The sequence below is a fragment of the Rhizobium sp. L1K21 genome, assembly GCF_024055895.1.
Taxonomy (GTDB): Bacteria; Pseudomonadota; Alphaproteobacteria; order Rhizobiales; family Rhizobiaceae; genus Ensifer_A.
Genome location: NZ_JAMXLE010000001.1, coordinates 1,258,097 through 1,314,556, shown reverse-complemented (window position 1 = coordinate 1,314,556; position 56,460 = coordinate 1,258,097). Strand labels below are relative to the sequence as shown.

The 56,460-nt window shown below is 57.4% G+C and carries 58 protein-coding genes and 1 riboswitch (2 of these 59 only partly in view); of the genes, 17 read left to right on the top strand and 41 right to left on the bottom strand.

The genetic code is table 11. From position 1 onward, the window contains the following. From ribD to NHF56_RS06220, 8 genes are all read right to left on the bottom strand, one after another. Positions 1–191, bottom strand: partial view of a bifunctional diaminohydroxyphosphoribosylaminopyrimidine deaminase/5-amino-6-(5-phosphoribosylamino)uracil reductase RibD gene (gene ribD / locus NHF56_RS06255; protein WP_252802577.1) — the 5' end (the start) only. It extends 883 nt beyond the left edge of the window; 191 of the gene's 1,074 nt are visible here — the first part of the coding sequence; it begins with the start codon at positions 189–191; its stop codon lies off the left edge, out of view. Positions 192–200: 9 nt separating this feature from the next. Continuing rightward, on the bottom strand, positions 201–680 hold the full coding sequence (nrdR, locus tag NHF56_RS06250) for a transcriptional regulator NrdR (protein WP_252802574.1): 480 nt from the start codon (positions 678–680) through the stop codon (positions 201–203). 21 nt (positions 681–701) lie between these two features. Next, entirely contained in the window at positions 702–1,991 is a 1,290-nt protein-coding gene (gene glyA, locus NHF56_RS06245; RefSeq protein WP_252802572.1) for a serine hydroxymethyltransferase, read from the bottom strand. A gap of 117 nt (positions 1,992–2,108) precedes the next feature. Next, positions 2,109–2,588, bottom strand: a complete 480-nt coding sequence (locus tag NHF56_RS06240) for a TspO/MBR family protein (RefSeq protein ID WP_252802571.1) — start codon at positions 2,586–2,588, stop codon at positions 2,109–2,111. Positions 2,589–2,689: 101 nt separating this feature from the next. Beyond that, on the bottom strand, positions 2,690–3,397 hold the full coding sequence (locus NHF56_RS06235; protein WP_252802568.1) for a DUF930 domain-containing protein: 708 nt from the start codon (positions 3,395–3,397) through the stop codon (positions 2,690–2,692). Positions 3,398–3,464: 67 nt separating this feature from the next. Then, the gene (locus tag NHF56_RS06230; protein ID WP_252802566.1) at positions 3,465–4,742 is read right to left on the bottom strand and encodes a murein L,D-transpeptidase; all 1,278 of its coding nucleotides are present in this window, start codon (positions 4,740–4,742) and stop codon (positions 3,465–3,467) included. 186 nt (positions 4,743–4,928) lie between these two features. After that, on the bottom strand, positions 4,929–5,441 hold the full coding sequence (gene ldtR, locus NHF56_RS06225; RefSeq protein ID WP_252802565.1) for a transcriptional regulator LdtR: 513 nt from the start codon (positions 5,439–5,441) through the stop codon (positions 4,929–4,931). Positions 5,442–5,572: 131 nt separating this feature from the next. After that, on the bottom strand, positions 5,573–6,010 hold the full coding sequence (locus NHF56_RS06220) for a DUF6163 family protein (protein WP_252802564.1): 438 nt from the start codon (positions 6,008–6,010) through the stop codon (positions 5,573–5,575). Positions 6,011–6,128: 118 nt separating this feature from the next. Here NHF56_RS06220 and hemB point away from each other — a divergent pair, with 118 nt between their 5' ends. Together hemB and NHF56_RS06210 are read left to right on the top strand one after the other, a co-directional pair. After that, entirely contained in the window at positions 6,129–7,142 is a 1,014-nt protein-coding gene (hemB, locus tag NHF56_RS06215) for a porphobilinogen synthase (protein WP_252802563.1), read from the top strand. 59 nt (positions 7,143–7,201) lie between these two features. After that, positions 7,202–7,660 carry an RDD family protein gene (locus NHF56_RS06210; protein ID WP_252802562.1) on the top strand — a complete coding sequence of 153 codons (459 nt, stop codon included), beginning with the start codon at positions 7,202–7,204 and terminating at the stop codon, positions 7,658–7,660. A gap of 3 nt (positions 7,661–7,663) precedes the next feature. Here the strand turns inward: NHF56_RS06210 and NHF56_RS06205 are convergent, their stop codons facing one another. From NHF56_RS06205 to hemN, 8 genes are all read right to left on the bottom strand, one after another. Next, a complete protein-coding gene (locus NHF56_RS06205; RefSeq protein WP_252802560.1) occupies positions 7,664–8,587 on the bottom strand; it encodes a glutaminase in 924 nt (307 codons plus the stop codon). A gap of 73 nt (positions 8,588–8,660) precedes the next feature. Further along, positions 8,661–9,623: a lipid A biosynthesis lauroyl acyltransferase gene (locus tag NHF56_RS06200; protein ID WP_252802558.1), complete on the bottom strand. Its 963-nt coding sequence runs from the start codon at positions 9,621–9,623 to the stop codon at positions 8,661–8,663. Positions 9,624–9,627: 4 nt separating this feature from the next. Further along, positions 9,628–10,656 (bottom strand): zinc-binding dehydrogenase, encoded by a 1,029-nt coding sequence (locus NHF56_RS06195; RefSeq protein ID WP_252802556.1) that lies wholly within the window; start codon positions 10,654–10,656, stop codon positions 9,628–9,630. Between the two features lie 45 nt (positions 10,657–10,701). Next, entirely contained in the window at positions 10,702–11,985 is a 1,284-nt protein-coding gene (locus NHF56_RS06190; RefSeq protein WP_252802554.1) for a beta-ketoacyl-ACP synthase, read from the bottom strand. Between the two features lie 11 nt (positions 11,986–11,996). Continuing rightward, a complete protein-coding gene (locus NHF56_RS06185; protein WP_252802552.1) occupies positions 11,997–13,187 on the bottom strand; it encodes a beta-ketoacyl-ACP synthase in 1,191 nt (396 codons plus the stop codon). 12 nt (positions 13,188–13,199) lie between these two features. Beyond that, on the bottom strand, positions 13,200–13,673 hold the full coding sequence (locus NHF56_RS06180) for a 3-hydroxyacyl-ACP dehydratase FabZ family protein (protein WP_252802550.1): 474 nt from the start codon (positions 13,671–13,673) through the stop codon (positions 13,200–13,202). Between the two features lie 73 nt (positions 13,674–13,746). Next, positions 13,747–14,031, bottom strand: coding sequence for an acyl carrier protein (locus NHF56_RS06175; protein ID WP_252802549.1), 285 nt, complete (start codon positions 14,029–14,031; stop codon positions 13,747–13,749). Between the two features lie 181 nt (positions 14,032–14,212). Continuing rightward, positions 14,213–15,562, bottom strand: a complete 1,350-nt coding sequence (hemN, locus tag NHF56_RS06170; RefSeq protein ID WP_252802548.1) for an oxygen-independent coproporphyrinogen III oxidase — start codon at positions 15,560–15,562, stop codon at positions 14,213–14,215. A 209-nt stretch (positions 15,563–15,771) separates the two neighbouring features. On the opposite strand from hemN, the gene NHF56_RS06165 reads away from it, so the two are divergent. Beyond that, positions 15,772–16,497, top strand: a complete 726-nt coding sequence (locus NHF56_RS06165; protein WP_252804872.1) for a Crp/Fnr family transcriptional regulator — start codon at positions 15,772–15,774, stop codon at positions 16,495–16,497. Between the two features lie 92 nt (positions 16,498–16,589). Here the strand turns inward: NHF56_RS06165 and NHF56_RS06160 are convergent, their stop codons facing one another. The 5 genes from NHF56_RS06160 to cobA form a co-directional block, all read right to left on the bottom strand. Then, the gene (locus tag NHF56_RS06160) at positions 16,590–17,018 is read right to left on the bottom strand and encodes a L,D-transpeptidase (RefSeq protein ID WP_252802546.1); all 429 of its coding nucleotides are present in this window, start codon (positions 17,016–17,018) and stop codon (positions 16,590–16,592) included. 156 nt (positions 17,019–17,174) lie between these two features. After that, a complete protein-coding gene (cbiB, locus tag NHF56_RS06155) occupies positions 17,175–18,149 on the bottom strand; it encodes an adenosylcobinamide-phosphate synthase CbiB (protein WP_252802544.1) in 975 nt (324 codons plus the stop codon). A 2-nt stretch (positions 18,150–18,151) separates the two neighbouring features. Beyond that, on the bottom strand, positions 18,152–19,153 hold the full coding sequence (cobD, locus tag NHF56_RS06150; protein ID WP_252802542.1) for a threonine-phosphate decarboxylase CobD: 1,002 nt from the start codon (positions 19,151–19,153) through the stop codon (positions 18,152–18,154). Then, entirely contained in the window at positions 19,150–20,454 is a 1,305-nt protein-coding gene (locus tag NHF56_RS06145; protein ID WP_252802540.1) for a cobyrinate a,c-diamide synthase, read from the bottom strand. Before NHF56_RS06145 ends, cobD begins: the two co-directional genes overlap by 4 nt. Further along, entirely contained in the window at positions 20,451–21,290 is an 840-nt protein-coding gene (cobA, locus tag NHF56_RS06140; protein WP_252804870.1) for a uroporphyrinogen-III C-methyltransferase, read from the bottom strand. Before cobA ends, NHF56_RS06145 begins: the two co-directional genes overlap by 4 nt. Before the next feature lie 195 nt (positions 21,291–21,485). On the opposite strand from cobA, the gene NHF56_RS06135 reads away from it, so the two are divergent. Further along, positions 21,486–22,604 (top strand): cobalt-precorrin-5B (C(1))-methyltransferase, encoded by a 1,119-nt coding sequence (locus tag NHF56_RS06135; RefSeq protein WP_252804868.1) that lies wholly within the window; start codon positions 21,486–21,488, stop codon positions 22,602–22,604. Continuing rightward, on the top strand, positions 22,594–23,268 hold the full coding sequence (locus NHF56_RS06130) for a cobalt-precorrin-6A reductase (RefSeq protein WP_252802538.1): 675 nt from the start codon (positions 22,594–22,596) through the stop codon (positions 23,266–23,268). The genes NHF56_RS06135 and NHF56_RS06130 overlap by 11 nt, the downstream gene beginning before the upstream one ends. 9 nt (positions 23,269–23,277) lie before the next feature. Here NHF56_RS06130 and NHF56_RS06125 read toward each other — a convergent pair whose 3' ends face one another. From NHF56_RS06125 to NHF56_RS06095, 7 genes are read right to left on the bottom strand one after another with little or no spacing between them, the layout of a single operon-like run. Further along, entirely contained in the window at positions 23,278–24,246 is a 969-nt protein-coding gene (locus NHF56_RS06125; RefSeq protein WP_252802536.1) for a nucleoside hydrolase, read from the bottom strand. Positions 24,247–24,301: 55 nt separating this feature from the next. Further along, a complete protein-coding gene (gene cobM, locus NHF56_RS06120) occupies positions 24,302–25,084 on the bottom strand; it encodes a precorrin-4 C(11)-methyltransferase (protein ID WP_252802534.1) in 783 nt (260 codons plus the stop codon). Beyond that, entirely contained in the window at positions 25,081–27,021 is a 1,941-nt protein-coding gene (gene cobJ / locus NHF56_RS06115; protein WP_252802532.1) for a precorrin-3B C(17)-methyltransferase, read from the bottom strand. Before cobJ ends, cobM begins: the two co-directional genes overlap by 4 nt. A gap of 4 nt (positions 27,022–27,025) precedes the next feature. Continuing rightward, positions 27,026–27,757 carry a precorrin-2 C(20)-methyltransferase gene (cobI, locus tag NHF56_RS06110; RefSeq protein WP_252802530.1) on the bottom strand — a complete coding sequence of 244 codons (732 nt, stop codon included), beginning with the start codon at positions 27,755–27,757 and terminating at the stop codon, positions 27,026–27,028. Then, positions 27,754–28,977, bottom strand: a complete 1,224-nt coding sequence (gene cbiE, locus NHF56_RS06105) for a precorrin-6y C5,15-methyltransferase (decarboxylating) subunit CbiE (RefSeq protein ID WP_252802528.1) — start codon at positions 28,975–28,977, stop codon at positions 27,754–27,756. The genes cobI and cbiE overlap by 4 nt, the downstream gene beginning before the upstream one ends. Beyond that, positions 28,970–29,611, bottom strand: coding sequence for a precorrin-8X methylmutase (locus tag NHF56_RS06100; RefSeq protein WP_252802527.1), 642 nt, complete (start codon positions 29,609–29,611; stop codon positions 28,970–28,972). The genes cbiE and NHF56_RS06100 overlap by 8 nt, the downstream gene beginning before the upstream one ends. Before the next feature lies 1 nt (position 29,612). Then, positions 29,613–30,905: a sirohydrochlorin chelatase gene (locus tag NHF56_RS06095; RefSeq protein ID WP_252802526.1), complete on the bottom strand. Its 1,293-nt coding sequence runs from the start codon at positions 30,903–30,905 to the stop codon at positions 29,613–29,615. A 297-nt stretch (positions 30,906–31,202) separates the two neighbouring features. Here NHF56_RS06095 and NHF56_RS06090 point away from each other — a divergent pair, with 297 nt between their 5' ends. Continuing rightward, on the top strand, positions 31,203–31,988 hold the full coding sequence (locus tag NHF56_RS06090; protein ID WP_252802525.1) for a TSUP family transporter: 786 nt from the start codon (positions 31,203–31,205) through the stop codon (positions 31,986–31,988). A 39-nt stretch (positions 31,989–32,027) separates the two neighbouring features. On the opposite strand, the gene cobO is transcribed toward NHF56_RS06090, so the two are convergent. The 6 genes from cobO to NHF56_RS06060 form a co-directional block, all read right to left on the bottom strand. Continuing rightward, a complete protein-coding gene (gene cobO / locus NHF56_RS06085) occupies positions 32,028–32,654 on the bottom strand; it encodes a cob(I)yrinic acid a,c-diamide adenosyltransferase (RefSeq protein ID WP_252802524.1) in 627 nt (208 codons plus the stop codon). Then, positions 32,651–33,106: a GNAT family N-acetyltransferase gene (locus tag NHF56_RS06080; protein WP_252802523.1), complete on the bottom strand. Its 456-nt coding sequence runs from the start codon at positions 33,104–33,106 to the stop codon at positions 32,651–32,653. The genes cobO and NHF56_RS06080 overlap by 4 nt, the downstream gene beginning before the upstream one ends. 19 nt (positions 33,107–33,125) lie before the next feature. Next, positions 33,126–36,986 (bottom strand): cobaltochelatase subunit CobN, encoded by a 3,861-nt coding sequence (gene cobN, locus NHF56_RS06075; RefSeq protein ID WP_252802522.1) that lies wholly within the window; start codon positions 36,984–36,986, stop codon positions 33,126–33,128. A gap of 37 nt (positions 36,987–37,023) precedes the next feature. After that, positions 37,024–38,073 (bottom strand): cobalamin biosynthesis protein CobW, encoded by a 1,050-nt coding sequence (gene cobW / locus NHF56_RS06070; RefSeq protein WP_252802520.1) that lies wholly within the window; start codon positions 38,071–38,073, stop codon positions 37,024–37,026. A 4-nt stretch (positions 38,074–38,077) separates the two neighbouring features. Beyond that, a complete protein-coding gene (gene cobU / locus NHF56_RS06065) occupies positions 38,078–38,590 on the bottom strand; it encodes a bifunctional adenosylcobinamide kinase/adenosylcobinamide-phosphate guanylyltransferase (protein ID WP_252802517.1) in 513 nt (170 codons plus the stop codon). A 65-nt stretch (positions 38,591–38,655) separates the two neighbouring features. After that, positions 38,656–39,006: riboswitch (cobalamin riboswitch) on the bottom strand. Positions 39,007–39,029: 23 nt separating this feature from the next. Then, a complete protein-coding gene (locus NHF56_RS06060) occupies positions 39,030–40,484 on the bottom strand; it encodes a cobyric acid synthase (RefSeq protein WP_252802515.1) in 1,455 nt (484 codons plus the stop codon). Between the two features lie 378 nt (positions 40,485–40,862). On the opposite strand from NHF56_RS06060, the gene bmt reads away from it, so the two are divergent. Continuing rightward, the gene (gene bmt, locus NHF56_RS06055; RefSeq protein WP_252802513.1) at positions 40,863–41,876 is read left to right on the top strand and encodes a betaine--homocysteine S-methyltransferase; all 1,014 of its coding nucleotides are present in this window, start codon (positions 40,863–40,865) and stop codon (positions 41,874–41,876) included. A gap of 99 nt (positions 41,877–41,975) precedes the next feature. Then, the gene (locus tag NHF56_RS06050; RefSeq protein WP_252802511.1) at positions 41,976–42,329 is read left to right on the top strand and encodes a hypothetical protein; all 354 of its coding nucleotides are present in this window, start codon (positions 41,976–41,978) and stop codon (positions 42,327–42,329) included. Between the two features lie 7 nt (positions 42,330–42,336). Here the strand turns inward: NHF56_RS06050 and NHF56_RS06045 are convergent, their stop codons facing one another. After that, positions 42,337–43,011: a ferredoxin gene (locus tag NHF56_RS06045; protein WP_252802509.1), complete on the bottom strand. Its 675-nt coding sequence runs from the start codon at positions 43,009–43,011 to the stop codon at positions 42,337–42,339. Positions 43,012–43,106: 95 nt separating this feature from the next. After that, entirely contained in the window at positions 43,107–44,675 is a 1,569-nt protein-coding gene (locus NHF56_RS06040; protein ID WP_373456288.1) for a trimethylamine methyltransferase family protein, read from the bottom strand. Between the two features lie 284 nt (positions 44,676–44,959). Between NHF56_RS06040 and NHF56_RS06035 the strand changes: the two genes are divergently transcribed. Then, entirely contained in the window at positions 44,960–45,655 is a 696-nt protein-coding gene (locus NHF56_RS06035) for a B12-binding domain-containing protein (RefSeq protein ID WP_252802505.1), read from the top strand. 66 nt (positions 45,656–45,721) lie between these two features. On the opposite strand, the gene NHF56_RS06030 is transcribed toward NHF56_RS06035, so the two are convergent. Then, positions 45,722–45,880 carry an entericidin gene (locus NHF56_RS06030; protein ID WP_252802503.1) on the bottom strand — a complete coding sequence of 53 codons (159 nt, stop codon included), beginning with the start codon at positions 45,878–45,880 and terminating at the stop codon, positions 45,722–45,724. Between the two features lie 49 nt (positions 45,881–45,929). On the opposite strand from NHF56_RS06030, the gene NHF56_RS06025 reads away from it, so the two are divergent. The 6 genes from NHF56_RS06025 to NHF56_RS06000 all read left to right on the top strand — a co-directional run bounded on the left by NHF56_RS06025 (position 45,930) and on the right by NHF56_RS06000 (position 51,874). Then, positions 45,930–46,550: a DUF1638 domain-containing protein gene (locus tag NHF56_RS06025; RefSeq protein ID WP_252802501.1), complete on the top strand. Its 621-nt coding sequence runs from the start codon at positions 45,930–45,932 to the stop codon at positions 46,548–46,550. Positions 46,551–46,714: 164 nt separating this feature from the next. After that, positions 46,715–47,026 (top strand): virulence factor, encoded by a 312-nt coding sequence (locus tag NHF56_RS06020; protein ID WP_252802498.1) that lies wholly within the window; start codon positions 46,715–46,717, stop codon positions 47,024–47,026. Further along, on the top strand, positions 47,010–47,555 hold the full coding sequence (locus tag NHF56_RS06015) for a methylenetetrahydrofolate reductase C-terminal domain-containing protein (protein ID WP_252802496.1): 546 nt from the start codon (positions 47,010–47,012) through the stop codon (positions 47,553–47,555). Before NHF56_RS06020 ends, NHF56_RS06015 begins: the two co-directional genes overlap by 17 nt. After that, positions 47,552–48,643 carry a methylenetetrahydrofolate reductase gene (locus tag NHF56_RS06010; protein ID WP_252802494.1) on the top strand — a complete coding sequence of 364 codons (1,092 nt, stop codon included), beginning with the start codon at positions 47,552–47,554 and terminating at the stop codon, positions 48,641–48,643. Before NHF56_RS06015 ends, NHF56_RS06010 begins: the two co-directional genes overlap by 4 nt. Positions 48,644–48,717: 74 nt before the next feature. Next, a complete protein-coding gene (locus NHF56_RS06005) occupies positions 48,718–49,680 on the top strand; it encodes a methyltetrahydrofolate cobalamin methyltransferase (protein ID WP_252802492.1) in 963 nt (320 codons plus the stop codon). Between the two features lie 166 nt (positions 49,681–49,846). Beyond that, positions 49,847–51,874, top strand: a complete 2,028-nt coding sequence (locus tag NHF56_RS06000) for an ASKHA domain-containing protein (protein ID WP_252802490.1) — start codon at positions 49,847–49,849, stop codon at positions 51,872–51,874. A gap of 162 nt (positions 51,875–52,036) precedes the next feature. Here the strand turns inward: NHF56_RS06000 and NHF56_RS05995 are convergent, their stop codons facing one another. Both NHF56_RS05995 and NHF56_RS05990 read right to left on the bottom strand, forming a co-directional pair. Beyond that, positions 52,037–52,468: a thioesterase family protein gene (locus NHF56_RS05995; protein ID WP_252802488.1), complete on the bottom strand. Its 432-nt coding sequence runs from the start codon at positions 52,466–52,468 to the stop codon at positions 52,037–52,039. 19 nt (positions 52,469–52,487) lie between these two features. Then, positions 52,488–53,387 (bottom strand): LysR family transcriptional regulator, encoded by a 900-nt coding sequence (locus tag NHF56_RS05990; protein WP_252802486.1) that lies wholly within the window; start codon positions 53,385–53,387, stop codon positions 52,488–52,490. A 337-nt stretch (positions 53,388–53,724) separates the two neighbouring features. Here NHF56_RS05990 and NHF56_RS05985 point away from each other — a divergent pair, with 337 nt between their 5' ends. Both NHF56_RS05985 and NHF56_RS05980 read left to right on the top strand, forming a co-directional pair. After that, the gene (locus NHF56_RS05985) at positions 53,725–53,973 is read left to right on the top strand and encodes a hypothetical protein (RefSeq protein WP_252802484.1); all 249 of its coding nucleotides are present in this window, start codon (positions 53,725–53,727) and stop codon (positions 53,971–53,973) included. 228 nt (positions 53,974–54,201) lie between these two features. Further along, positions 54,202–55,215: a GlxA family transcriptional regulator gene (locus NHF56_RS05980; protein WP_252802482.1), complete on the top strand. Its 1,014-nt coding sequence runs from the start codon at positions 54,202–54,204 to the stop codon at positions 55,213–55,215. Positions 55,216–55,299: 84 nt separating this feature from the next. Here NHF56_RS05980 and NHF56_RS05975 read toward each other — a convergent pair whose 3' ends face one another. Next, positions 55,300–56,145 (bottom strand): response regulator, encoded by an 846-nt coding sequence (locus NHF56_RS05975; RefSeq protein ID WP_252802480.1) that lies wholly within the window; start codon positions 56,143–56,145, stop codon positions 55,300–55,302. A gap of 155 nt (positions 56,146–56,300) precedes the next feature. Then, positions 56,301–56,460, bottom strand: the 3' portion of a protein-coding gene (locus tag NHF56_RS05970; protein WP_252802476.1) for a mechanosensitive ion channel domain-containing protein. It continues 2,351 nt past the right edge of the window; the window shows 160 of its 2,511 coding nt (coding positions 2,352–2,511); its start codon lies beyond the right edge, outside the window; its stop codon occupies positions 56,301–56,303.

The window sequence follows — 56,460 nt, the reverse complement described above, 5'->3', positions numbered from 1 at the left end:
TCACCCGCTTCTTCCAGGGCAATGGTTTCGGCATGCGGCCGCCCGCCCACGGCAGTCACACCCCGACCGACGATTTCGCCGTCTTTCACGATGATGCAGCCGACTGAAGGATTGTTTGCCGTCTGACCGAGATGGCTGTGCGACAGGTCCAGCGCTTTCGCCATGAAATTTTCATCGGCCAGCCTGGTCATGACATGAATTCACTCGTCTTTTGTAATGTCGCGCGCAATACGCGCGTTTACCTCTGAAATAACCTGCGAGAAATCTTCAATATGGGTGAAGTCGCGGTAGACCGAGGCATAACGGACAAAACCCACATCGTCCAGCGCCTTGAGCGCTTCAAGAACCTGAATGCCGAGCTCTTCGGAGGGAATTTCCGTCTCGCCGGAACTTTCCAGCCGCCGCACGATGCCCGAAACGGCACGCTCGATCCGGTCGCGATCAACCGGACGCTTGCGCAAGGCGATCTCGAAAGAACGAACCAGTTTGTCGCGGTCGAAGGGCACTTTGCGGCCGGTTTTCTTGACCACCATGAGCTCGCGCAGCTGCACGCGCTCGAATGTTGTGAAGCGGCCCGCGCAATCCGGGCATATGCGCCTCCGGCGGATGGCCGTATTGTCCTCCGCCGGACGGGAATCCTTCACCTGAGTATCTGGACTTCCGCAAAATGGGCACCGCATGCTGAGACCGCTCCGTATCCGTTACATATATGGATACATCGGGAAGCGTTCGGTCAAGCCGACAACCTTGTCGCGCACGCCAGCTTCAACAGTTGCATTGCCCTCATCGTCATTGGCCTGACGCAGACCGTCCAGAACCTCGATGATCAGCTTGCCGATTTCCTGGAATTCGGCTTCCTTGAACCCGCGTGTCGTGCCGGCTGGCGTGCCGAGGCGAACACCGGAGGTGACAAAGGGTTTTTCCGGATCAAACGGAATGCCGTTCTTGTTGCAGGTGATGTAGGCACGGCCGAGAGCAGCTTCCGCGCGCTTGCCGGTCGCATTCTTCTTGCGCAGGTCAACCAGCATCAGGTGGTTGTCTGTGCCGCCGGAAACGACATCCAGACCGCCATCAACGAGCGACTGGGCGAGCGCCTTGGCGTTCTTCACGACCTGTGCTGCATAGTCCTTGAATTCAGGCTTCAGTGCTTCTCCGAAGGCAACAGCCTTGCCGGCAATGACATGCATGAGCGGTCCGCCCTGCAGGCCGGGGAAGACGGCGGAATTGACCTTCTTGGCGATGTCCTCGTCATTGGTGAGGATCATGCCGCCGCGCGGACCACGCAGCGACTTGTGAGTCGTGGTCGTGGCAACGTGGCAATGCGGGAATGGCGACGGATGCTGGCCACCGGCAACGAGACCGGCAATGTGCGCCATATCGACCATGAGATAAGCACCGACAGAATCGGCAATCTCGCGGAAACGCTTCCAATCCCAGATGCGGGAATAGGCCGTGCCGCCGGCAATGATGAGCTTCGGCTTGTGCTTTTCAGCCTGCTCGGCCACGTAATCCATATCGAGAAGGTGATCGTCTTCACGCACGCCGTAGGATACGACGTTGAACCACTTGCCCGACATGTTGACCGGCGAACCATGGGTCAGGTGCCCCCCGGAGTTCAGATCGAGACCCATGAACGTGTCACCCGGCTGCAGAAGCGCCAGGAAAACGGCCTGGTTCATCTGCGAACCGGAATTCGGCTGAACGTTGGCGAAGTTCACGCCGAACAGCTTCTTGGCGCGCTCGATGGCGAGTTCTTCAGCAATATCAACAAACTGGCAGCCGCCATAATAACGCTTACCCGGATAGCCTTCTGCATATTTGTTGGTCATGATCGAACCCTGCGCTTCAAGCACAGCGCGGGAAACGATGTTTTCAGACGCAATCAACTCGATCTCGTGGCGCTGGCGGCCGAGTTCTTTCTCGATAGCGGAGAAGATTTCGGGATCGGTTTCAGCAAGCGTATTGGTGAAGAATCCGGGGGTAGCACTCATGTCTGTCTCTCTCATCCGTGAAGAAGGGATCCGGTGAAGGCCAAGCTCTTAAAGCCCCAAGCCTGGAAGAGCAAGACGCGATTGCGCCTCCGGCTGTGGAGCTTGCGGCATTTGAATTCAGTTCAGCACCGCAATCGAAAAATTGAGGACGGCGGCAAAGCTCACCCATGCCAGATAGGGAATGAAGAGCACGGATGCGATGCGCGCATAGGGCCAGGTCTGACGGATGAAGACGACAATCGAAAACCAGAGAAAGGCAATGACGACGAAAGCCGGCCACGGCGCATTGAGACCAAACCAGATCGGCGTCCAGAGCCAGTTCAGCACCATTTGCACGCACCAAACCCGCATCTGCGGGCTCTTCGAACCCAGAACCTTGTAAACACGCCATCCTGCAATAGCGATGAACACATAGATCACCGACCAGACAGGACCAAAAACCCAATTCGGCGGGTTGAATGGCGGTTTTTCAAGCGTTGCATACCATTCGCCGGGTCGAAAACTGGTGCCGATCAGAAAACCAACGCCCAACACCACAACCAGAAAAACAGCCAATACGGCCAGCGAACGCGATGTGCCAGAACCTGTCTTGGTCAATGTCTTCTCCCATCCTTATGCCGATAACCACTGCTGGTTAGAACGACCGAAGCCCCCTTTCGGTTCACCGTTTTTGCGTTTTCCGAAATATGGGTGCTACATCAGTCATCGTCATCAGCGTCATCATGCGCGGTGAGCATATGATCGGCCCACAGCTCCTTTCCGATTGGCGCGCCAATCTGGAAAGAAAACGACGTCACTTCCGACAAATCCTCATTCAGCCCGCAGCGGAACTTGAAATTATACCACTGCCCGCCACTGCGAAAGGCTGCACCATTGGCAATAAGCGCCCTGCCCTCAACATGCGTGTTGGCCATGGCATAGGCCACGAGCTGATCGGGCGCAAACGCTTTGTCTGCCGCCGCGATCTGTTCCATCCCCTCCACGTCGCAAAGCTGCTCCACACGCTCCGGCTCCGCCAGCGTGGCCAGCGCTGCCACAGCCCTGGCATTGATGGGCTTTTGCAGAACATCGCGAGCGAACAGTTTCGTCGCCGCCTGCATCTGGCTGCTTTGCGCGGGTGGCGCAGTCCTGGAGCCAGCATCCGGCAACGGAATTTTCGGAGGCGTTCGCAGGACATCCGGCGCAGACATTGGAGGCAGTTCAAACGGCCTTTCGGGAACCGAAGGCAACATGTTCACGCTGACGACATTTTCAGGCGGAGTGCCGGGTGCTTCAGGCTGCGGGATGAGGGCAAGGGCCGCTGCCAGCAGCAAAAGATGCAAGAAGATTGACACCAGCAAATCCGGCGCGAGCCGGCGCGCGCTTTGCGGCAAGACCAAAACCGGTTGGCGCGAGGAAGCGTTCATCACCTTACCACCAATAAAAAAGCCGCATGTCGAATGCGGCTTCTAAAGGGCAGTTTCATGGCACGGCTCAGTTTGCCGCTTGTTCCTGGTTCAACCCGGTCTGGAGCGCGAGCTGATCTGCACCGTCCATGGCATAGATATCGTCGCGGAACTGCACGACGTGGTCCTTGGCAGACCATGCCGTGATATATTTGAAGTAAACCGGCACCTCCTGCTCCAGTGGAACAGGTGTGTTCACGCCGCTCTTGATGACAGATTCGATTTGCGGGCGATCCCAACCGGGCGTGTCGCGCAGAAGCCAGGCCACAAGATCGCGAACATTCTGCACACGCACGCAACCGGAGGATTCAAAGCGCGCAAGCTTGTTGAACAGGCCTTGCTGCGGCGTGTCATGCATATATTCGCCGTTCGGATTGTGGAACTCGATCTTCGTCGAGGCCATGGCGTTGTTCTTGCCCGGGTCCTGACGGAACATCAGGTTCGGTGCCTTCTCGGCATTCCAGTCCACCGTTTCCGGTGCCACTTCATTGCCATTGCCGTCAAACAGACGGATATTGTTCTTCGCCAGATATTGCGGATCTTCACGCATCAGCGGAACGATATCCTTCTGGATGATCGAACGCGGAGCCGTCCAGTAAGGGTTCAGCGTCACCCTATAGATATTGGAGTCGATAATGTGTGTGGGTCGGCTCAAACGCCCAACGATTGCCGTATGGCGTTGCACAACGCGATCATTCTCAACCGCCTCGATATAGGCGGCCGGAATATTGACCATGACATAACGCTGGCCAAGGTCCGTCTTGATGTCCTGCAGACGCTCAAGGTTCTTTTCCAGCTGCATGAGGCGCACGTCGGCGGGAACATTCATCGCATCCAGCGTGAATTTGCCCATCAAACCATCCTGCGGCAGGCCGTGACGTGCCTGAAAACGCTTGACCGCGCCATCCACGAACGAGTCATAAACATCGGAAATGCCCGCAGAACGCGGCAAGTCACCGGAAATGATCAAACGCTGGCGCAGGCTGCGAACAGCCGGATCGGTCACACCGAGACGCAAGGCAACCGTTGGCAGCACCTGTGGCCAGCCGCCATTCAGAACAATCTGCCGGTAGGCATCAATAGCCATTTGAATATTGGGTACCGCATCCGACCCGAAAATGGGGTTGTTGGAGGCAACGGCGGACGCAGAACTGATAGCCTTCGCATCGAACTGATCATCCCAGCTGCCTCTGCGCGGAGCATTGATCACACTATCCAGCATTTCGTCTGCAAATGAAGGAGCAGCAAGCGCCCCGAGACCTCCAAAAGCTGCCGTTGTCAGAAACGCGCGACGGGAATATTTCATCGTGATGGACCTGCTTTGTCTGTGAAATCTGAATCGCTGAGCGACCACAATAGTGAATTAGCTTCCGGTGTCATAGCAATATGGCCAAAGCGTGTCGCCAATCCGGCTCTACAACTTCAAAAAACCGTGAGGCCGGCCACCTTGTGGTGACCAGCCATGAATAGTGCAAAAATGTTACTGTAGATTTTACAGACGGTAAAGGATCGTATCATTCCAGAAGCGATCGAGGCGCTGTAGAAGCTTGTTCATCTGCGAGAACTCGCTTTCGCCGATACCACCCACCTGTTCAATCGAACCAATGTGCCGGTTGTAGAGCGATGCGACCGTTTCGGCGATCTCGCGGCCTTCGTCTGTCAGGCTGATACGAACGGCGCGACGGTCGGAACGTGAGCGCGAATGGTTGATCAAACCGAGGTCGACCAGCTTCTTCACATTGTAGGACACGTTCGAACCGAGATAGTAGCCACGCGAGCGCAGCTCGCCTGCTGTCAGTTCCGAATTGCCGATGTTGAAGAGCAGCAATGCCTGGACGGCGTTGACGTCGGCGCGACCCTGGCGCTCGAACTCGTCCTTGACCACGTCGAGGAGACGGCGGTGCAGACGCTCGACCAGATGAAGCGATTCCATGTAAAGATCACGGATGGTGTCATCGACTGCGACTTCAGAAGACGCTTTGATGTTCTTTGTTATAGCGTTCATTTTTCTGCCTCACTGTTTTATGCGGCGGTTGTTTTTTCTTTTCCCGCCTTCGTATGAGACACTATCGAATGCATCTAAAATTCTATTTAAAATGCAGGCTTAACAAGACCTTACCCAATGCGTAACGGCAATCAGAGTGAATCAAGCGTTACCGCACGGTTTGCCACACGCCGCTGATACCAGATCACAGCAATGAAAATGACGAAGACGGCTGCGACTGTGAGATGCATGATAATCAAGAGGTCGTTACGCCCATAAATGAGATACCAGAACGCATGGATCAATGTCTCGTAACCGGCTGCCGCCGCCCACAGCACCACGCCCCAGGAAACCCCGCTCCAAAGGCCGAGCGCTGCCACGGGATAGAGGACAGCAAGGCAGGTCGCGACCGTCCGCCACTGACTGGACATCAGATCGAAGCGCATGGCGCCATTGTCCGTATAGCCGATCAGCATCGCCCAATAGTGAAGGCCGAAATAGAAGCACGACACAGCAACGAACCGCATGAAAACGGTAAACAGAAACTCGGTCGGTTTGGCTGATCTGAGCCAGATTGAATCATCTTTCATACGCGCCACAATAGGACGGCTGCGTCGTCGTGTCAGCCATTTTGAACGATTTGAGTGTTTGGTTCTCCATTGTCCCATGTTAATCAGCCAGCATCGTATCGAAACCGGAAGCCAGAAAATGACCGACAAGACCCATGCCGTTGATTTGATTACCGGCCACCGCCGCATGCGCCGCAACCGAAAGGCCGACTGGACGCGCCGGATGGTGCGGGAAAATGCGCTGACGGTGGACGATCTGATCTGGCCGGTTTTCGTGATTCCCGGCACCAACCGCATTGAACCGGTCGCCGCCATGCCCGGCGTCAACCGCATGACGGTCGACAAACTGGTGGAGGCCGCAAAGGAAGCCGCAGATCTCGGCATTCCAGCAATTGCCACCTTTCCCAATATCGAAATGGATCTGCGCGACGAGACAGGCTCCAATATCCTGCTTGCCGAGAACCTGATCAATCAGGCAACCGCTGCAGTCAAGAAAGCCGTTCCCGACATCGGGATGATCACTGACGTGGCGCTCGACCCGTTCACCAGCCACGGCCATGACGGCATCTTGCGCGACGGCGTGATCGTGAACGACGAAACCGTGGATCTGGTCACCCGCGCTGCTGTGATGCAGGCCGATGCCGGTGCCGATATCATCGCGCCGTCCGAAATGATGGATGGCCGCATCGGCGCAATCCGCCAGGCGCTTGATGCAGCCGGTCACCAGAATGTCGGCATCATGAGCTACGCCACGAAATTTGCATCCGGCCACTACGGCCCCTACCGCGAAGCCATTTCCACCGGCGGGCTGCTCAAGGGCGACAAGAAGACCTATTATGTCGATCCGGCCAACGGCACCGAGGCCGTGCGTGATGCAGCGCTCGATGTCGAAGAAGGTGCCGACATGCTGATGGTCAAACCCGGCCTGCCCTATCTCGATATCTGCTGGCGCCTGAAGGAAGCCTTTGGACTTCCGGTTTTTGCCTATCAGGTCTCCGGCGAATACGCGATGGTGAAGGCGGCTGCCGCCAATGGCTGGATCGATGGCGAAAAGGTCATGATGGAACAGCTGCTCTGTTTCAAGCGCGCCGGCTGTGACGGTATTCTGTCCTATTTTGCCATGGATGTCGCAAGACTGCTTGCCAAATCATAAGCCCATTGAAGTAGGCGCAAGACCGCACCATATGTTTTGCAAGATAAAGGAGCAAAACTATGGACAACATGAATGGAACCGCAGTGATGGAAGATAGCCGCGCATATGATGGCGTGCTTTTCCGGCGCGGCATTGCATTCATTGCTGACTATATCGCGGTGGCACTTCTGTGCATACCGGCGGTCGTTGTGGTCTTCTTCCTGGGGATCATAACGCTCGGCATCGGCTGGTTCCTTTACCCGATACTCTTCTTTGTGGTCGCAGGGCTCTATTTCGGCCTTTCGGTTTCCGGGCCGTTTCAGGCAACCCCTGGAATGCGCGCCATGGGCCTGAAAATGCAGCGCACGGATGGCGGACACATCGACTTTCTGACCGCGGTCGTCCATCTCGTCCTGTTCTGGATTTTGAACGCCATCGTGACACCGCTCATCCTGCTGGTGGGGCTGTTCACCAATAAAAGCCGGCTTCTGCACGACTTTGCGCTTGGCACGGAAGTCGTCAACGTGCGCTACTATTGAGCCTCAGCCGAAAACGGACCATCCGGTTTTCTTGGCAAAGAGCTCCAGCGCACGTGTGCCGGCTGCCGAATTTCCGATCTCGTTGAGGCCCGGCGACCATACCGCAATGGACGCCTTGCCGGGTGCCACCGCCATGATCCCGCCGCCCACGCCGCTTTTGCCCGGCAGACCGACCCGGAACGCAAAATCACCGCTGGCGTCATAATGCCCGCAGGTGAGCATCAAAGCATTGATGCGCCGCGCGCGCTCGGCACTCACGATCCGCGGGCCGTTGCCTGGAAGTTTGCCGCCATTGGCCAGAAACTGCCCGGCCCAGGCGAGTTGCAGGCATGACATGGCAATCGAGCACTGGTGAAAATAGACCCCAAGCGTTTTCTCGACCGGATTGGTGATGTTGCCGTAGCCGCGCATATAGTTGGCAAGGGCGGCATTGCGAAAGCCGGTGGCCTGTTCGGAACGCGCCACATCCTCGTCCATGTAAACCGTGTCGTCCTGCGATATGTAACGCATGAATTGCAGAATTTCGCCCAATGTCTCGCGCGGCTGGTGACCGGCAAGCAGGACATCGGCGGTTACAATTGCTCCGGCATTGATGAAAGGGTTACGGGGAATTCCGTGCTCGTGTTCGAGCTGGACAATCGAATTGAAGGGATCGCCCGAGGGCTCGCGACCGACGCGCTTCCAAAGCCCGGACCCAACGCGTCCAAGCGCAAGCGTCAGCGTGAAGACCTTGGAGACACTCTGAATGGAAAAAGGTTCCAGGGCATCACCTGCAAAGGCTGTTTCGCCATCAGTGGTGACAACGGCAATCCCGAATTTATCCAGAGGAACACGCGCCAGGGCGGGAATATAGTCAGCGACCTTGCCCTCTCCAAAATGGGGCCGCATTTCCTCATAAACATCCTGCACGATCGCACTGATCGACATGCACCTCTCCATGTTGCAATGCAAAAATTATGGCAGAGTCTCACTGCAAATGTCGAGAGCTCGCAGTTCGAACTCAGGACTTTGCGTCAAGCGCAGCTTCCACCGCGTCCAATTCATGCTTGATGTTCCAGCGATCATGATACCACAGCCATTGGCCGGGATATTCGCGCACCCAGCTTTCCACCTTGTCATTGAGCATCTGCGTCAGACGGTGCACATCAAGACTGCCATCGTCCTTGCGCGGCACTTCAACTGCCGGCTCCATCTCCAACTTGAAGCGACCACCGGGAAGACGCACGCAGCGCGCTGGAAAGATATCGCAATTGAACTGCCGAACGAGCTTCGGCACCAGCGGATTGGTTTTGACCGGCAGTCCGAAAAAGGTCGTATCGAGCCCTTTGTGAAACTTCTGATCCACGAGCACGCCAACCCCAAGGCCTTTTTCCAGTTGACGCGCTAGCGCAAAGCCCGAACCTGCATGGGAAGGGACGAGATTGCCCATCTTCCGCGCGCGCAGGTCATGGATTTTTTCGGCGATGTAAGGGTTGTTCGGCGGACGAAAGAGCGCCGTTACATCAAGACCGTAGGCCGCACCCGCAACCGGCAGAAGCTCGAAATTGCCCGTATGGCCGGTAAAGACGATGAACGGCCGCGGATTTTCGAGAAGGTCCTTGAAAATCGGAATCCCTGAGACTTCGATGCGCCCCGCATTGGGATTGTTCACGTCAAAATCGAACAACGTGTCGAGATAAACATATTCGGCGGCCATGCGGCCCATCGCGCCCCAGGCGTCCGAGGCGATTTCTGCAAGTTCCTGCCCGCTCTTTTCAGGAAAAGCGCGCCGCAGGTTGATCATCATCAGGCGCTGGCGCTTGAGCTTCGGCCCGATAAAGCGCGCAAAACGATCCATGAAATTCATGGCCCACCGCGCAGGCAGCAACTTGAGAAACGCCATGAAGAAAAAGACGAGATACGCCCAGATCAATTGCTGACGCTTGCGCGTCTCCATGATGAGACGCAGAAGACCTGCCTTCATCAAATCAGTCCATCTTCAGAACGATTTTGCCGAAGATGGAACGCGATTCCATTCGTTCCAGCGCACGCCTGATATCATCAAACGTCACCTCGGTATCAATCACGGGATGAACGAGGCCGCGGCCCATCTTCTGCATGGCATTGGCCATGTTTTCCATGCGGCAGCCGAACGAACCGAGCAGCTTGAGCTGTTGCTGGAACAGCATCATCAGGTTCACGTCGGTAGAAACACCGGATGTGGAACCGCAGGTGACCAGACGTCCGCCGCGCTTAAGGCAGAGCATGGAACCGGCCCAGGTGTCCTTGCCGACATGTTCGAACACAACGTCGACACCTTTTTTCTTGGTGATCTTGCGAACCACACCTTCAAAGCGGTCCTTGCGGTAATTGATCACATGATCGGCACCAAGCGCCTTGGACTTCTCGATTTTATCGTCGGAACCGACAGTGGTAATCACCGTGCAGCCGATCTTCTTGGCGATCTGAATGGCCGCCGAACCAATGCCCGATCCACCAGCATGGACAAGAATCGTCTCGCCCGGCTCCAGCTTGGCATTGTCGAAAAGCATATGCTCAACAGTGCCGAAGGTAATGGGGGCAAGGGCTGCACCAATCGCATCCACACCGGGCGGAGCCGGAATGAGATTGCGCGCTGGCATATTGACCTTTTCCTGGGCAAAGCCGTCGAGGTGGAAGCCGTGCACGCCGCCCACATGTTCGCAAAGATTGTCGCGCCCCTCCTGGCACGGCTTACAGAGGCCGCAGGTACGTGCGCCAAAAATGGCAACCAGCTGACCGGGCAAGACATTTGAAACACCAGGACCAATGGCTTCCACAACGCCGGAAGCCTCTGCACCGATGGTGAGCGGCATCTTGCGCTTGGCAAAGGCCATACCGCGCCAGCCCCACACATCGATATGGTTCAGTGCAACCGCCTTGACCCTCAATGTCACTTCACCGGGACCAGGTGCGTCCGGCTCAGGAATGTCGACAGCCTCAAGCTTGCGATCTTCGATCAGTTGCAATGCGCGCATGCGAGTTTACTCCGCCAAAATGTTCTTCTTGTTTCTGGCGCTGCTCTAGACCGGTTCTGCCGCAAGCACAAGGCTTGCATTCTGACCACCGAAGCCGAATGAGTTCGAAAGAACGGCTTTCACCGTCTTCTCGCGCTTCGCGTTCGGCACGACATCAAGCTCGATGGCCGGGTCCGGATTGTTGTAGTTGATGGTCGGCGGCAGCGTTCCCGTCAAGATCGTCTGAAGCGAGAAAACGGCTTCGACAGCACCTGCTGCCGTCAGCGTGTGACCGATCATCGACTTGTTGGACGAAACCGGGATCGACTTCAGAGCATCGGCAAAGACGGCATGCATGGAGCCATATTCCATCTTGTCGTTTTCCGGCGTCGATGTGCCATGCGCATTGATGTAATCAATGCCGCTCTCGTCGAGGCCGGCATCGGAAAGCGCCGCCCTGATCGTCGCGATAGCAGGCCCGCCATCGGGCGAAGAGCGCGTGCGATGGAAGGAATCCGCTTTTTCACCGCAGCCCTGAACAATGCCATAAACCTTGGCGCCGCGCGCAATGGCAGCATCGAGCGATTCCAGAACAAGCGTTGCAGCCCCTTCAGCGATCACGAACCCGTCACGATCCTTGCTGAACGGCTTTGAGGCCTTTTCAGGCGGATCGTTCTGTGTGGAAAGCGCTGACAAGAGCGAGAAGCGGATCAGCGCTTCGGCACTCAGCGAGCCATCGGTTGCAACGGTCAGTGCACGGTCGGTACGGCCCTGGCGGATCGCCTCGACACCAAGCTGAATGGCTGTTGCACCCGATGCACAAGCTGTCGATAGCGTGACAGGCAGACCGCGTGTGCCGAACTTGTCGGCCAGACGCTCCGAAATTGAGCCAAACAAGACGGCTTCATGGAAAGCCGGATCAGGCCGCTCACGCATCGCCGCAAGATAGCGGGTGTAAATATCGTCTTCCGCAGCCTTCGGCCCTGAACGGTCGGCAAGCTCGAAGCGCGCCAGCCACTCGGCTTCGACAGGCGGTGCCGCCAGAAAGAGCGGCCCACCGAAATCACCGGAAAGCCCCGCATGCGCCAAAGCTTCGAGCGTCGTTTCGCGCGCGAAAGCGTAAGACCGTTCCACTGCATTCGGCACCGGAATGTCGATGAAATCAACAGTGCCGGCAATACGCGTGGAGAGCGAATTCACCGGGAAGCGGGTGATGTTGTGAATTCCCGAAACACCGCTGGTCAGCGCTTTCCAGTTGTCGTCCAGCCCCTGCCCGAGAGACGTGATAACGCCCATGCCGGTGACGGCGACAATGGGACGGCCAAGATGATCGCGATAGGATGAACTCATGTTCGCCTCCCTCAATTGTACTGCGTGAGGTAGGCAATCCCCTCACCGCGCTGATGCCCGACCGTGGTTACAACCGCATTCTTGACCGGCTCGTTCATGGCCGCTTCATTGTCGGCGTCCAGCGGCACCACCTTTGCGCCCTTGCCGAGCGCCAGTGCGGCAAGCGCAAGACCGGCAGGAAACTGCGCTTCCATTCCATGGCCCAGAGCGCCACCAAACCCGCGAAGGGCAGCATTGGGGAAACGCTTTTCAATCCAGCTTTTTTCACGCCCTGTAAGACCATGCATGCCGGTGGCACCAGAAAAGACCAGTGCAGTCTCCAGCCCTTCAGCCATACGGTCCAGACGGCTCTCCATCTTGCCGTCGTCACGCGTGCCGCGGTCGCCCTCGACATTTTCAAGCACTGCATAAATGGAAGCGCCACGCGCTTCTGCGTGCGCACGCGATTCCAGAACCAGAAATGCGCCAAGCGAGCCGAGCATCATCCCGCCGCCGGCATTCGGATCACGCGACCAGAGCGGCGTCCAGCCACCGGTGGCATGGCAATTGCTGCCTTCCACCTGCAAGAGAATGTCAGGGCGTTCCGCATTCAGCGCACCACCAACCAATGCGTGGGTGGATTCGCCAGCACGAATGCGGGCGGCAGCCGTTTCAACGGCCGAAACACCTGCTCCCTCTTCGCCCATGAAGGTGCGCGACGAACCGGTCACCTTGTGAACAATCGAAATATTGCCGGCAAGCAGATTGGACAACTGCGCAAGAAAAAGCGTCGGGCGAAGCTCGGTAGTGAGCTTCTCGTTCAGAAGCTCTTCGCGGTCGTTGCGGGTAAGCGCCTCGTCGGCAATCATGGAATCGACGTGAATATCGCGCTCGCCACCACTGGCAGCAACGATCATATCCATCGTCGAGCAAAGCTCGGCATTGTCTTTCATGCCGGCATCATCAAGTGCGAGACCGGCGGCAAATACGCCGAGACGCTGCCAGTTTTCCATCTGCCGCTGATCACCGCGTTTGGGAATCTGGGCAGACCAGTCGATTTCAGGCAGCGGATGAACAGGATACGGTGCAAAACGCTCTGTCTCCACACGCACGGTGGGCGCCGTGGTGGAAAACAGCGCTTCTTCGTGCGCCTCGCGCCCGACACCCAGGCAGGAAACGATGCCAACGCCGGTAATTACGACATCACTGGATGAATTTGCCATCTCTACTCCCCCTCAGGCTTCTGTACCCATCGCCTTGAACAGGCCGAGTTCTTTTGCGCGGTTGCGGACGATATCGCCAAGCGGCACCTGATCAAAGGGCATTGTGCGCAATTTCAGCTGCGCATCGCAAACCTTTTTGCCGTTCGAAGTGATCTTGGCCTTTGTCACTGCAAAGCCAGAACCTTCATGCTCCAGAAAGGCTTCTATCTCCAGCGGCTGGTTCGGCTCCACGAATGTGCGCATCTTGGCACCATCCACAGACATCAGAAACGGCATTGCGGCAAAATCGGTAACACCGAGAACCAGGAATCCGGACGCCTGCGCCATCGTTTCTATCAGAAGCACACCCGGAACCAAAGGCATGCCGGGAAAATGCCCCTCGAAAACAGGACTTTTTTGGGGAACGGTTGATCGTGCTGTGAGTGTCAGTGCGTCGCGGTTAAAACCGGTGACCTCATCGATCATCTGGAAATATTCAAGCAGCATGGGAAAGCGCCTGCATCAAAAAAGAAGGCATGCGGTTAATTCCGCATGCCCGTGTCACCAAGTCAGGAAAGTGTCAGCCCTTGGCTGCGCGCAACTCGTCAATCTTGGCGCAGAGGTTTTTCATGACGAAATATTCTTCCGTCGAAGCCTTGCCGTCATTGACTTCCTGGGTCCACTGCTCAAGCGGGATCTTGATACCGAATTCCTTGTCGATCGCAAAAACGATATCGAGGAAGTCAAGGCTATCGATACCCAGATCATCGATTGTGTGGCTTTCCGGCGTAATGGTGTCGCGGTCGATTTCACTGGTTTCTGCAATGATATCGGCGACCTTATTGAATGTGTCTGTCACGCACATACCTCTTCTAACATTCTTTAAATTGGAGCGACCTATAGTCAAATCGCTACAAAAAGCCAATGCCTTTGTCTCTATATGTTTGGCCTTTGTGACCAAATAGCTGCAGATTCCTGCAGCGGGAACGCACATTGAAACATGCGCGAGAAATAGATAGGCACGCCAAGCGGTTTTTCAACGCGACTCAGACAGCAATCGAATGGCGTCCCTTGCCGTTGGAAAGATAGGCATCGAACGTTGCCGCAATGGTCCGCGCGAAAGGTTTTCCATGCTCGGTGATGACGCATTCATCATCGCGGATTTCGACCAGATTGTCATCGTTGGCAACAGCGAACTGGCGCGCCTCTGAACGGATCGCGGAGGCAAGCGCACCGAAGCGCTTGTCGAGATCAGCAAAAGACAGGCGAAAATCGCACATGATGCGCTCGATCACATAGGCTCGCATCACATCGTCGCTGGAAAGCGCAATCCCGCGCACCGCGGCCAATCCACTTTCTTCCGTCATGCGTTGATATTCACCGGTTGCGGTCATGTTCTGCACATAGCCTTGCGGAAACTGACCAATGGACGAGGCACCGAGCCCAATCAAGGCATCGGCTGCATCATCGGTATAGCCTTGGAAATTGCGCCGCATACGCCCTTCCCGCGCTGCAACCGCCAGACTGTCGTCCGGCTTTGCAAAATGATCAATCCCGATCGTCTGATAGCCCGCCTCCTGCAAGAGACGCGCAGCAAGACGGGCCTGCTCAAAGCGCATACTGACATCCGGCAGCGCAGCTTCGGGAATCATCGTTTGGTGCTTTTTCATCCACGGAACATGCGCATAGCCGAAGAGCGCAATGCGGTCGGGATCAAGCGAGGTGATCTGCGAAACCGTATTTTCGAGCGTTTCCAGCGTCTGATAAGGAAGGCCGTATAGCAGGTCGCAATTGACCGAATGAACGCCGCGCGCCCTCACCGCCTCGACAACCGAACGGGTATGATCAAAGGTCTGTATGCGATTGATCGTCTTCTGCACCTTGGGATCAAAATCCTGCACGCCAAGGCTCGCGCGCGTCATGCCGATTTCCGCCAATGCGTCATAGCGGGCATCATCCATGTCGTTTGGATCCATTTCCACACTGATTTTCGCATCCTTCTGGAAAGAAAAATGGGACTTCAGGTGATCCCCCAGCCGAATGATGTCTTCCGGTGTCATCATGGTTGGCGATCCACCGCCGAAATGCAGCGCGGAGACAGTCACTCCCTCGCGCAGCCGACTTGAAACCGCCTCAATTTCGCGAAATAGAGCCTCAATATACGTGGCGACGGGCTCGTATTTCAGCGTGTGCTTGGTGTGACAGGCACAAAACCAGCAGAGTCTGTCGCAATATGGAACATGAATGTAGAGCGAAACGCTGGCTCCCTGCGACAGTTCAGCCAACCACTGGCCGTATTCACCATTTCCGATTGCAACATCAAAGTGTGGTGCGGTAGGATAACTGGTGTAACGGGGCACTGGGGCGGAATATTTCCCAACAAGACTTTTGTGCATGTAAATTCTCCTTGGGAGCGTTTTATGACACAAAAGCCTGGAAGAATTTGATCCTGATCAATTCCAAGCGCAGGCGATCCTGTACAACTCAGAAATGACGATTGCCAAATTTCTGTGGCCTGTCATTTTCTGATGCAAAGCGCCATCAACGTGGCCGGGAGAAAATGGATCAAATGACCATACCGAACAAAATGACCGTAGCAAATGACATGCAGGCAAATCGTCTGGACATTCATAATTCGGACATTCCCGCGCTTTGCCGCTCCTGCGAGGCCCGCCACGGCGGCGTTTGCGGCGCCTTGAACGTGGATCAGCTCATCGAACTGAACAAGCACTCCAAACGCCGCAGAATCAAGGCGGGCAGCGAAATTGTCGGACAGGGCGAAGCCACCACCTCTTATTCGAATGTGCTGAATGGCGTTGTAAAACTGTCCAAGATGATGGCGGACGGCCGCCAGCAGATCGTCGGCCTGCAATTTGCGCCAGATTTCTTGGGCCGCCCTTTCCTGAGCGAAAGCCAGATCAGCGCGGAAGCAGCCGTCGACACCGAACTGTGTTCGATCCCGAAAGGCGTGATCGACCGGATGATTACCGAATCACCCGGTCTCGAGCACAAGTTGCATCAGCAGGCGCTGAAAGAACTCGATGAGGCACGCGACTGGATGCTGACGCTTGGCCGCAAGACGGCGCGCGAAAAGGTCGCAAGTTTCCTCTACCTCATCGTTTCCAACATCAACCCTGAGGAAGAGGAAAGCTTCAGCTTCGATCTCCCGCTCACACGCGCCGATATTGCCGACTTCCTGGGCCTGACAATTGAAACCGTCAGCCGGCAGATGACGAAGCTGCGCCGTGACGGCGTGATCACGATTGAGAACAACCGGCATTTGACCTGCCACAGTCTCGATCGCCTGCGCGATGCTGCCGATATCGACTAAGAAAGTCAGAGACCTCCACCCGAGTGGTAGTTTAATGCTATGCAACAAACGCCCGGAAAAACCGGGCGTTTTGCTGTCAGAATGGCAAACGACTATTCCCGGATAATAATCTTGGTCTGTTTCAGTCCGTTTTGCTCGGCGAGACTGAAGAGCGTCGCCGCATTCTTCGGGTCGAGACGAACGCAGCCATGTGAGGCCGGACTGCCAAGCCGCTTCAAATCAGTGGTGCCGTGCACGGCATAACCGCCGTGGAAAAACAGCGAATAGGGCATGGGCGCATTGTTGTATTTGCGCGAGCGATGGTTTTTGGAAAGCCACTTCACCGTGTATTGGCCGGTCGGCGTGTGATAGCCCTTGCGTGCCGTTGACACTTTCCACTTGTACTGGCGAAAGCCGTTTTTGTAGACCGTCATTGTCTGATCGGAAATATCGATCTGGGCAGTGATATTGGCGGCATTGGCAGACGCTGCCGACACCCCGAGAGCAATGGCGGCCGCAGCCACAAGTACCAGTTTACGCATTCTTCCCTCCGGAAAACACTTGTTCAGTCCCACTTGTGTGAATGGTGCAATACACCAAACTGGTTTCATGACGTTTAATCAGCACGTAAAAACGTCACAAAACCGCCGCATTTACGCCAGTTTCCCCGAATCCGACTAAAAATCAACCACAAGAATTCACAAGAGCGTGATCAGCGCCAGCACGCCGGCTGCAATGGAAAGGATGCTGCAAGCGCCGCCGAACACCCTTAATCCCGAACGGATATCCCCCGGGGAGGCTCCATCGCGGCCTTCAGCATTGATAAAGGGCTCATCGACCCTCTCGCCGCCATAGATGCGCGGACCGGCAAGACGAATACCAAGCGCTCCGGCCATGGCACCTTCCGGCGAGCCCGCATTCGGCGAACGGTGGATGCGGTGATCGCGCAACGCCGTTAGCAGCGATGCCATAGCGCCCTTCCCGGTCGTGAGTGCCCCAAAGGCGATGGCGAGGATGGAAAGACGGGCGGGCAGCCAGTTTGCAAGATCATCGAGCCGCGCAGAGGCCCAGCCGAAATGGAGATATTTGTCGTTTCTGTGGCCGATCATGGAATCGGCGGTGTTCAGCATCTTGTAGGCCAAAAGCCCCGGCAGGCCGAGCACGACATACCAGAATACCGGCGCTGCAATACCGTCAGAGAAATTCTCCGCAAGGCTTTCTATCGCCGCGCGGCTGACGGCCGCTTCGTCGAGCACGTTCGGATCGCGCCCGACGATCATGGACACGGCCCGGCGGCCCGCCTCCAGGCCTTCATCCTCAAGCGCATCGGCAACGGCGCGGACATGATCAGCAAGGCTCTTTTGCGCCAAAAACACCGAAACAACGATGGCTTCAAGCACGAGCCCCAGAAGCCCGAGTGTCCAGAATAATGACCCGAGGGCGTAGCCGACAAGAAACGCACTCGTCAGGGCAAGAACGATCGAGATGGCCCCAGCCAGCTTCAGCTTCTGGGGCGTATTGCCCTTGATGTTCAAGTGGTGATCGAAAAAGTCGATCACCTTTCCAAACGCCACGACCGGATGTGGCAAACGCGACCACAGCCAATGCGGATCGCCGATCACGCGGTCGATCATCAAAGCCAGAAAAAGGCAGGTGAAGCGAAATGCAAACATGATCAGCCAAACGCCTTCAACGCGGACAGAAGGCGCAGGCCGTCCTCATCCCGTGCAAACAGACCGACACGCAGCCAATCCGGACGATAGTCGAATGCACGCGTCAAAATCCCCTCACCCGCCAGGTGTTCGAAAACAGCCCTTGCATCTTGGCAGCCAATAAGCGCAAAGAGGTCCGTTCCGCCAATGACAGGAAAACCGGCCTCTTCCAGAACCGTTTCCAGCGCAGCCCGCCTTTCCCTGATGGTCAGACGCAGCTGTTCATGGTCCTGCCGCATCAGCGCATCGGCAATAACAAGCGCCGGGCCGGAAACCGGCCAGGGCCCCAAAATGCGTTCAATTGCGGGGCCGTGTTCATCACCGGAAATTGCAAAGGCCAGACGCAAACCCGCATAGCCGAAGAATTTGCCGAAAGAGCGCAGAACCACCAGATTGGAGAAACGCTCCGTTGCACGGGCCATACTCAACGCCGGCTCCAGATCGGCGAACGCCTCATCGACAACCAGGATCGTGCCCGTTTCAGACAGCCGTTCACAAAGGCGGAGCAGTTCGTCCCGCGAAAAGACTCGCCCGTCAGGATTATTGGGGTTCACGATCACGGCAAGACCATGCGCCGGCGATATGGCGTCCGCCACGCTGACAAAATCGACCGCAAAACCGCTATCGGCAAAAACCTGCTGATACTCGCCATAAGTCGGCGCCAAAACCGCAATCCGTCGGTTGACATCAGCACGGTTCGCCAAGGCCCGAATGAGCATCTGCGTCCCGCCCGCTGCAATCGGCAATATAGCGCCCGAACCATAATAGCGCGCCGCAGTGTGACGCGCCGCTGCGATCAGATCACTATCGGGCAGTCGCTGCCAGACGGAAGCAGGGATGTCCGGAAGCGGCGGCGCACAAGGATTGATCCCCGTCGAAAGATCGAGCCATTCCTCGACCGGACGACCGTAACGCGCAGCCGCCGCATCGATGCCACCGCCGTGAAAGACGCCCGAACCGGTCATTCAACACTCCCGGCAATGTCGACGAGATGCATATAGGAGCCGGCAACCTTGCCCAGGCGCAGACCGCATGTTCCAAGCGACGTTCCCACCGCATCGCGCGCCGTAAACAGAGGCTCGCCAGGACCTTCTGCGACCACAGTGGAATAATGAAACTCATGCGCCGTCATCGTTTCAGCAAAGAAGGAATGCGAAACCGGCTCGACAACGCGGTAACCGAGATGACGCTTGCGCTCCGCAAATGTCGTGATCACCGGCAGAAGACCAAGCATGGCATGGCGCGTGCCATCGGCGGAAATCAGCCCTTCCCCCAGCACCATATAGCCCCCGCACTCGCCATAGATGCGGGTATTGTGCTCGTGAGCGGCCAGCATGCCTGCCTTGAAATGACTGGCAGCGGCAAGACGGCCCGCATGAAGCTCAGGGTAACCGCCCGGAAGATAAATCGCATCGGCCTGTTCATCAGGGCCGTGATCGCTGAGCGGCGAGAAAAAGGTGATTTCAGCGCCGGCATTCCGCCAGCCTCGCAGGAGATGCTCATAGGAAAAGGCGAAGGCAAGATCCCGCGCAACGGCAATGCGATTGCCAAGCGGTGGAATTGAAGACACGGCATCACCTGTCTTGAACGCGTGACGTTCACCGGCAAGGCCAAGCAGCGCATCCATATCCACCGAAAGCTCGACAAGGTCTGCGGCATGTTCGATAAACCGCTCAAGACCGGCGTGTTCGCCCGCCTGAACAAGCCCCAGATGCCGCTCCGGCAGCTGCATGGCGGGATCGCTGACCACCGCGCCAAAGACGCGAATACCGGCTGCATCGAGCGCCGAACGCAACATGGCCTCATGGCGTTCGCTGCCGACCCGGTTCAGGATCACGCCGGCGACGTTGATATCGGGCCTGTGGATCATGAACCCGCGCACGAGAGCCGCCACAGAATGCGACATACGCGCGCAATCAACGACGAGGATGATATTCAGACCCAGAAGTGCCGCCAGATCGGCCGGCGAACCCGAACCATCCGCTGCAGCATCATAAAGACCCATCATCGCTTCCACGATGAGCGGCCTGTCCTTGGCGTGCTGAGCCGCCTGCACGCGCAAGAATTCAGGGCGCATGGCCCATGGGTCGAAATTGAGGCAGGCGGTTCCAGATGCCGCAGCATGAAAGGCCGGGTCGATATAGTCCGGCCCCGCCTTGCCGGGGGCCGCCTCAATGCCGAGACGGCGAAGCGCACGCAAGAGCCCGAGTGTCAGGGAAGTTTTGCCCGACCCCGACGAGGGCGCGGCAATCAGGAGCCCGCTCATTCCGCTGCCTTCACTGCCTCTGAAATCAGCCCGTCAAGGGTCAGCTCGCGACCGGCCAGCGCACCTTGCCAGTCCATGGCCTTTCGGAAACGCACGACCTCGCCGACGACAACGATGGCCGGCGGTTCAATTCCCGACGCGGCAACATCGGCTTCGGCCTGGGAAAGTGTTGTTTCGAGAACAGTCTGCTTTGAAGTTGCGGCATTACAGACAAAGGCCACCGGCTCATCCGGCGAGCGGCCCGCCGCAATCAAATTGGCACTGATCTGCGCAATGTGCTTCATCGCCATATACATGACGAGAACCGGCGAGCCCTTCCCAAGCGCCTCCCAATTGATGCGGTCTGGAATGATGCCTGACGAATCATGACCGGTGAGAAAGGTTACCGCATGATTGACCTCGCGGTGCGTGACGGGAATGCCGGCATAGGCAAGCCCCCCGATTCCCGCAGTGATTCCCGGCACGATGCGGAAGGGAACGCCATGCTCAACCAGCGTCATGGCCTCTTCGCCGCCACGCCCGAACACGAAGGGGTCTCCGCCCTTCAGCCGCAGGACACGCTTGCCATCCTTGGCCAGTTCCACGAGACGCAAAGAGATATCGCGCTGCTTGGCGGACGGCTTGCCGCCGCGCTTGCCGGCATATTCCAGCACCGCATCATCACGCACCAGGCCAAGGCATGCATCGCTGACCAGCGCGTCATGCACCACAATATCGGCCTGTCCCAAAGCCTTGACGACCAGCAACGACAACAGCCCCGGATCGCCTGGACCGGCACCGGCCAGCCACACTGTACCTGGCTCAAGATCTGCAAGCGTCGCAAACAGTTTTTCCATCATCCAAAAACTTTATTTTCGCCCGCCGCAAAATGCAACGCGCAAACGCGACTTGCGCGGTCCTTTGACCGTCAACATTGCACCATATCTGTGGGGCGCGAAAAGCGGAAAACAGCCCAAAAAATCATCCGCTTCCAAAGTCAAAGAGGATGAAAGTGCATTTGCATGGCGCATAAGCCCGACTATATTCGCGCCATGAACGCCAGCACCGAAAATGACAAAGACGAAATTGCCGAACCGTCCCAGCAAGCACTGCGCACCGGCTGGACCACCGGTGCCTGCGCTACCGCTGCCGCAAAGGCGGCCCTTGCCGCGCTGATCACCGGTGAATTCCCAGATCCCGTCGCCATCACGCTGCCCGGCGGGGAGACACCGGAATTTGCACTGGCTTTCGAAACGCTGGGCGACGGTTATGCCATGGCAGGCGTGGTGAAAGATGCAGGCGACGACCCCGATGTAACCCATGGGGCAACTGTCATTGCCGCCGTGCGCCCGCTCAAACCGTCAAGCGGCATTCACTTCAAGGCAGGCAACGGTGTTGGCACTGTCACCAAGGCAGGCCTGCCTATTGAACCTGGGCAGGCAGCGATCAATCCCGTTCCTCGCTCCATGTTGACGGCGGAGCTTACTGCCCTCTGTGCAGAAGCCGGATTGCCCGCGGACCTGGAAGTGACGATCTCCATTCCTGGCGGCAAGGAACTGGCCGAAAAGACCTGGAACCCGCGGCTTGGCATTGTGGGTGGATTGTCGATCCTCGGCACCACCGGAATTGTCAGGCCTTTCTCATGTTCGGCCTGGATTCACTCCATCCATCGGGGTGTGGATGTGGCGCGCGCCGAAGGGCTGAACCACCTTCTGGGCTCCACCGGTGCGACGTCTGAAAAGACTGCACAGGAATATCTGGAACTGCCGGACGGCGCTCTGATCGATATGGGTGATTTCGCTGGCGGCTTTCTAAAATATGTCCGCGCGCACCCGGTCGAAAAGCTGACGATCGCCGGTGGATTTGCGAAGATATCGAAGCTTGCCCAAGGTGCACTTGATCTGCATTCAGGGCGCAGTCAGGTCGATATGGATTTCTTCATTTCACTGGTCTCGCCAGATATCTTGAATCAAAATCTGAAGGAGCGGATTCAAAATGCGAACACCGCGCTTGAAGTTCTGGAAATGACTCGCGAATCCGGCATCGAACTCGCGCCATTGATTGCCGAAAAGGCACGCGCCTTTGCCCAATCAACGCTGCGCGACGCACCCGTGCGCGCCGGTATTCTGATTGTCGACCGGCAGGGAAAGATACTCGCCCATGCCCCTTAAGAAGGTGCTTATTCTCGGCGGCACGCGCGAGGCCGCCGAACTGGCTGCGGAACTTGAACAAAGTGGCAAATGGGATGTGACGACCTCACTGGCCGGCCGCACGAAGGAGCCTGCTCCCCTTGCCGGAAAAGTGCGGATCGGTGGCTTTGGCGGCGCAAAGGGGCTGGCTGAATTTATCCGCACAAATGAGATTGAGAAGGTTATCGACGTCACCCATCCCTTCGCGAAAACCATTTCAGCCAATGCGGCTTTCGCCTGTCAGGAAACAGGGACTGTGCTTGAAGTGCGCATGCGCGCGCCATGGGGAAAACAGGATGGCGACCGATGGATCGACGTCGGCTCGCTGGAAGAAGCCGCCAACGCTCTGCCCTCCGGTGCCCGCGTTTTTCTCGCCCTTGGCAGACAATATATCGGCGCCTTCACGAAACGAAACGATTGCCACTTCTTAATCCGAATGGTGGACATGCCGGAAACGGAGCTGCCCTTTTCAAGCTACAGGCTGATAGCGGCAAAGCCATCGAGCAACCCGAATGAAGAAGCTGCCCTCCTAAGCGAAAACGATATCACCCACATCGTTTGCCGCAACTCCGGTGGCAAAGGGGCCTATGCAAAAATTGTGGCAGCCCGCGAGATGGGGCTGCCCGTTATCATGATTGGCCGCTGAAGCCGTCAATCAGCTTTTGACGAGAAGCAGCGTCTCGCGAAGCACCTTCAACACGGCCGGAGCATCAATGCCCGTCACCACCTTCTGGCTGGGGAACGGTCTCCAGTCATCCGCCATGCCAAAACCGATCCGCTCGTCCATCTGGATCGTCTGACCGTCGGCGATACCACCGCAAACAACACGAACCGGCCCGGAGCGGGTTTCAAAAAGCTCAGGTGCCGCAGCATAGACGGCAGCGCAGCTGTCATGCACGATCATGCCTTCGAAACTGTCGTCGCCGATGCGGTCGTAGAAATCGAAATATTCCTGGCTCAGGTCGTTCAAAAGTTTGCCGCGTGCGCCGGTTGCTTCAGCAATGGAGGCCAGTTCAGCCCGCGTCATCGAGGTTTGATGCGTGATATTGAGCCCGATCAGCACCACTGGCCATGGGGCGGTGAAAGCCTTGTCGGCAGCTTCGGGATCACCATGGATATTGGCCTCAGCGGCTGGCGTGACATTGCCGCGGTGATCGAATGCACCGCCCATGACAACGACCTGCTTGACCAGCGAAGCAATGCCCGGATCACGCGACAGCGCGTTGGCCAGATTCGTCATGCGGCCAACGGCGACGATGACGATCTCATGCGGGTGGGCGCGCACGGTGTCGATGATGAACTGCGGAGCATCGCGCGGATCGGTTTCAAGACCCGTCACATCGGGATTGATGATCGGGCCGAGCCCGGTTGGTCCGTGAATGGCGCGCGGGGGAATATGGCTCACCCGGTTGGGCTCGAAATGCTGGCCAGCACCTTTGGCAACAGGGGCGGCAATATTCCATTCGCGTTTCAGGAAGAGCGCGTTATTGGTGGTTTCCTCGATATAGGCATTGCCGAAAACAGTGGTAATGCCGACCAGATCGATATCAGGATGGTTTTCCAGGAACAGGAGCGCCATGGCGTCATCAACGCCGGGGTCCGTATCGTAAATCACTTTTTGCATTCGCAATCTCACTTGTTCTTCTTATTCGAATGCGCGGGATGATTATCACGCCTCTTCAGGCCGCGCCAGCCGCTTTCTTCTTGCCGCGATTGCGAAGGACGTGGCTAAATTCCGCATTGTAGAGGTCACTGTCGCGGAATTCCTTTTGACCGAAAACCCGGCCAACGAGAATGAGGGCCGTGCGGGTGATCTTTTCCTTGCGCACCTCCTCCTTCATGCCATCCAGCGTGGTGTGGATGAACTTCTCATCCGGCCATGTGGCGCGATAGGCAATAATGACCGGGCAGTCTTCACCGTAATACGGCACCAGTGCATCGCGCACATAATTGAGGTTGCGGATCGACAGATGAATGGCCAGCGTCGCCCGCGACTTGCCAAGAATTTCAAGCGTCTCGAACTCCGGCATGGAGGATGCTTTCATGCCAGTGCGCGTGATGATGACAGTCTGGGCAATCTCCGGCAGCGTCAGCTCAGCCTTGAGCTTGGCTGCCGCCGCCGCAAAAGCGGGAACGCCCGGCACCACCTCGTAAGGAATATTCAGGGCATCGAGACGCCGCATCTGCTCAGCTGTCGCGCCATAAATCGACGGATCGCCGGAATGAACGCGGGCCACATCCTTGCCGTCTGCATGCGCCTTTTCCATCTCGGCGACAATGTCATCGAGATGCATGGGTGCCGTGTCCATGACCAAAGCACCCTCCGGTGCACATTTCACCGTCTCTTCCGGAACAAGGGAACCCGCAAACAGGCAGACCGGGCAGCTTTCAATAAGCTTCAATCCGCGCACGGTGATAAGGTCAGGAGCGCCAGGCCCTGCGCCGATAAAATAGACAGTCATTCTGCCGCTTCCTTCTTCATTCCAGTGTCTGCCTTGCCCGAATAGCCGCGCGGCGTATAAACCCATGTCTTGCCATCGCCGGTCGTCACGGTTCGGCTTTCAGACGAGCCGACGACAACGACGGTGAGCATATCCACGTCGTCCACATTCAACTCGCCCAGCGGAACGGTCCGCACGGTCTCGCCGTCTCGCCCAAGATTGGTGGCCAGCACCACAGGCGACGAGGCGGGGCGATATTTCAGGAGCTCATCGCGCGCCCAGGCAAGCTGCGTGCGCCGCTTCATGGACACGGGATTGTAAAAGGCAATCACGAAGTCACCCTCGCCTGCAGCACGCACACGCTTTTGAATATGCTCCCATGGGGTGAGCAGATCCGAAAGCGATATGGTGCAGAAGTCGTGGCCGAGAGGCGCGCCAATGCGGGCCGCAGCCCCCTGCAGCGCAGAAATGCCCGGCGAGCATTGAACCTCGATGCGGCGCGCTGCATCAGAAATGCCACCTTTTTCAAAGAGTTCGAACACCAGCGTCGCCATGGCATAAATGCCCGCATCCCCAGAGCAGACAAGCGCCACATCCTTGCCTTGCCCGGCCAGTTCCATGGCATGCACAACGCGCGCCTCTTCCTTGCCGAGGTCGAAATCGTGCCGCACCTTGCCTTTGGCAAGCGAACCCAACAAATCGAGATAGAGCGAATAGCCGACGAGATCGGACGCCGTCTCGACCATCTTGGAGACTTCCGGCGAACGCCAGTCGTCCGATCCCGGACCGATGCCAACGACAAAGAGCCGTCCGCGCGCACGGCCAATCGTCGAACTATCGATAATATCATCGGCCCGCGCGATTGCGGCCGTCGCGCCCTTCGATTTGATCTTCGGAAAAACCAATGCGCCACCGCTGCCGACAGCCGCAAGAGCCGCCCCTTCGGCCACACCGTGGCACCCGACCTCGGCAAAAACGATATCCGATGGATTGGCAAGACGCGGTGTTTCCGCCTCCAGCGTGGCCGCATCGAAGAACCGTGCCGGTACGCCGAAATGGTTTGCAACAGCCTGAATGGCCGCCTCGTCGGCCTTCACATCGATGGAGACAACAGCGGCAAGGCTCTCCGGCGCATAACCGCTTTCGGAAATGGCTTTTTCGGCAAGCGCGATGGCTTCGCCAATATCGCAGCCGCGCTCGCAGCCCATGCCAAGCGCCAATGTTGCCGGGTGATAGACCAGCTCCAATCCCTCCGCCTGTTTTGGCCTAACAGTGACAGTAAGCGTCACCGCCCCTGCATCCGAGAACGGCAGCGTGGATGCAACAAACCAGTCCGCGAGACCGGTCTTCTCCCCTTGGGGAGACGTGCCGAGCATGGCGAGGCGATGAGGGATTCCCTCTGAACCAGTTTGAGAACCCCTCATCCGCCCTTCGGGCACCTTCTCCCCAAGGGGCGAAGGAAGGAGCAGCCTCACATCCGCACCGGCCACCAGTTCTGCCATCACGGCCTTGGCGTTTTCGGGGTTGGCGAGCGTCAAACCTTCCGGCGGTTCGTCGAGCGCAACGCCGAAACGCAGATCACCTGCGGTCGTCACGGCAGCAAATCCGCTGATCGCAACAGCGATATCCCGCGCCAAATCATTGGCCCCATGATGGCCACCCAGTAGCGGCACGACGGATGAACCATCTTCGGCAACCGCAATCACCGGCGGCTCGGAATGTTTGTCATCGAGCAACGGCGCGAGAATGCGAATGACGGCACCAGACGCCATGACGGCTATGATGGGGCGACCGGCGCGAAAGAGAGACCGGATTTCTGACGCCGCGCTTTCAAACAGACGATCAGCGTCACTCACGCGCGCCTTGGCGCCCACAAGCTCGCCATCAATGGCATCGGCAATGGCGCGTCCGGTTTCCCGCGCGGAGTCGGAAAGAATGATGATAACCGGTCTGGTCATGGTCTTATGCTTTCGTTTCAATCGGCAGGCTGGCAATCCAGTCCTCCTGCCCTTTGTAGATCAGGATCAGCGAGAAATAAGGCGCAGCATCGTCTGCCACAGCCTTCAGCGGCATGATGCGCTCATTGTCGAGGCTGATGCGTTCGAGATAACCGGCGCTTTCCATAAGCCCCATGTCCGCAATCAGATCACGGATACGGGCAAAATGACGCCCGACTTTCATGATCGCAACGGCACCGGCTGCATCAATGCGCGCCCGCATCGTTTCAGTATCCACCGGACCGGGAATAACGGCGAGCACATCGTTGCGCGAGGTCATAGGGCGTTTCAATGCGGCAGCACCGGCCATGATGGAGGAGACGCCCGGCACGATTTCAATCTCAAAACGACCGGCCAGGCGTTCAAAAACATACATGAAGGAGCCATAAAAGAAGGGATCGCCTTCGCAGAGCACGGCGACATCGCTGCCAGCCTGCAAATGCCGGGCAATCTCTTCGGCCGATTGGTCATAGATTTCCTTCGCCGGATAGCGCTCCACCCGCATGGGCATGACCATGGCGATTTCAAGCTGGGCGGAGGTGATCCATTGACTGGCGATTTCACGCGCAAAGCTCGGCCCCGTATCGGGTGCAGGATAGGCAATCACCGGCACAGACGTCAAAATGCGGTGCGCCTTCAACGTGACCAATTCAGGGTCGCCAGGGCCAAGGCCGAGGCCATAAAGTTTGCCGCTCATTCCCAACCCTTTTCGACAGACCAGATGGTCACCGGCATCAGCGGCTTCCAACCGGAGAACCGACCAACCGGCTCCGCGCGCGAGACGGCGATACGTACCAGATCACCGCCCAATTGAGCGTGAAGCGAGGCAAGCGCCATCTCGCCCTCAACCGTCACGGCGTTGGCAACCATTCTGCCGCCGGGCTTCAAGGCCTCCCAGCAGGCTTCAAACACACCCTCGCCGCTCATGCCGCCGCCGATGAAGACCGCATCCGGCCGCTTCAATCCGTCCAGGGCGGCAGGCGCTCGACCCTCCACCACCTGCAAGGCAGGCACACCGAGGCGCGCGGCATTGTTGCGGATCATTTCGACGCGCGGGCTTTCAGCTTCCACAGCCACAGCCCGCCCACCGGTCCGCATCCACTCAATGGCAATCGACCCACAGCCTGCGCCAATATCCCATAGCAGCGCGTTCCGGTAAGGCCGCAGATGGCTGAGCGTAACCGCGCGAACTTCCTTCTTCGTCAGCTGGCCATCATGCTCGAAAGCATCGTCGTCCAACCCGGCAATCAGCGGATGGAAATGCGGTGCACGGATGCAGCGAATGCCGATCGTGTTGAAATCGGAAAAGTCGTGTTCGCCTTCGAGAATATCCTCGACCGTATATTGGCCGCTGCGCTCTGCCTCGCCCCCCATATGCTCGAGAACATGAATATGCGAGCCGCTGAAACCGTGGGCCTGTATCAATTCTGCAGCCTCGCGAATGGTGGAGGCATCGGAGGTCAGCGCAATAATACGAGCTGTTGGCTGAAGATAGCGCACGAGCGTTTCGACAGACCGCCCATGCAGCGAAATCTGGTCGACATCCTGCAACGGCCAGCCGAGCCGGCTTGCGGCCAGAGAAAATGCCGATGGAGACGGAATGATCCGCATCTCGTCAGCTTCAAAATGACGGCGCAGGGTCGCGCCTATGCCGAAATGCATCGGATCGCCGGTCGCCAGCACCGTGGTGGGACGCCCGCGAAGGGCAATCACTTTTTCCAGAACATCATGAAAGCCTTCTGCCCAATTGAGCACGGTTTTCGGCGGCATGCCTTCCAGCACCGTATCGAGCCGCTCGGAAACGACAATCGTATCGGCCTGCCAGATCAGCGAAAGCGCCGACGGTGAAAGGCTGGAAAGACCGTTATCGCCAATGCCGATAATCGTGAGCCATGGTTCCGGCTTTTCTTCAGACATTGGCGCCCAATCCTCCACCAAGCGCATTCACCGCTGCAGCCGCCATCGCCGAGCCGCCACGCCGCCCGCGAACTGCAATATAGGGGACCGTCCGGCTTCTGATCAGCAGTTCCTTTGATTCCGCCGCACCGACAAACCCAACCGGGAAACCAAGAATCAGCGCAGGCTTGGGGCCACCGGCAGCGATATTTTCCAGCAACCGGAAAAGTGCTGTCGGCGCATTGCCAATCGCAACCACCGCACCCTCCAGCCGGTCATTCCAGAAATCAACCTGGGCTGCCGAGCGCGTATTTCCGATCTCAGCAGCATGCGGGCGGACCCGCGTGTCATTCAACATGCAGATGACCTCGTTTCCGGCTGGCAGCAGGCGGCGGATAATGCCATGCGCCACCATTTCCACATCGACGAAAACGGGCGCGCCGCTGCGCAGAGCCTCCGTCCCCGCCTCATAAGCACCTTCCGAATAGGCTATATCCTGCATCAGATCGACCATGCCGCAGGCATGAATCAATCTGACAAAAACAGCTTCCATTCCCTTGGAAAGATTCGACAAATCCACCTCTTCGCGGATGGTCGCAAAGGACTGCCGGTAAATGTCCGCAGGATCGCGGATATAGTCGAATTCCGCGCTCACGTTACGGCTTCTTCAGGCTCTTCGGCCCCAGCGGGTGATCGGCATGCGGATAGGGCGGATGATGATGATCATGGTCGTGCGAATGGCCGTGATCATGCCCATGACCGTGATGATGGCCGTGATCATGGTGATGGTCATGCGCATCGTCGTGACCGCATCCGCAGTTCGGCCCGTGCACATGCTCGTCGCGCTGGTAGTCCGCTTCGCTCAGTTCTTCAGCCACGACATTTTCCAGCTTGGCATATTTGCCGCCAAGCGTGATCGAGACTGAATAATCAAAGGCGGGTTCCAGTGGCGCAGGTTCGGCATGGCTGTGAACCGGCGTCCAAGGCAGACCGTGCTTCTTGCAGAAATCCTCATCCCGGCAGGACGCATCGCAATCGCCGCCGCAGGGACAGTTTTCCAGACCACCGCCGATGCCCTCCACGTGGTGGTGATGGCTTTCCTGCGGCATGCCGACGGAATCCTCAAAGCCCAGAACCTGCTCACGGTATTTGCACATCTGGCAATTCATCAGCGCCTGGCCTTCAAGGATCTCCGAAACGCGATCCTGAAATGTATCAAGCACCAGCGGGTGATCGTTGAGGTAAGGCGCCTTTATGAACTGGATATCCGGATGGCGGGCCGCCACCTCGTCTGTGGCGGAATAAATGCGCTTCACCAGCACGCCGGTGAACAGGAAATACGGGAAAACGATAATGCGCTTGTAACCGAGGCGCGCGGCATGCGTCAGACCCGGCTCGACGAGCGGAAACGTCACGCCGGAATAGCAGGTTTCGCCCCAGCCGAACCCCATGCCTTCCCAGAGCATGCGCATGACCTTGGCGACATTCGAATTCGCATCGGGGTCAGACGCACCACGGCCCACAACCATCAGCATGGTGTCGTGAAGAGAAAGTTCGCCATGCTCGGCATTGGCGGCATCCACCGCCTCCTGGATCCGGTCGCCCGCAGCACGGATCATCTTCAGATCGATCCCGAGTTCGCGGCCGTAATTGACGGTCACGCCCGGATTTTGTGCCGCCCAGGTATTGAGAACCGAAGGAATGTCATTCTTGGCATGACCGGCAGCAAACAGCATGCCTGGCACAGCCAGAATGCGCGTCACACCTGCCGCTTTCAGCGTGTCCAGACCATGGCTAAGCACGGGATTGCAGAATTCAAGATAACCGTATTCAACGGGAAGATCGGGGTAGCGCTTGCGCAGCTCTTCGGCAATGGACGAAAATTCGCGCGCTGCATTCTGATTGCGGCTTCCGTGACCGCAAACCATGATTCCAAGTTTTTCTGCCATTTTGGCCTCCGCTTCATTCCCGAATGCACGAAGCGTCGAGCACGCCTTAAAAAGCCATGCACCAAAGCTGTCCCGACAGTTCCGGATAAGGCCCCTCTTTGGGTCAGCCGCACCAGATTTCGCTCAGCTCCCGCAACGGGGCACCGTCGTACATTTTGCTCTTCGGTGTTAGCTGATGCGAGCCAAGGGGTCAAACCGGATTGCGTCACGAAACACACCGATTGCGCCAAGCCTTTGTACTTGCGTTTTTCAATACCCGATGCAATAGCCGCTGAGGTTATTTCAAAGGCAACGTCATTGCACGAACTCGCGCTCCATATCGTCCTGTTGCTCGTTGCAGCAGCATTTCTCGCAGGCTTCGTTGATTCCATTGCTGGCGGCGGTGGGCTGATCACCATTCCGGCCTTCCTGATTGCCGGAATTCCGCCGCTGGAAGCACTTGGAACCAACAAATTGCAGGGTCTTTTCGGCTCCGGATCGGCAACGCTTGCCTATGCCCGCAAAGGTCATGTGAACCTGAAAGACCAGCTTTGGATGGCCGCATTTTCCTGCGGCGGATCAGCACTTGGCGCGCTTGCTGCCGCCTACGTACCGGGCGCGTGGCTGAAGGTCGCCCTGCCCGTCATCCTCATTGCCGTGGCGCTTTATTTCGCGCTCAAGCCAAACCTGAATGACGACGCGCGCGCAGCCCGCATGACACCATTTCTGTTCGGCCTCACCTTCGTGCCGCTGATCGGCTTTTATGACGGGATTTTTGGCCCCGGCACCGGCTCATTCTTCATGCTTGCCTTCGTCACCATGGCAGGCTTCGGCATTTTGAAGGCGACCGCGCATACGAAGCTTTTGAACTTCGCCTCCAACATCGGCGCTTTCGCCGTGTTTTCCTTTTACGGCGTCATCCTCTGGAAAATCGGCCTGATGATGGGCGTTGCGCAATTCCTCGGCGCACAGGCAGGTTCACGGCTGGCCATGAGAAACGGCGCAAAAATCATCAAGCCGCTTCTGGTCATCACCTGCATCGCACTGGCGCTGAAGCTGTTGAGCGATCCGGCAGGTCCAATGCGGATGTGGCTGGGTGTTTGAAACGAGGCTCGAGCTGGCAAACGCCCTCGCAGCCGTGGTTTAAAACTCAACACCCTTCTGCGCCTTGATGCCGGAGCGGAAAGGATGTTTCACCAGTTCCATTTCCGTCACCAGATCGGCGATTTCGATGATTTCATCCTTGGCGTTTCGCCCCGTCAGGATGACATGGGTCATGTCCGGCTTTTGCACTTTCAGGAAATCCACAACCTCATTGACATCGATATAGTCGTAGCGGATCGCAATATTGATTTCATCGAGCAAAACCATGGACTTTTCGCCGGATGCGATCAGCTCCTTGGCCTTTTCCCAGGCGGCCTGCGCGGCAGCCACATCGCGCGAACGGTCCTGCGTTTCCCAGGTAAAGCCCTCGCCCATCGTATGGAATTCGCAAATGTCGGAGAAGTGGGACATGATGAGATCACGCTCGCCCGTTTCCATACCGCCCTTGATGAACTGCACGACGGCACAGGGCATACCATAGGCGATGTGGCGGAAAATCATGCCGAAGGCTGCGGTCGATTTGCCCTTGCCCTTGCCGGTATGGACGATGATCAGGCCCTTTTCATCGGTCTTGGTCGACATGATCTTGTCGCGCGCGGCTTTTTTCTTGGCCATTTTGGCCGCGTGGCGGGCGTCGTCGTTACCTGTTTCTGTGTTTTCGCTCATCTGTCGCTCCCCGCGTCTTCGTTCACTTTCACAAACCAAATGCGCTGCGGCAGGCCATTAACGGACGGAAGCCTGCCTATTTCGGTAAAGCCTTCCCGCAGATAGAATTTGGGTGCCTGAAAATCGAATGTATCGACATAGACGCCCGCAAGACGGCGCGATTTGGCAAGTTCATGCGCCTTCTCCAGCAACTTGGCACCGATGCCGGAACTGCGCAAATCCGGGCGGACAGCCAGAAACCGAATATATAGCCAGCCTTGCAGAACCTCGCCGGAAAGACCACCCGCGAAATTTCCATCCCCGTCGGTCGCCCGAAAGTTCACCGGCTCGTCTTGGAATGACTGTCCCACCGCCTTCGAAGCTTCGTCCAGCAGCTTGATTGTTTCCTTGACAAACGCGTCCGGTTCAGTGCTGACGGACGTGATCACGATGTCATTTGTTGCTTGTCCCATCGTTTCTCCTCTCCAAAGATTATGTCCGGGCCGGCCTTGAAATGTCCTCCAGCGTGAAACGGGCAGAATTCGAGCGCGGCTCCCAAAGGCCGCGATCAGCCGCCTCCATGAAGCGCTCTGCCAGTTCTTTCAGCGCAGGCGCATTCTTGTCCGCCATGAATTCACGCACCGCATCATCAGCGATGAAAGCCTGATAGGCGGCCTCGAAATGATGGCTTCGCACAGCCCCGGTGGTTGCCGAAAAAGCAAACATATAATCAACCGTCGCGGTGATTTCGAACGCACCTTTATAGCCATGCCGCATGACACCGGCGATCCATTTCGGGTTGACCACCCGTCCGCGAACGACGCGCGAAATCTCCTCTTCCAGCGAACGGATCACCGGGCGCTCGGGCCGCGAATGGTCGTTGTGATAGATAGCGGGTCGTTCGCCCTTCAGGTGCTCCACAGCCGTCGTCATACCACCTTCGAACTGGTAATAATCGTCGCTGTCGAGAAGATCGTGTTCGCGGTTATCCTGGTTCTGGATGACGGCCTCGACGGATTTGAGCCGTGTTTCGAAAAGCCCGCGTTCAGCGCGCCCTTCTTCGCCCGCACCATAGGCGTAGGAACCCCAGACGAGATAGCTTTCGGCCAGATCGGCTGCATCCTCCCAGCCCTTTTCGTCAATCAGTGCCTGAAGGCCGGCACCATAGGCCCCCGGCTTGGAGCCGAAGACGCGAAAACCTGCCTTGCGTGCAGCCTCCGCCTCATCGTCGCCCGCCAAGATCAGCCTGGACTGCTCTGCGCGCATACGCGCGGCAATGGGGTTGTCACTTTCCTCTTCGTCCAACGCACCCACAGCGCGCACCGCCTTATCGAAAAGCGCGATCTGATCGGGAAAGGCATCACGGAAAAAGCCGGAAATGCGCAAGGTGAGATCGACGCGGGGTCGCCCAAGGCTCGCCACAGGCACGATTTCGTAGCCCGTGACCCGAAGCGAGGCCGAATCCCAGACCGGCTTGGCACCGATCAAGGCCAAAGCCTGGGCAATATCATCGCCGCCGGTGCGCATATTGGAGGTGCCCCAGGCAGTCAGCGCGAAGGATTTCGGCCAATCGCCATGATCCTGCACATAGCGCGTCACCAGAAGTTCGGCTGACTTTCGCCCAAGCTCCCAGGCCGTCTGCGTCGGCACCGCACGGCAGTCTACGGAGTAAAAATTCCGCCCCGTGGGCAACACATCAGGCCGCCCCCGCGTTGGCGCACCGGAGGGCCCCGGCGCGACAAAGCGACCGGAAAGACCGCGCAGCAGCCCTTCAATTTCACATGCGCCGGATTGAATTACATTCGGCTTTAGGCGGCTTTCGATTTCTGAAAGCACGGCCTGTGTCTGCCCCCAGCCTTCCGGACATTCGGCTTCACCGGCAACCAGCGCCGCTGCCAAAAGCTCAATCCGCTCCACCGTATCACCGGCTGTGCGCCATGGATCACTTGAAACAGACAACAACATTTGCGGCTTCGGACCGGCCCACACCTCCGCCATCGCGCAATTGAGCGGATCGAATTCCACGCTCCACTGTTGTGCGGCACGCTGAAAGACATCGCGCGCAATGGCGCGCTGAAGGCTTGCACTTCCGCCCTCGCCCAACCAGCGTGGCACACGCGCCAGCGCCACGCACAGATCGGTCAGCAACCGCCCCTCGGGCGCGACACCGAACACATGCAGGCCATCGCGGATCTGCATTTCCTTCAGATCGCAAAGCAAGGCGTCCAGTTTTTGCAGGGCGGCATCTTCATTGTCGGATTTCTCAATGCCGGCGTCATGGTCGAGGCCAATGTCGGCAACCAGCTCCAGTATCTTCTTCGACAAGAGCTTCAAGCGCCGCGGATCCCCACCGGCAGCCTGATAATATTCATCCACCAGCGCTTCGAGATCCTTGAGTGGTCCGTAACTTTCCGCGCGCGTCAGAGGCGGCGTCAGGTGATCAATGATGACGGCGGAGGTGCGGCGTTTCGCCTGCGTACCCTCGCCGGGATCATTGACGATGAACGGATAAAGCTGCGGCACCGCACCAAACACGGCCTCCGGATAGCAGGCTTGCGAAAGCGCCAGCGCCTTGCCCGGCAACCATTCCAGATTGCCATGTTTGCCCATGTGGACGATGGCATCCGCATTGAACTGCTCACGCAGCCAGGCATAAAAGGCAAAATAGCCATGTGGCGGCACAAGGTCCGGCGAATGGTAAGTTTCTTTCGGGTCGATATTGTAGCCGCGCGCAGGCTGGATGCCGATAGCAACCTCTCCAATCGTCGAAAGCGGCAGCGCAAACGCCCCATCCCGGAAATAGGGATCATCCTCAGGCGAACCCCATTTGCCCGTCACCTCATCTTGAATCCTTTTGGGAAGACGCGCGAAGAAATCCTTGTAATGACTCAATGAAAGCGTTTCGCGAATTTCGCGCCCGTCATTACCGGCATTGGTCGGCCCGGCCATCAGCCAGTCCATCAAGGCATCGCCGTCTGCAGGAATTTCACCTACCGAGTAGCCCGCCGCCTTCATCGCTTTCAGCACTTCCACCGTGCCTGCCGGTGTATCAAGACCGACGCCGTTTCCAAGCCTGCCGTCTCGGTTCGGATAGTTGGCCAGCACCAGCGCGACATTGCGTTCGCCCACCGCTTTTGCCCGCAGCCACGCCCATCTGGCAGCAAGTTCGGCCACATGTGCAATCCGGTCTTTTTCAGGCTGAAGTGCAACGATATTGGCTTCGACCTGCTCGTCATAAACGGCAGCGGATTTGAAGGAGACCGCACGCGTCATCACCCGGCCATCTGTCTCCGGCAGTGCCACATGCATGGCAAGATCGCGCGCAGAAAGCCCCTGTGTTGATCCTTCCCACACTTCCCTTGACGATGAGGAAAAGACAGCCTGCAGCACCAATGCACCACCTTCATCCAATACGCCCGGCTGGTACGTTTCGCCCGGCGGCGAAACCGCAAAGCCCGTCGCATTGATCACCACATCGGGCGAAACCTTGCCGAAAACATGCCGCACGGTGTCTTGCGACACCTGATCCTTGAGGCTGGAAACGAATATCGGCAGAGCACGAATGCCACGCTCTTCAAGCGCCTCGATAAGTGCCTGCACAGGTGCGGTAGCGCCGGATTGAACCAGCGCGCGGTAGAAGCAGATGGCTGCCAAACCGGTCTTCTCCCCCTGGGGAGAAGTGCCGAGCAAATCGAGGCGATGAGGGGTTCCCACTGCGCTTGCCTGAGAACCCCTCATCCGCCCTTCGGGCACCTTCTCCCCAAGGGGAGAAGACAGAAGACCCTGCCACTCATCGACACCAATCACACCCCTGCCCGGCCACCAGATTCCGGCCTTCAAAAGCGGCTGCGCGGGCGCAGGCTTTTCGGTCTCGACAAGCAATGCGTCGCAATAATCGAGAAACAGCCCGGCATTTGCCGCGCCGCCCTCGATCAGATAGGACCAGAGCGCTTGGCGGTCCGCTTCGCTGACGGTGGAATAGTCGGCAAGCGGCGGATCGGGCTTGTCATCGCCCGGCAAAACGGCAATCTGCAGGCCGTTTTTCTGCGCTGCCGCATGGAATGCTTCAAGAAGATACTGGAAATAGCCGACACCGCCGAGCGCGCGCACGACGATGAGCTTCGCATGCTTGAGCGTCCGTTCGACATAGGTATCGACCGACATCGGATGACGCAGGCTCATCAGGCTCGCAAGCCTGAGTGAGGCACCCTCGCGCCCCTTGGCCGCAGCAGCAATGGCAGACAGTTCCGTATCGGCAGCTGAGAGAAAGACAATATCGCCCGGCGACTGGCCGAGGTCCACGGCCTCGCCGCCATCGGCAATCGTTCCCTTTTGCGCCATCAGAAGGTGCAATGGTCTTCTCCCGGCTTACCGCCTGCCATTCGGTCAATCAAATGGCTTTGATCGCAGCCTGCACTGCCACATCATCCATCTCGTCGTGCAGGCCGATGACAACCAGCTTTGTGGAACGCACTTCATTGGCACCCCAAGGTCGGTCAAAATACGTCTCTATGCGGCTGCCAACAGCCTGAATGACAAGCCGCATGGGCTTGCCCGGCACATCGGCAAAACCTTTCAGGCGCAAAATGTCATGTTCGTCGATGATCGCTTTCAGGCTGTCTGCAAACGCGGCCGGATCGGCAACCGGGCCGTAGTCCACGACAAAGCTCTCGAATTCGTCATGATCATGGTCGTGCGCTTCACCATTCTCATGCTCAAGCTCATGATGCGATTTGCGGTTGGCGATATCATCTTCCGTGCCAACCCCCAGACCTAAAAGAACCGAGGCTGGAACGTCGCCGCCGCGCGATTCCACCATTTTCGGCTTACGCGAAATGGCATTGGCAACGGTATTGCGAACACCGGAGAGCGCGTTCTCGTCGAGAAGATCGGCCTTATTGAGAATGATGAGGTCGGCAGCCGTCAGCTGGTCTTCGAAGAGCTCTTCCAGCGGGCTCTCGTGATCCAATTCTTCGTCTGCGGCACGTTGCGCATCAAGCGCATCATGATCGTCAGCAAACCGACCAGCGGCAACAGCTGCGCTATCAACCACCGTCACCACACCATCAACGGTCACCTGCGTCTTGATGCCCGGCCAGTTGAAGGCTGCAACCAGCGGCTGGGGCAGCGCCAGGCCGGATGTTTCGATGACGATATGATCGGGCCGGTTTTCACGCTCCAGAAGGCGCTCCATCGTGGGGATGAAATCATCGGCAACCGTGCAGCAGATACAGCCATTGTTCAGCTCGATAATATCGTCCTCGGTGCAGTTTTCCGCCCCGCAGCCCTTCAACACTTCGCCATCGACGCCCAGGTCGCCGAACTCGTTGATGATCAGCGCGATCTTCTTGCCATTTGCATTGGCAAGCAAGTTGCGGATCATCGTTGTCTTGCCCGCGCCGAGAAAGCCGGTAATCACCGTAGCCGGTATTTTCTGCATGTTGTTATCCCTTCAACTTGAGCGGCAGGCCTGCGGCGACGAGGTAGACCGCCTCGGCTTGCGCTGCGATTTTTTGGTGGAGTGAACCGGCGAGATCGCGAAACTGCCGCGCCATGGCATTTTCCGGCACGATCCCCATCCCGACTTCGTTGGAAACGAAAATAATATGCGCACGAACGCCGCTGAGCTGATTGAGAAGCGCTTCGAAAGCCGCATCCATATCGCTCTCACCCATCATAAGGTTGGTGACCCAAAGCGTGAGGCAGTCCACCAGGATCGTGTTGTTGGCATTGTCGAGAGAGGCAATTGCCGCAGAAAGCTCGACAGGCGCTTCGTGCGTTGTCCAGAGCCCACCACGGCGCTGACGGTGGGTGGCAATGCGCTCGCGCATTTCATCATCCCAGGCCTGGCCTGTGGCAATATAATGAAGCGCCTGACCGGATTGCACGGCAAGCTGTTCCGCAAACGCGGACTTGCCGGACCGCGCGCCACCCAAAACGAGGGTGACGCGGCTCATCGTCCGGCTCCAGAACTGGAGTTGTCTTCAACCCGCGCCAAAACAACCTCCGTGTTCGCCAAGCGCAAAAACAAAAATCGAATGGCAGGTCTCCTGGCTCGCGGATCCGGTCTTTCAAAAGACCAGCGGACAGCCCTCACCTTCCCGGCATCAACGGTGCTTGAGAAAAGGCGGACGATTCGTAGATATTGAGGCGTCCAACCCCTGCTGATCCCTGCACCATGCCAGTGGCTTTTCAGTTGGCCGGTTTCCGCACCATGCGAAAATCTCTTTTCCAGCCAGCTGCCGGGCCGTCCTCACCACTCTACAGTCGCGGGGTCGGCTGCGATTTAAGCGTCCTGATGGATACGCCCGTCGCATTCCCTTTTCATCCCGTTGGCCATCAGCCGCCGGGAACCATTCACATGACAAAAGAGATAGGCATTGCGACCGGCCAAAGTCAATCCATCAATCTTGAAAGCCAGTCCTTGTCCAAGACCGCCTCAAGTTCTGTCGCGACCTCATCCAGCGCCGTCTCAACGCCCTGTCGATAGGACTGACCGCCGCCTTGAATGCCGAAATCGGCCAGCAGCGCTGCGCGGTAGGCATCCGAGGTGAAAAGACCATGCAGATACGTCCCCATCACCCGGCCATCAGGTGAGATCGCTCCGTCAGGACGATTGTCGATCAATGCAAAGGGCCGCGCGCAATCGGCACCGCGTGTGTCGCCAAGATGAATCTCATACCCCTCCAGGGCCACATCATATTGAAGCGAGCGCGCTACCGAATTGCGCACGGTTTTCTCCCGCGCCATCTCGGTTTCAATATCAAGTAGACCAAGCCCCTCGATGTCGCGATCCTCGCCCTCAAGCCCCAAAGGATCAGTTACGCGCCGCCCCAGCATCTGATAACCGCCGCAAATGCCAATCACACGCCCACCGCGCCGCATATGGGCCTGAAGATCGCGATCCCAGCCATTGGCTCTCAGCGCCTTCAAGTCCCCGATGGTGGACTTCGAACCCGGTATGACAACCAATCCCGCATCCGCAGGCAATGGCATGCCCGGTTTGACGAATTCTAGCTCCACCTGCTCTTCAGCAGAAAGCGGATCGAGATCGTCGAAATTGGCTATACGCGGCAGCATGGGCACCGCGACCTTGAGCGCCGCCTTGCCTTTCGAGACAAGCCGCTCCAGCACCACGGAATCCTCCGCCGGCAGACGCGATGCTGCCTTTAACCACGGTACGACGCCAAAACAGTTCCAGCCGGTAAAAGCTTCAATCTGGCGAATACCGTCATCAAACAGCGAAACATCGCCGCGAAACTTGTTGATGATGTAACCGGTCACCATCTGGCGATCTTCGTCAGGAAGGATCGTATGCGTGCCGACGAGCGACGCGATCACGCCGCCGCGGTCAATGTCCCCCACCAGAACCACAGGCACGTCAGCTGCCGTCGCAAAGCCCATATTCGCTATATCGCCGGCGCGCAGGTTGATTTCGGCCGGTGAGCCCGCGCCTTCGACAACCACCAGATCGGCGTCCGTCTTCAAGCCCTCGAAACTTTCGAGGACGAATTGAAGAAGCTCAGGCTTAAGTCGCTGATAATCCTTACCCTTTGCCTGACCGTAAACCCGGCCCTGCACGATGATCTGACTGCCATTGTCCGTCTGCGGCTTCAATAGAACCGGGTTCATGTGCACGGACGATGGCACGCGGCAGGCCATCGCCTGCAGCCACTGCGCCCGCCCGATCTCGCCGCCATCATCGGAGACCGCGGCATTGTTGGACATGTTCTGTGGTTTGAAGGGCCGAACCTTGAGACCGCGATTGGCAGCGATACGGCAAAGGGCAGCCACCAGCACCGTCTTGCCGACATCAGAACCGGTTCCCTGCAACATGATCGTCTTTGTCATGCAAGGTTGGTTATCATCGGGAAATCATTTTAGAAAGCGCGAAAACCGTGCCAGCCAAACAAAGCTGCACGGTCTGCCAAAACGCAGGCTACTCCGGTCGAAAATACGCTGATCCGAAGCACGCAATCTTCCGGTACGCAGTACCTGATCCGGAAGTCGGCAGCGTTTGTCCCGCTGCGAGGACTACTATTAGCGACACATTCTTACCGGGAGGTTATTGAGACCTTAAGGAAGAATGAAAACGCGATTTTTTTGGGTAAACGCGCGATTTTTTTCTGCAGTGCGGCATCGCCCGGAGCAACGCACCCAAATTCGCAATTGCAATCATTTAAAGATTCCTTCAGTGACTTGATTAGATTTTTTCTGAAAGGCAGACCCATGACCATGACCAACCCGCTGAGCGAACTCCTTGCTGAAAAGGGCGTATTGATGGCTGACGGTGCAACAGGCACAAACCTGTTCAACATGGGGCTGGAAGCCGGCGAACCGCCGGAACTTTGGAACGAAGATAAGCCTGAAAACATCGTCAAACTGCATCAGGATTTTGTTGATGCCGGTGCCGATATCATTCTGACCAACTCCTTTGGCGGCACGCGTCATCGCCTGAAACTGCACAAGGCCGAAGATCGCGTTTTCGAACTGAACAAGAAGGCGGGAGAAATCGCCCGCAGCGTGGCGGACAAGGCCGATCACAAGGTCATTGTGGGCGGATCGGTCGGACCGACCGGCGAACTGCTCATCCCGCTCGGTGCCATGTCCTATGAAGATGCGGTTTCTTCCTTCAAGGAGCAGATGGAAGGCCTGAAAGCCGGTGGCGTCGATGTCATCTGGATCGAGACCATGTCCTCGCCCGACGAAATCCGTGCAGCTGCCGAAGCGGCCATCGCGGTGGATATGCCCTATGTCTACACAGGCTCGTTCGACACAGCGGGCAAGACCATGATGGGCCTTCACCCCAAGGACATGGGTGCCGTGGCTGATGATATGGCCTCAATGCCGCTGGCATTCGGTGCCAATTGCGGCGTTGGCGCACCCGATATCCTCTCTTCACTTATCGACATGACAGCTGCAAGCCCGGACGCGACGGTAATCGTGAAGGGCAATTGCGGCATTCCCGAATATCACGGCGCGGAAATCCGCTATTCGGGCACCCCGGCTCTGATGGCCGAATATGCGCATCTGGCGATTGATGCGGGTGCAAAGATCATTGGCGGATGCTGCGGCACCTCCTGCGACCACCTGAAATCGATCCGCGCGGCCATCGACAGCCATACGCCAGGCCCGCGCCCCACGGTGGATGACGTCGTCACGCGTCTCGGCCCGCTGCGCAACAAGGCGGCGGACGATGGAGCCCCTGCAGCAGAACGCCGCCGCTCGCGCCGCCGCGGCTGATTGCCAAGCCTGAGCAACTTTTTGCCGATTTGACCATAGCCCTTTCCGGCTCGGTTTTCCTATGATGCGGGAAAGGAACACGATTCGGAGGGCCAGCGCATGAACGCCAATCCGGCACTTTTCCCCGGACGGGAAACCATTGCGAGCAAACTGACAAGCCTAGAAGAGGCCGACAAAGCGCTGATCGTCGCTGCGCTGGAAAAAGGCGAACAGGACGATCTCTTTCTGGAGGGGCTGCAGCTTTACCTCGATCAGCAAAGCAAAGCGCGTTTCTTGAATTCGCTGAAGCTCAGCCAGACGGGCGAATGGCTGGGCTCCATCGCGCCTAACCGGCTGCAGGTCAGGATTATGGAAGCGGCCCGTTCCAGCCAGCACGCCGCCTATGCCGCATTTCGCGAGGGACTGTCGAAGTCGGGCGGCATGGACCGTGCCTTTCCGCCATCGCCGATCTGACTGCAGGTCAGATATCCAAAGCCCGCATATGAAAAACAATTTGCTCGGTCGGATAGCGATACGCTTCGCCGACCGGGCAGGCGTTGCGGGCCAGACAGCCTTTTATCATGCAACCGGATTGCCCTGCCGCGCTTGAAAGGTAGCTCCGGCAGGCTTTCACGTCGAAACTTGCTGGATCGACGGCATCGACCGGGCAGCTATTAAGGCACGGTTTTTCCAGGCAGCCTTCACAGGGAAAATCACGCACATGGGCAGCCGATACACGCAATGGCTCTGCAAAACCGAGCGCCCCGCGATAGCCGTGCCAGAGCCCGTATTCGGGATGGATCAATAAACCAAGCGGTGATGCCTGAAGCCCCTCTGCCTTGACCGCCCATTGTTGAAACGGCCACCAGGGCGTGTCTGAAGGATAATAGGCAGCAGCGGAAAACGCATCGGCTATTGGCTGAATGACGGCACGTGACCAATTATCCAGCGGATGCACCCCACCCCCATCCGGCTGACTTTTGCGCCACGCACTGAACGGCTGCCAGACAGAGCCACCGACATTACCAAGCAGAACGACAATGCGGGCAAAGCCATCACCGACCGGCGGCCCCTCGCCTTCATCAAAGGAAACGGCACCGCGCAGCAATATGCCGTGCGGTGCCAATCGTTCTTCAATCGAGGCCAACAGATTCAACTCTATCGCCCTTTGTAATGAGGACGCCAGACGTCTTTCTGGATCAAGTCCGCAACGTCCGACTGACCGCCACTCTCCCTGGCTTCGGGACCCTTTCAGGAGAAAGCGTCAGGAACAGCAGCCTTCTTCTCTGCCATATAGGCCAGCAAAGCGTCGTCGATTGCCGGATCAAGTTCAGGCGCGACATAGGCTTCCAGCCAGGACTTGCAAAGCGCATTGGCACGATCTTCCATCCGCTTCTGGCCTTCGATTTCCCACTGTTCGAACGAGTTATTGTCCATCAGCGCCGAACGGTAGAATGCCGTCTGGAAATTGGCCTGCGTATGCGCGCAACCGAGATAGTGGCTTCCCGGACCGACCTCGCGGATTGCATCCATCGCCTGACCGTCGGCAGTGAGGTTCACGCCCTCGGCCATCCGCTGCAGCATGCCGAGCTGATCCTGATCCATCATGAACTTCTCGTAGGACGCAACCAGACCACCTTCCAGCCAACCTGCCGCGTGTAGCACGAAGTTCGTGCCCGCGAGCAATGTCGTGTTCAGCGTGTTGGCCGATTCGTACGCGGCCTGCGCATCGGGGACCTTCGAGCCGCAGAGCCCACCGCCCGTACGGAACGGCAGGCCAAGGCGACGGGCAAGCTGTGCCGCACCGTAGGAAACCAATGACGGCTCAGGCGTTCCGAATGTCGGCGCACCCGACTGCATGGAAATCGAGGCCGCAAACGTACCGAAGAGAACCGGCGAACCCTTGCGGATCAGCTGGGTGAAGGAGGCTCCCGCCAGAACTTCGGCCAGGATCTGCGTCAACGTGCCGGCAACCGTGACCGGGCTCATGGCACCGGCCAGAATGAACGGCGAAACAACACTCGCCTGATTGTGGCGCGCATAGACCTTCAATGCACCCAGCATGGTCTCGTCGAAAACCATCGGCGAGTTGGCGTTGATGAGGTTCAGCATGACCGTGTTGTTTTCAACGAAGTCATCGCCAAAGACCAATTTGGCCATGGCAACGGAATCCTCTGCACGTTCAGGTGCCGTCACCGAGCCCATGAAAGGCTTATCCGAATAGCGGATATGGCTGTAGACCATATCGAGGTGACGCTTGTTCACTGCAATATCGACCGGCTCGCAAACCGTTCCGCCGGAGGAGTGCATGGAGGGCGCCATGTAGGCGAGCTTCACGAAATTTCGAAAGTCTTCAATCGTCGCATAACGGCGGTTGCCATCGAGATCGCGGACGAAGGGCGGTCCATAAACCGGCGCGAACACGGTGCCCTTGCCACCAATTTCAACGGAACGCTCCGGATTGCGGGCATGCCAGGTGAATTTCGAAGGCGCCGTTTTCAACAGCTCGCGGCAGAGACCTTTGGGAAAATGTACACGCTGGCCTTTGACATCCGCGCCGGCTTCTTTCCAAAGCGCAAGCGCTTCTTCGTCGTCGCGAAATTCAATACCCACCTCTTCCAGAACGATATCGGCATTAGCCTCGATCAGGGAAAGGCCCTCCTCGTCCAGAACCTCGTATTCCTTGATCTTGCGCGTAATGAAGGGAAGTGACGGGCCCGGACCCACAGCGCCACGTGTTGCACGGCGTGCTGCAGCACCGCGACCGGCGCGCGCCTTGCGTCCGCCACCCGTGCTGTCCATGCCGGCATCATATTCCATTTCTGGCATTGAGCTATCTTGATCCATCTCGGTCCTCAAAACGAAAAAGGTCCGGCTCCTCACCGGTGTCACACGTAATCTAGTCCAAAGCAGAAAGCTGTCATGATCTAATTGCGCCACACGAGACGCTGATAGCGAAACTTGGGTGAAGGGCCGTCCCGTCGCATTCACGTCGCCACGCGTCGTAATCAAAAACAAACATTCCGCAAAATTACGGCTTATTATATGAACGTGGAAGGGAATCCACGGGATCGTCCCAGCTCTATCAACCAGGGTATTCATCAATGTCCGACGACGAAATCATCCTTTCCGAACTTTCCGACGAAGATCTCGTGCAGCAGATGCATGATGACCTTTACGATGGCCTCAAAGAAGAAATCGAGGAAGGCACCAATATCCTTCTTGAGCGTGGCTGGGCCCCTTACAAGGTGCTGACAGAAGCTCTGGTTGAAGGCATGCGCATTGTTGGTATCGACTTCCGCGATGGCATTCTCTTCGTGCCGGAAGTTCTGCTGTCCGCCAACGCTATGAAGGCCGGCATGTCGATCCTGCGCCCGCTTCTGGCCGCAACCGACGCCCCCAAACAGGGCAAGATGGTCATCGGCACCGTCAAGGGCGACATCCACGACATCGGCAAGAACCTCGTCGGCATGATGATGGAGGGTGCAGGCTTTGAAGTGGTTGACCTCGGCATCAACAATGACGTCGACGCCTATCTCGCAGCCATCGAGAAGGAACAGCCCGACATTCTCGGCATGTCCGCCCTGCTCACCACCACCATGCCCTATATGAAGGTCGTGATCGACACGCTGAAGGAAAAGCAGATCCGCGACGATCTGATCGTGCTCGTCGGCGGCGCGCCGCTGAATGAAGAATTCGGCAAGGCTGTCGGTGCAGACGCCTATTGTCGCGATGCCGCGGTCACTGTTGAAACGGCAAAGGATTTCATTTCCCGCAAGCACAACAGCATGGGCCGCTGAGAGCAGCTACGAACGGTTGAGAGAAAAAGAAAGCGCGGCCTTCTAAAACCGCGCTTTTTTCATTGCTTAGAATGAGTTGGCGACATCGTTGCCGGCTTGCCGGGTCGCTTCAACGGCGTTTGACGTGTCGCGGCCAATCCCGCGGATCGTGTTGCCGCAGGAAGAAAGCAGTGTCACGGCAGCCAGAGCGACTGCAATTTTGGAAAGCGTGCGATAAGATTGCATCTGTGTCCCGATCCCATTTCTAAATTATAGTTGAAGGACGCCACGCGGAATGGACCAAATTATGGCAGAGCCGGTCAAAAGCGACAAAATCAAGGTCATTGCCTGTGGCGCAATCGCCCGGGAAATTGTCGACATCTGCGACCAGCGGGGGCTGGACCATATCGACCTGACCTGTCTGCCGGCCATCTGGCATATCCGCCCGGAAAAGATTGCACCGGGTTTGCGCGAAAAGATTGCAGAGGCCCGCAGCGACGGCTTTGAACGCATCTATATCGGTTACGCGGAATGCGGCACCAGGGGCGAAGTCGACAAGATATGTGACGAAGAAGGCATTGCCCGCCTGCCCGGCCCGCACTGTTACGCCTTTTACACCGGCGTTGAGAAATTCATGCACACAAGCGGTGACGACATCACCTCCTTTTACCTTACCGATCTCATCGCAAGACAGTTCGAGGCCTTTATCATCGAACCGATGAAACTCGACAAACACCCGGAACTGATCGGCATGTTCTTCGGCAATTACCAAAAGCTCGTCTATCTGGCGCAGACAGTGGACGAAGAGCTTCAAGCAAAAGCGAAGTGGGCGGCCGACTATCTGGGTCTGCAATACGAATACCGCTTCACCGGCTACGGCGACCTTGAACCGGAATTGACGAAAGCCAACGGCTGACGGGCACCAGGCGCATTGCACGATCATCATTGTTTTCACAAGGCGACGCCCACGTCGCTTTTGAATTGTGCGCACGTCGCGACAAGTGCAGTGAACGGGGCGGACTGCGTGCATTCTCATCTGCATATTCTATGGCCGCGACAATGGTCGGCGGGGGAGCAGGAATGGCAGATTGCATCATTGTCTATTGGCGGGACATACCCGCGCAGGTCATTGTCAAGAAAGGCCGCAACAACGCCAAGCGTGAGCTTTCTTTGCGCTTTACCGAAGCCATCGACATGGCCGCAATGCGTTCCGGCGCTGCCGAAACCGACGACTATCTGGCCGAATGGCGCAAGGGGGAACCAACAAGCGTAAGCGACGATCTGGAGGCGGAAGCCGACAAGGCTGCCGCCGCAATCGAAGCCGAATACGACAAGGAGCGCCTGGTTGCGCTCGTCAAAACAGGGGGACGCACCGATGGCCAAGAAGGCTGAAGCAACCGCCTACGTTCCATCCGGCGTTTCGCCATCGCGTCGCCTGCGTCGGCGTTTTGCAATCCGGCTCTGGTCGGTGCGAAACTCGCGCATGCTCGAGTGGTTCTATGAGCGTTTTTCAAACGTCTTCCTGCTTCTGCATCCGGTCTGGAAAGGCATTGGCTACAAACGTGTCGAAGCGCCGGTCAAATTTGTCGAGGCACAGGTCAAAGGCCTGCTGTTTGACTGTCGCATGTGCGGCCAGTGTGCCCTGTCGTCAACAGGCATGAGCTGCCCGATGAACTGTCCCAAGCAGCTGCGCAACGGTCCATGCGGCGGCGTGCGCGCAAATGGACACTGTGAAGTCGAGCCGGACATGCCCTGCGTTTGGGTACAGGCCTGGCAGGGCTCGCGCAACATGAAGAAGGGGGACGCGATCTTGAACGTTCAAAAGCCGGTCGATCAGTCCATTCGCGAAACCTCAGCCTGGCTGCGCGTGACCGCCAATGCCGCAGCAGCCAAGGAAGGCGAAGGAGCAACCAGCAAATGAATGCCGCTGACGTCAACCCGAACGATATCGGATCGCCGCTCGATCCCCTGCCCGGCCACTCGTCGCGCGGCCGTCTGGAGCGCATTCTGCGCCGCGGCGAATTCGCGGTTACGACCGAGCTGAACCCGCCAGACAGCGCCGACCCGCAGGATGTCTACGACCGTGCGGCCATTTTCGAAGGCTGGGTGGACGGTATCAACGCGGTGGATGCATCCGGCGCAAATTGCCACATGTCATCCGTCGGCATCTGCGCGCTGCTGACCCGCATGGGCTATGCACCGATCATGCAGATATCAGCCCGCGACCGAAACAGGATCGCCATTCAGGGCGACGTTCTCGGCGCGTCGGCCATGGGTGTGCAGAACATCCTCTGCCTCACCGGCGACGGCGTACAGGCAGGCGATCAACCGGGCGCCAAGCCCGTCTTCGATGTCGACTGCATGTCTATGCTCGAAATCATTCGCACCATGCGGGACGAATCAAAGTTTCTTTCGGGTCGCAAGATCACCTCACCACCCAATGTGTTCCTGGGTGCGGCCATCAACCCCTTCGCGCCGCCGTTCGACTTCCGTCCGCACCGCCTCGCCAAGAAGATCGCAGCCGGCGCGCAGTTCGTGCAGAGCCAGTACATTTTCGATATTCCGATGTTCAAGGAATATATGAAACGCGTGGTCGATATGGGCCTGCATGAGAAATGTTACATCTTGGGCGGCGTTGGTCCCATGGCATCGGCCCGCACGGCCAAGTGGATCCGCGCCAATGTTCCCGGCATCCATATTCCCGACGATATCATCAAGCGCCTGGAAGGCGCTGAAAATCAGAAGGATGAAGGCAAGAAGATCTGCATCGACATGATCAACGAGGTGAAGGAAATCGAAGGCGTTTCCGGCGTCCACGTCATGGCCTACCGGCAGGAAGAATATGTCGCTGAAATCGTGCATGAATCGGGCGTGCTGAAAGGCCGCAAACCCTGGAAGCGCGAAATGAGCCAGGCCGATATCATCGCTGCTGCGCGCAACGACACAATACAAAGCGGTGAAGTGCAAAAGCCGCAGGAAATGGCTGGAGAGGCCGCAGGCAACTCGTAAACACATTGGTCTTTGTCCGGTATTCGGCAAAGACGAACCAACAGACCGACTTCGGTGGACAGACAGGAAAAATCATGACCCGCACACTCGTTGCTTCCGCTACAAGGGAAATCTACATCGGCTTCGACCAGCCCTTCTGCGTCATTGGCGAACGCATCAACCCGACCGGCAGAAAGAAGCTTGCCGCCGAAATGGTCGAAGGCAATTTCGAAACCGTGAAAAAGGATGCGCTTGAACAGGTCGCAGCCGGCGCCACCATGCTGGATGTGAATGCAGGCGTGACCGCCGTTGACCCGAACGCGACCGAACCGGACCTGCTCGTGCAGACCCTGGAGATCGTGCAAGGTCTCGTCGATGTCCCGCTCTCCATCGACAGCTCTGTGACAGCCGCCATCGAAGCTGCCCTGAAGGTTGCCAAGGGTCGTCCGCTCGTCAACTCCGTGACCGGCGAGGAAGAAAAGCTCGAAGCCATTCTGCCTCTCTGCAAGAAATATGATGTGCCGGTGGTGGCGATTTCCAACGACGAATCGGGCATCTCCATGGACCCGGACGTGCGTTTTGCCGTGGCGAAAAAGATCGTCGAGCGCGCCATGGACCATGGCATCAAGCCCGAAGACGTGGTCGTTGATCCGCTCGTCATGCCGATTGGCGCACTGGGCGATGCAGGCCGCCAGGTTTTCTCGCTGCTTTACCGTCTGCGCAACGAATTGAAGGTCAACACGACCTGCGGCCTGTCGAATATTTCATTCGGTCTTCCGCACCGTCACGGCATCAACGCCGCCTTCATTCCGATGGTGATCGGTGCCGGCATGACATCGGCCATCATGAACCCCTGCCGCCCGCAGGAAATGGAAGCCGTGCGCGGCGCCAACGTTCTGAATGGCACGGATGAAAACTGCTCGACCTGGATCATGACCTATCGCGACCATCAGCCGGCAGCCGCCGGTGCCACACCGGCAGCAGCTGCTGCTCCGGCAGCCGGTGGGCGTGGCGGTCGCCGCGGTGGCCGCGCTGCGCGCGTTGGCGGCGGGGCATGAAACAAAGGGACTGGAACTTGTAGAATATACGATTGTTTCACAGAAAAACGATCAGAACCGCCGTCATGGAAGCCGGCGGTTCTTTGGCCTGAAACGGCAAGTAAAATCGCGCCGAAAAAGCAGCAGCTTTCGGAACACATCAATACCGCAGCCTGGATGACCGCCCATGACCAGCCCTGACCACCTTGTTCTTTTCATGCCGTCTGGAAAACGCGGTCGGTTTGCCACCGGCACGCCTGTCCTGGATGCCGCACGCGAACTCGGCGTTTATGTAGAAAGCGTTTGTGGCGGACGCGCAACATGCGGTCGCTGCCAGATTGAGGTGCAGGAAGGCCAATTCGCCAAACACAAGATCACCTCTTCCAACGACCATATCTCGCCTGTTGGCCCCAAAGAACAACGCTATGATCGGGTGCGCGGCCTGCCCGAAGGCCGCCGCCTCTCCTGCTCCGCAACGATTCAGGGCGACCTTGTGATCGACGTGCCGCAGGATACGGTGATCAACGCCCAGGTTGTGCGCAAGGATGCCGACCAGCGGCATATCGAGCGCAACCCGGCAATCAGCATGTGTTATGTCGAGGTTGAAGAACCGGACATGGAGAAGCCGCTTGGCGATCTCGACCGGCTATTGGCTGCACTGGAAAGGGACTGGGGTTATGAAAAGCTCGAAGTCGATTTTCATCTCATCCCCAAAGTGCAGAAGATTTTGCGCGCCGGAGAATGGAAAGTCACGGCCGCCGTCTATCATGACAGCCAGGACACCCGCCCTCGCCTGATTGCCCTCTATCCCGGGCTGAAGAACGAAGCCTATGGTGTGGCTTGCGACATCGGCTCCACAACTATAGCCATCCACCTATCGTCGCTCCTGTCCGGTCGCACCGTTGCCTCTTCAGGCACATCAAACCCGCAGATTCGTTTTGGCGAAGACCTGATGAGCCGCGTGTCTTACGTGATGATGAACCCGGATGGCCGTGAGGCCATGACCAAAGCCGTTCGCGAGGCGATCAATACGCTCATTGGCAAAGTCTGTGATCAGGGCGAGGTTTCGCGCGAAGACATTCTCGACCTCGTTTTCGTCGGCAATCCCGTCATGCACCATCTGTTTCTGGGCATTGATCCGACAGAACTCGGCGGCGCGCCCTTTGCCCTTGCCGTTTCAGGTGCCGTCCATACAAAGGCCGCCGAGATCGGAATTTCCGCCAATGAAGGCGCACGCGTCTACATGCTGCCCTGCATCGCCGGACACGTCGGCGCAGACGCAGCCGCAGCGACACTGTGCGAAGGCCCGCACCGCCAGGAAGAGCAGATGCTCCTCGTCGACATCGGCACCAATGCCGAAATCGTGCTCGGCAACAGCACACGCACCGTTGCCGCCTCGTCTCCCACAGGACCAGCCTTCGAAGGCGCGGAAATCTCCTGCGGTCAGCGCGCAGCACCCGGCGCCATCGAACGTGTGCGCATCGACAAGGAGACCTTAGAGCCGCGCTTCCGTGTCATCGGTGTCGATCAATGGTCAGACGAAGAAGGCTTCGCCGAAGAGGCTGCAAAAGTCGGCATTACCGGCATTTGCGGATCGGCGATCATCGAAGTCGTCGCTGAAATGTATCTGACTGGAATCATTTCCGAAGATGGCGTGGTGGATGGCAATATGGCGGCCAGAAGCCCGCGCATCCTGCAAAACGGCAGGACGTTTTCTTATCTTCTCTATGAAGGCGCGCAGAAAATCACCGTTACACAGAACGATATCCGCGCCATCCAGCTCGCCAAGGCCGCGCTTTATGCCGGTATCAAGCTTCTCACCGACAAGCTCGGCATCGACCATGTGGATCGCATTGCCCTTGCAGGTGCATTCGGCACCTTCATCGATCCGAAATACGCCATGGTTCTTGGCCTGATACCCGATTGCGACCTCGAGAAGGTCAAAGCTGTCGGCAATGCTGCAGGCACCGGTGCCCGCATGAGCCTCCTCAATCGCGACTATCGCCGCGAAATCGAAGAGACGGTGCGTCGAATTGAAAAGATCGAGACGGCACTGGAACCGAAATTCCAGGACCATTTCGTCGCCGCCATGGCCATGCCCAACAAGGTGGACCATTTCCCCGAGCTGCAGAAGGTCGTCACCCTGCCTGTACGCAAGGTACTGGAAGATGCGACAGGCGAAGCAGGTGGACGTCGGCGCAGGCGTTCCCGCTAGAGCGGTTCAACTTTTAACTGAAGCGCTCAAGGTCACAAGCCTGGCCCGGCGCTACTGCGCCGCCCCAGTGGAGCATTGCGCAAAGCGCAATTGGCGTGAGCGAAAAAATCTGGACAGTTTCAGTCAAAAACTGAAACAGTCCAGATTGCGACGAGGAAAGGATTATGAGCTGAGAGCGGCTTGCGGCTTCACCATGATAGCCTCAAAGCGCGCTCTGGCCGCTTCCGAAAACGGCTGCGACTTGCGGGTTACATCATTGGTCTGAACGACGATGGATTCAGAAAATGCCGCAAGCTTGCCATTTTGGAAAAGCGCCTGTTCGTAAGTGGCGGATGAATTCCCGACCTTGACCAGCCGTGTTCCGATCTCCACCGTACCGGGCCACAGAAGCTCAGCGCGGAAATCGAGCGTGACACGTGCCAGCACGAACGAACATCCCTCGTCCGCCTTCTTGTTTCCGGCTTCGTGCAGGACCTCCGTTCGACCGGTCTCCAAAAACGTGAGAAACCGGGCATTGTTGATGTGGCCCTGCCGATCAGTGTCGCCGTAGCGAAGCTTGTCAAAGCTGCGAAACGTAAAGTCTTCCAGTTTCATAGAGTGATTGTCCGTCCAATTATGCTGCGATTTCAGTGCGATTTCCAATAGCAGCTATCGCGTTGCGCACAAAGTCTGCAACCGCCCTGACCGGTTCGCTACCGGATGCGCCAATGGCAAGCCCGACCTCATAATCGCCGATTTCCGGTAGACCAGCCTCCGGCCCCAGCTCCACCATATCGTCTTCCAGAAGCAGTGGTCCGAGAGGCGCAATGGCAAGATCGGAATGGATCGCCACACGCTGGGCCAGATGGCTGCCGCTCTGATAAGCGATGCGGTAATCCAGGCCGCTATTCTCCAGCGCCCGCATCGCGCTGGTGCGCCAAATGCAGCTGCTCTCCCAAACAGAAACCGGGAGCGGTGTGCGCATATGTGCCGTTCCGCACTTCTTGCCCGCCCAGATAATCCGATCGCGGAAGAGTATTTCCTCTCCTGAACGGAGCTCCGATGTCGAGCAATTGAAGATGGCAAGATCAAGCTCGCCGCTTTCAACCGCCTTCCGCAATGTCTCGGAATTCTCAATCATCACATTGACCATGACCGAAGGAAACGCATCGTTGAAACGCTTGAGCACCTCAGGTAGCACGATCCCCCCGATGTCATCGGGCGCTCCAAGTCGAACCACACCCGCCATTTCAGGCTGTATGAATTGCGAAACCACCTCGTTGTTCAGCGCCAGCATGCGCCGCGCATAGGTGAGCAGGATTTCACCATGATGAGTGAGCGACACTGCGCGCGCATCCCGCTTGAACAATGAGACACCCAGAATCTCTTCCAGTTTCTTGATCTGCATCGACACCGCAGACGGCGTTCTCAAAACCCGATCCGCAGCGGTGGAAAAATTGCCGGTATCGGCAATCGCCGCAAAGGTCTTCAGGACATCGAGATCAAGAATGGGAAGACGGGTTGAAATTGACATCTTCGCTCCCTTCAAGGAAATTGATAGATAAAGCTTCTGGTATCTACACGATTGAACGCCTTATTTTTCAGCAGGTCAAGGCTAATCATCAATTTTTCTGAAAGATTCAATCATTTCATTTCGTTTGATTGAACCGAAAACCCTGCCATCCTTGTTTCATGACGATCCGGACCGTCGCTTTTGAAATGACAAGGAGAAACACAATGTCAACATTGCATCACGATGACCGGCCGCCCCTTCAAAACGACCGGCCCGGTCCCCTGCTGCGAATATTCGCCGGAACACTCTTTGCTGCTGTGCCCCTGGTCCCCCCGTCCCAAAAGACGGGGGCGGTCCAATGAACACCCTTGCAGGATACAGGCTTGGCGAAAGCAGGCGCTTCAAACCGCATGCCGGTATCTCGAGCCGCTTTTGGACAAAGCTCGTTCAACTGATCGCTCGGTGGCACAACCACGTCAAAAGCGGCCGGCAGCGGCGGGCAACGGAACGTGCGTTACGGACACTCGACGACTGGCAGCTTCGCGACATCGGTTACCCCGAATTCTACCAGCGCCAGTCGCTGCAGAACCGGAAAACGCCGCAGTGACGAAAATAACTGAACAATACACAAATATAAACGGTGGGCGGAATTGGCGTTTCAGACAGTTCCGTTCAACCGGACTGTGAATTATTTATGAAATCAAGACCTTCCATCTCTTCACCTTGAAACGCTTCCGTGCCAATGTCGCGGCATGACAAAACCGCTCTAAAGACGACATCGTCCAAATGCGGTATAAAGCCCCATGTACAACCAGCGGAGCAACAGGTTTCGCAGATGAACCAAACGCCAGCGCCGAAACGCACTTTCGTATTTTTTTTGGTACCCAAGTTTACCATTCTTCCCTTTGCGGGCGCGCTCGACGCACTGCGGATCGCCAACAGGATGCTCGGCTATAAGGCCTATGACTGGCGGCTCTGTTCGTCCGACGGCGAACCGGTGACCTCTTCCAGCGGTCTCGAAATCGCCGTCGATACATCGCTTGCCGATGAAAGACGTTACCTGACGGGCGAAAAACGCCCGGGCATGACGCTCGTCTGTTCCGGCACCGAGGTGGAGAGCTATTCCAACAAGACGCTTTATGCCTGGTTGCGCGAAGCACATAACCGCAATGTCATGGTCGGCAGCATGTGCACCGGCGCCTATGTACTGGCACAGGCGGGTTTGCTGAATGGCAGGCGCTGCACGATCCACTGGGAAAACCTGCCGGGCTTTCAGGAAAAATACCCACAGGCGGAAGTCTATGCCGACCTCTATGAAGTCGATCGCAATGTTTACACCTGCGCCGGCGGCACCGCCTCTCTCGATATGATGCTGCACCTGATGGACCAGGATTTCGGTGAAACGCTCGTCAATCGGGTGTGCGAACAGGCCCTGACCGACCGCGTACGCAGCCAGAATGACCGGCAGCGTCTGCCGCTGCGGGCCCGCCTCGGCGTTCAAAACAGCAAGGTGCTTTCCATTATCGAGCTCATGGAAGCCAATCTTGCCGAACCCTTGTCGCTGCTGGAAATTGCCGATTATGCCGGCCTTTCAAGACGGCAGATCGAGCGCCTTTTCCGCCAGGAAATGGGCAGATCGCCTGCGCGCTACTACCTGGAAATCCGCCTGGACCGCGCCCGCCACCTTCTCACCCAGTCCACCCTGCCCGTCGTTGAGGTGGCAGTGGCATGCGGCTTCGTCTCCGCCTCGCATTTTTCCAAATGCTACCGTGAAGTCTATCACCGCTCTCCACAGCAGGAGCGCGCCGATCGCAAGGCCAGTGTGCCACCGCGCAAGGATATGGGCTAACCGGCTCAGCCGCATCATGCTGGAAGCCCAAAAACACAAATAGGCGACACAAGGCCGCCTATTTGGCTGATTTTCACGATCGCGTCAGGATGCGCGGCGCTTGTTGCCCTTGATGCGGGCGTTGGCCTCTGCGATCTGGACCAGCGTGTCGAGGTTCTGGTTCACACGGCAGTAGAATTCCTCGTCGATGAACGGGCGCAGCATGAAGTCGTTGCCGCCGGCCTTGAGAAAGCGTGCCGAAAGATGACGGTTGTCGGAGGACGATACACCGATCACACGCAGCTCATGTGAACCGCGCACGGCCCTGATGCGCCGGGTCAATTCAAAACCGTCGACATCGGGCATGTTGTAGTCGGTGATGACAAGCCCGATATCCGGGCTGGATTTGAGGATCTCGATGGCCTTCGCGCCGCTTTCCGCCACGCTTGTTCGGAAATTGAAGCGCTTGAGGCGCGTCGTCAGCAAGGCGCGCGCCGTTGGGCTGTCATCGACGATCAAAACATGATGGCGTTGGTTGGTCAGGAACCGGCACACGGATTCAGCCAGCATATCGACGGCAAACACATTGTCCTTGATGATGTAATCGACAATTTCCTTGGCCAGCAGGCCCTCGCGGGCCTCTTCCTTCAGCGTTCCGGTGAAGACCACAATCGGAACGCTCAGATCGACGAGATAATTCAGCGTCTCGCCATTTTCCGCGCCAGGAAGGTTGATATTGGTAATGGCCAGCGTGATCGGGTTTTCGTTGAGTTCATAAGCCTGCTGAAGCTCTTCGAAAGACCGGCAGATCTCGACATCAATATCGAAATTTTCCTTGAAGTTCTGCGCGATCATTTTTGTGAAAACATTGGAGTCTTCGCAAACGACGACGCGTGCATCACCAAGAGAATCTCCGGAATACTGCATTCCGGACATGCCGAGAAAGTTCATAGCCCACCCAATAAAAAAATAACTTCTCCATTTCTAGGCCGGTCGAATTGAGACTTCGTTAAAATTCGATATGAATATGATAAATTACTACAAAAGAACCGCGTGTTATTCAAAAACAAGTACAAAAATCGCTGTTTATCCGCCGACAATGCAACTTACCGCGCATCGCCGTCGTCCCCGTCGCCATCGCCTTCGTGCTCGTCCAGCCCGCCCATATTGTCGGGCACACGCGCAGGATTTTTAAGCTTCGGCCCGGGTTTTTTCTTCGGCGCCACTGGCTGCAGCTTCTCCAGCTCTTCCACCCGCACGTTGATA

Coding starts and splice junctions, on each gene's coding strand:
- NHF56_RS06000 (WP_252802490.1), top strand. CDS start 49,847: ATGACCAGCCCTGACCACCTTGTTCTTTTCATGCCGTCTGGAAAACGC.
- cobD (WP_252802542.1), bottom strand. CDS start 19,153: ATGACCGGTTCGGGCGTCTTTCACGGCGGTGGCATCGATGCGGCGGCT.
- NHF56_RS05980 (WP_252802482.1), top strand. CDS start 54,202: ATGAACCAAACGCCAGCGCCGAAACGCACTTTCGTATTTTTTTTGGTA.
- NHF56_RS06145 (WP_252802540.1), bottom strand. CDS start 20,454: ATGAGCGGGCTCCTGATTGCCGCGCCCTCGTCGGGGTCGGGCAAAACT.
- NHF56_RS06235 (WP_252802568.1), bottom strand. CDS start 3,397: ATGAACGCTTCCTCGCGCCAACCGGTTTTGGTCTTGCCGCAAAGCGCG.
- NHF56_RS06020 (WP_252802498.1), top strand. CDS start 46,715: ATGGCAGATTGCATCATTGTCTATTGGCGGGACATACCCGCGCAGGTC.
- nrdR (WP_252802574.1), bottom strand. CDS start 680: ATGCGGTGCCCATTTTGCGGAAGTCCAGATACTCAGGTGAAGGATTCC.
- NHF56_RS06095 (WP_252802526.1), bottom strand. CDS start 30,905: ATGGCAGAAAAACTTGGAATCATGGTTTGCGGTCACGGAAGCCGCAAT.
- glyA (WP_252802572.1), bottom strand. CDS start 1,991: ATGAGTGCTACCCCCGGATTCTTCACCAATACGCTTGCTGAAACCGAT.
- cobI (WP_252802530.1), bottom strand. CDS start 27,757: ATGAGCGGCAAACTTTATGGCCTCGGCCTTGGCCCTGGCGACCCTGAA.
- cobJ (WP_252802532.1), bottom strand. CDS start 27,021: ATGACCAGACCGGTTATCATCATTCTTTCCGACTCCGCGCGGGAAACC.
- hemB (WP_252802563.1), top strand. CDS start 6,129: ATGACCGACAAGACCCATGCCGTTGATTTGATTACCGGCCACCGCCGC.
- NHF56_RS06135 (WP_252804868.1), top strand. CDS start 21,486: ATGAACGCCAGCACCGAAAATGACAAAGACGAAATTGCCGAACCGTCC.
- cbiE (WP_252802528.1), bottom strand. CDS start 28,977: ATGTCTGAAGAAAAGCCGGAACCATGGCTCACGATTATCGGCATTGGC.
- NHF56_RS06165 (WP_252804872.1), top strand. CDS start 15,772: ATGCAGGCAAATCGTCTGGACATTCATAATTCGGACATTCCCGCGCTT.
- NHF56_RS06035 (WP_252802505.1), top strand. CDS start 44,960: ATGTCCGACGACGAAATCATCCTTTCCGAACTTTCCGACGAAGATCTC.
- NHF56_RS05995 (WP_252802488.1), bottom strand. CDS start 52,468: ATGAAACTGGAAGACTTTACGTTTCGCAGCTTTGACAAGCTTCGCTAC.
- NHF56_RS06015 (WP_252802496.1), top strand. CDS start 47,010: ATGGCCAAGAAGGCTGAAGCAACCGCCTACGTTCCATCCGGCGTTTCG.
- cobA (WP_252804870.1), bottom strand. CDS start 21,290: ATGGAAAAACTGTTTGCGACGCTTGCAGATCTTGAGCCAGGTACAGTG.
- NHF56_RS06130 (WP_252802538.1), top strand. CDS start 22,594: ATGCCCCTTAAGAAGGTGCTTATTCTCGGCGGCACGCGCGAGGCCGCC.
- NHF56_RS06010 (WP_252802494.1), top strand. CDS start 47,552: ATGAATGCCGCTGACGTCAACCCGAACGATATCGGATCGCCGCTCGAT.
- NHF56_RS06080 (WP_252802523.1), bottom strand. CDS start 33,106: ATGGGACAAGCAACAAATGACATCGTGATCACGTCCGTCAGCACTGAA.
- NHF56_RS06210 (WP_252802562.1), top strand. CDS start 7,202: ATGGACAACATGAATGGAACCGCAGTGATGGAAGATAGCCGCGCATAT.
- hemN (WP_252802548.1), bottom strand. CDS start 15,562: ATGCACAAAAGTCTTGTTGGGAAATATTCCGCCCCAGTGCCCCGTTAC.
- NHF56_RS06200 (WP_252802558.1), bottom strand. CDS start 9,623: ATGAAGGCAGGTCTTCTGCGTCTCATCATGGAGACGCGCAAGCGTCAG.
- cobO (WP_252802524.1), bottom strand. CDS start 32,654: ATGAGCGAAAACACAGAAACAGGTAACGACGACGCCCGCCACGCGGCC.
- NHF56_RS05985 (WP_252802484.1), top strand. CDS start 53,725: ATGAACACCCTTGCAGGATACAGGCTTGGCGAAAGCAGGCGCTTCAAA.
- NHF56_RS06175 (WP_252802549.1), bottom strand. CDS start 14,031: ATGTGCGTGACAGACACATTCAATAAGGTCGCCGATATCATTGCAGAA.
- NHF56_RS06220 (WP_252802564.1), bottom strand. CDS start 6,010: ATGAAAGATGATTCAATCTGGCTCAGATCAGCCAAACCGACCGAGTTT.
- NHF56_RS06180 (WP_252802550.1), bottom strand. CDS start 13,673: ATGCTGCTTGAATATTTCCAGATGATCGATGAGGTCACCGGTTTTAAC.
- NHF56_RS06005 (WP_252802492.1), top strand. CDS start 48,718: ATGACCCGCACACTCGTTGCTTCCGCTACAAGGGAAATCTACATCGGC.
- NHF56_RS06205 (WP_252802560.1), bottom strand. CDS start 8,587: ATGTCGATCAGTGCGATCGTGCAGGATGTTTATGAGGAAATGCGGCCC.
- NHF56_RS05990 (WP_252802486.1), bottom strand. CDS start 53,387: ATGTCAATTTCAACCCGTCTTCCCATTCTTGATCTCGATGTCCTGAAG.
- NHF56_RS06125 (WP_252802536.1), bottom strand. CDS start 24,246: ATGCAAAAAGTGATTTACGATACGGACCCCGGCGTTGATGACGCCATG.
- NHF56_RS06050 (WP_252802511.1), top strand. CDS start 41,976: ATGAACGCCAATCCGGCACTTTTCCCCGGACGGGAAACCATTGCGAGC.
- ldtR (WP_252802565.1), bottom strand. CDS start 5,441: ATGAACGCTATAACAAAGAACATCAAAGCGTCTTCTGAAGTCGCAGTC.
- cobU (WP_252802517.1), bottom strand. CDS start 38,590: ATGAGCCGCGTCACCCTCGTTTTGGGTGGCGCGCGGTCCGGCAAGTCC.
- NHF56_RS06190 (WP_252802554.1), bottom strand. CDS start 11,985: ATGAGTTCATCCTATCGCGATCATCTTGGCCGTCCCATTGTCGCCGTC.
- NHF56_RS06040 (WP_373456288.1), bottom strand. CDS start 44,675: ATGGAATATGATGCCGGCATGGACAGCACGGGTGGCGGACGCAAGGCG.
- NHF56_RS06030 (WP_252802503.1), bottom strand. CDS start 45,880: ATGCAATCTTATCGCACGCTTTCCAAAATTGCAGTCGCTCTGGCTGCC.
- cobM (WP_252802534.1), bottom strand. CDS start 25,084: ATGACTGTCTATTTTATCGGCGCAGGGCCTGGCGCTCCTGACCTTATC.
- NHF56_RS06195 (WP_252802556.1), bottom strand. CDS start 10,656: ATGCGCGCATTGCAACTGATCGAAGATCGCAAGCTTGAGGCTGTCGAC.
- NHF56_RS05975 (WP_252802480.1), bottom strand. CDS start 56,145: ATGAACTTTCTCGGCATGTCCGGAATGCAGTATTCCGGAGATTCTCTT.
- NHF56_RS06025 (WP_252802501.1), top strand. CDS start 45,930: ATGGACCAAATTATGGCAGAGCCGGTCAAAAGCGACAAAATCAAGGTC.
- NHF56_RS06230 (WP_252802566.1), bottom strand. CDS start 4,742: ATGAAATATTCCCGTCGCGCGTTTCTGACAACGGCAGCTTTTGGAGGT.
- cobW (WP_252802520.1), bottom strand. CDS start 38,073: ATGCAGAAAATACCGGCTACGGTGATTACCGGCTTTCTCGGCGCGGGC.
- NHF56_RS06060 (WP_252802515.1), bottom strand. CDS start 40,484: ATGACAAAGACGATCATGTTGCAGGGAACCGGTTCTGATGTCGGCAAG.
- NHF56_RS06160 (WP_252802546.1), bottom strand. CDS start 17,018: ATGCGTAAACTGGTACTTGTGGCTGCGGCCGCCATTGCTCTCGGGGTG.
- cbiB (WP_252802544.1), bottom strand. CDS start 18,149: ATGTTTGCATTTCGCTTCACCTGCCTTTTTCTGGCTTTGATGATCGAC.
- NHF56_RS06185 (WP_252802552.1), bottom strand. CDS start 13,187: ATGGCAAATTCATCCAGTGATGTCGTAATTACCGGCGTTGGCATCGTT.
- bmt (WP_252802513.1), top strand. CDS start 40,863: ATGACCATGACCAACCCGCTGAGCGAACTCCTTGCTGAAAAGGGCGTA.